Source organism: Paracoccus sp. MC1854 (assembly GCF_014164635.1).
Classification (GTDB): domain Bacteria; phylum Pseudomonadota; class Alphaproteobacteria; order Rhodobacterales; family Rhodobacteraceae; genus Paracoccus.
The window spans coordinates 55,070-110,354 of record NZ_JACJFU010000007.1; the positions used below are offsets into that span (position 1 = coordinate 55,070).

Annotated in this window: 51 protein-coding genes (2 of these 51 cut by a window edge); 25 read left to right on the forward strand and 26 right to left on the reverse strand. The window is 69.3% G+C overall.

Going from position 1 to position 55,285, the window contains the following annotated elements; genetic code table 11:
* The 3 genes in view from H5395_RS07975 to H5395_RS07985 are tightly spaced (at most 51 nt apart) and all read left to right on the forward strand, a layout consistent with a single transcriptional unit that may run on beyond the window.
* Window positions 1-2,154, forward strand: the 3' portion of a protein-coding gene (locus H5395_RS07975; protein ID WP_182792041.1) for an NADP-dependent malic enzyme. 129 nt of this gene lie to the left of the window's left edge; the window shows 2,154 of its 2,283 coding nt (coding positions 130-2,283); its start codon lies off the left edge, out of view; it ends in the stop codon at window positions 2,152-2,154.
* Entirely contained in the window at window positions 2,151-2,666 is a 516-nt protein-coding gene (locus H5395_RS07980) for a hypothetical protein (protein WP_182792042.1), read from the forward strand. The genes H5395_RS07975 and H5395_RS07980 overlap by 4 nt, the downstream gene beginning before the upstream one ends.
* Window positions 2,667-2,717: 51 nt before the next feature.
* Window positions 2,718-2,945, forward strand: coding sequence for a type II toxin-antitoxin system ParD family antitoxin (locus H5395_RS07985; RefSeq protein WP_182792043.1), 228 nt, complete (start codon window positions 2,718-2,720; stop codon window positions 2,943-2,945).
* Window positions 2,946-3,236: 291 nt separating this feature from the next.
* On the opposite strand, the gene H5395_RS07995 is transcribed toward H5395_RS07985, so the two are convergent.
* Together H5395_RS07995 and H5395_RS08000 are read right to left on the reverse strand one after the other, a co-directional pair.
* A complete protein-coding gene (locus H5395_RS07995; RefSeq protein ID WP_182792045.1) occupies window positions 3,237-4,124 on the reverse strand; it encodes a rhodanese-related sulfurtransferase in 888 nt (295 codons plus the stop codon).
* A gap of 52 nt (window positions 4,125-4,176) precedes the next feature.
* The gene (locus H5395_RS08000) at window positions 4,177-5,763 is read right to left on the reverse strand and encodes a DASS family sodium-coupled anion symporter (RefSeq protein ID WP_182792046.1); all 1,587 of its coding nucleotides are present in this window, start codon (window positions 5,761-5,763) and stop codon (window positions 4,177-4,179) included.
* Between the two features lie 179 nt (window positions 5,764-5,942).
* On the opposite strand from H5395_RS08000, the gene pncA reads away from it, so the two are divergent.
* Complete coding sequence (gene pncA / locus H5395_RS08005; RefSeq protein ID WP_182792047.1) at window positions 5,943-6,536, forward strand: bifunctional nicotinamidase/pyrazinamidase; 594 nt, start codon at window positions 5,943-5,945, stop codon at window positions 6,534-6,536.
* Window positions 6,533-7,840 carry a nicotinate phosphoribosyltransferase gene (pncB, locus tag H5395_RS08010; protein WP_182792048.1) on the forward strand — a complete coding sequence of 436 codons (1,308 nt, stop codon included), beginning with the start codon at window positions 6,533-6,535 and terminating at the stop codon, window positions 7,838-7,840. Before pncA ends, pncB begins: the two co-directional genes overlap by 4 nt.
* Window positions 7,841-8,019: 179 nt before the next feature.
* On the opposite strand, the gene H5395_RS08015 is transcribed toward pncB, so the two are convergent.
* The 3 genes from H5395_RS08015 to H5395_RS08025 are packed head-to-tail and all read right to left on the reverse strand — an operon-like array spanning window position 8,020 to window position 10,403.
* The gene (locus H5395_RS08015; RefSeq protein WP_182792049.1) at window positions 8,020-8,406 is read right to left on the reverse strand and encodes a type II toxin-antitoxin system VapC family toxin; all 387 of its coding nucleotides are present in this window, start codon (window positions 8,404-8,406) and stop codon (window positions 8,020-8,022) included.
* Window positions 8,403-8,687: a type II toxin-antitoxin system Phd/YefM family antitoxin gene (locus tag H5395_RS08020; protein ID WP_182792050.1), complete on the reverse strand. Its 285-nt coding sequence runs from the start codon at window positions 8,685-8,687 to the stop codon at window positions 8,403-8,405. The genes H5395_RS08015 and H5395_RS08020 overlap by 4 nt, the downstream gene beginning before the upstream one ends.
* Before the next feature lie 51 nt (window positions 8,688-8,738).
* Entirely contained in the window at window positions 8,739-10,403 is a 1,665-nt protein-coding gene (locus H5395_RS08025; RefSeq protein ID WP_182792051.1) for an NAD+ synthase, read from the reverse strand.
* A gap of 157 nt (window positions 10,404-10,560) precedes the next feature.
* Between H5395_RS08025 and H5395_RS08030 the strand changes: the two genes are divergently transcribed.
* From H5395_RS08030 to H5395_RS19445, 5 genes are all read left to right on the forward strand, one after another.
* Window positions 10,561-12,108, forward strand: a complete 1,548-nt coding sequence (locus H5395_RS08030) for an MORN repeat-containing protein (protein WP_182792052.1) — start codon at window positions 10,561-10,563, stop codon at window positions 12,106-12,108.
* A gap of 102 nt (window positions 12,109-12,210) precedes the next feature.
* Window positions 12,211-12,900 (forward strand): hypothetical protein, encoded by a 690-nt coding sequence (locus H5395_RS18840; protein ID WP_182792053.1) that lies wholly within the window; start codon window positions 12,211-12,213, stop codon window positions 12,898-12,900.
* A 196-nt stretch (window positions 12,901-13,096) separates the two neighbouring features.
* Window positions 13,097-13,669: a ubiquinol-cytochrome c reductase iron-sulfur subunit gene (gene petA / locus H5395_RS18845; protein WP_182792054.1), complete on the forward strand. Its 573-nt coding sequence runs from the start codon at window positions 13,097-13,099 to the stop codon at window positions 13,667-13,669.
* Window positions 13,670-13,680: 11 nt separating this feature from the next.
* Window positions 13,681-15,006, forward strand: a complete 1,326-nt coding sequence (locus H5395_RS08045) for a cytochrome b N-terminal domain-containing protein (protein ID WP_182792055.1) — start codon at window positions 13,681-13,683, stop codon at window positions 15,004-15,006.
* A 981-nt stretch (window positions 15,007-15,987) separates the two neighbouring features.
* On the forward strand, window positions 15,988-16,770 hold the full coding sequence (locus H5395_RS19445; protein ID WP_370576416.1) for a cytochrome c1: 783 nt from the start codon (window positions 15,988-15,990) through the stop codon (window positions 16,768-16,770).
* A gap of 619 nt (window positions 16,771-17,389) precedes the next feature.
* Here H5395_RS19445 and cysW read toward each other — a convergent pair.
* Genes cysW through H5395_RS08070 form a run of 4 tightly spaced genes read right to left on the reverse strand, consistent with a single transcriptional unit; the run spans window position 17,390 to window position 21,077 of the window.
* Window positions 17,390-18,172, reverse strand: a complete 783-nt coding sequence (gene cysW / locus H5395_RS08055; RefSeq protein WP_182792056.1) for a sulfate ABC transporter permease subunit CysW — start codon at window positions 18,170-18,172, stop codon at window positions 17,390-17,392.
* Window positions 18,169-19,020, reverse strand: coding sequence for a sulfate ABC transporter permease subunit CysT (cysT, locus tag H5395_RS08060; protein ID WP_182792057.1), 852 nt, complete (start codon window positions 19,018-19,020; stop codon window positions 18,169-18,171). The genes cysW and cysT overlap by 4 nt, the downstream gene beginning before the upstream one ends.
* Window positions 19,017-20,015, reverse strand: coding sequence for a sulfate ABC transporter substrate-binding protein (locus tag H5395_RS08065; RefSeq protein ID WP_182792058.1), 999 nt, complete (start codon window positions 20,013-20,015; stop codon window positions 19,017-19,019). Before H5395_RS08065 ends, cysT begins: the two co-directional genes overlap by 4 nt.
* Before the next feature lie 12 nt (window positions 20,016-20,027).
* On the reverse strand, window positions 20,028-21,077 hold the full coding sequence (locus tag H5395_RS08070) for a sulfate/molybdate ABC transporter ATP-binding protein (protein WP_182792059.1): 1,050 nt from the start codon (window positions 21,075-21,077) through the stop codon (window positions 20,028-20,030).
* Between the two features lie 454 nt (window positions 21,078-21,531).
* Between H5395_RS08070 and H5395_RS08075 the strand changes: the two genes are divergently transcribed.
* The 3 genes from H5395_RS08075 to uvrC all read left to right on the forward strand — a co-directional run bounded on the left by H5395_RS08075 (window position 21,532) and on the right by uvrC (window position 25,395).
* The gene (locus H5395_RS08075; protein WP_182792060.1) at window positions 21,532-22,338 is read left to right on the forward strand and encodes a S49 family peptidase; all 807 of its coding nucleotides are present in this window, start codon (window positions 21,532-21,534) and stop codon (window positions 22,336-22,338) included.
* Window positions 22,339-22,443: 105 nt separating this feature from the next.
* Window positions 22,444-23,223, forward strand: a complete 780-nt coding sequence (locus H5395_RS08080) for an SDR family oxidoreductase (protein ID WP_220494907.1) — start codon at window positions 22,444-22,446, stop codon at window positions 23,221-23,223.
* Between the two features lie 300 nt (window positions 23,224-23,523).
* Window positions 23,524-25,395, forward strand: coding sequence for an excinuclease ABC subunit UvrC (gene uvrC, locus H5395_RS08085; protein WP_182792061.1), 1,872 nt, complete (start codon window positions 23,524-23,526; stop codon window positions 25,393-25,395).
* A 6-nt stretch (window positions 25,396-25,401) separates the two neighbouring features.
* Here the strand turns inward: uvrC and H5395_RS08090 are convergent, their stop codons facing one another.
* Both H5395_RS08090 and H5395_RS08095 read right to left on the reverse strand, forming a co-directional pair.
* Window positions 25,402-25,929, reverse strand: a complete 528-nt coding sequence (locus tag H5395_RS08090; protein WP_182792062.1) for an ATP-binding protein — start codon at window positions 25,927-25,929, stop codon at window positions 25,402-25,404.
* The gene (locus tag H5395_RS08095; RefSeq protein ID WP_182792154.1) at window positions 25,926-26,273 is read right to left on the reverse strand and encodes an STAS domain-containing protein; all 348 of its coding nucleotides are present in this window, start codon (window positions 26,271-26,273) and stop codon (window positions 25,926-25,928) included. The genes H5395_RS08090 and H5395_RS08095 overlap by 4 nt, the downstream gene beginning before the upstream one ends.
* An 81-nt stretch (window positions 26,274-26,354) precedes the next feature.
* Here H5395_RS08095 and H5395_RS08100 point away from each other — a divergent pair, with 81 nt between their 5' ends.
* Both H5395_RS08100 and H5395_RS19450 read left to right on the forward strand, forming a co-directional pair.
* Window positions 26,355-27,515, forward strand: a complete 1,161-nt coding sequence (locus tag H5395_RS08100; protein ID WP_182792063.1) for an acetyl-CoA C-acyltransferase — start codon at window positions 26,355-26,357, stop codon at window positions 27,513-27,515.
* Window positions 27,516-27,620: 105 nt separating this feature from the next.
* Window positions 27,621-29,825, forward strand: a complete 2,205-nt coding sequence (locus H5395_RS19450; RefSeq protein ID WP_182792064.1) for a M10 family metallopeptidase C-terminal domain-containing protein — start codon at window positions 27,621-27,623, stop codon at window positions 29,823-29,825.
* 261 nt (window positions 29,826-30,086) lie between these two features.
* Here H5395_RS19450 and H5395_RS08110 read toward each other — a convergent pair whose 3' ends face one another.
* Window positions 30,087-31,565, reverse strand: a complete 1,479-nt coding sequence (locus H5395_RS08110; protein WP_182792065.1) for an NAD-dependent succinate-semialdehyde dehydrogenase — start codon at window positions 31,563-31,565, stop codon at window positions 30,087-30,089.
* A 157-nt stretch (window positions 31,566-31,722) separates the two neighbouring features.
* Here H5395_RS08110 and H5395_RS08115 point away from each other — a divergent pair, with 157 nt between their 5' ends.
* A complete protein-coding gene (locus H5395_RS08115; protein WP_182792066.1) occupies window positions 31,723-32,424 on the forward strand; it encodes an SH3 domain-containing protein in 702 nt (233 codons plus the stop codon).
* Between the two features lie 61 nt (window positions 32,425-32,485).
* Here H5395_RS08115 and H5395_RS08120 read toward each other — a convergent pair whose 3' ends face one another.
* Window positions 32,486-33,457 carry a P1 family peptidase gene (locus tag H5395_RS08120; RefSeq protein ID WP_182792067.1) on the reverse strand — a complete coding sequence of 324 codons (972 nt, stop codon included), beginning with the start codon at window positions 33,455-33,457 and terminating at the stop codon, window positions 32,486-32,488.
* Between the two features lie 169 nt (window positions 33,458-33,626).
* Between H5395_RS08120 and msrA the strand changes: the two genes are divergently transcribed.
* On the forward strand, window positions 33,627-34,295 hold the full coding sequence (gene msrA / locus H5395_RS08125) for a peptide-methionine (S)-S-oxide reductase MsrA (protein WP_220494909.1): 669 nt from the start codon (window positions 33,627-33,629) through the stop codon (window positions 34,293-34,295).
* The gene (locus H5395_RS08130) at window positions 34,295-35,173 is read left to right on the forward strand and encodes a 50S ribosomal protein L11 methyltransferase (RefSeq protein ID WP_182792069.1); all 879 of its coding nucleotides are present in this window, start codon (window positions 34,295-34,297) and stop codon (window positions 35,171-35,173) included. Before msrA ends, H5395_RS08130 begins: the two co-directional genes overlap by 1 nt.
* Before the next feature lie 8 nt (window positions 35,174-35,181).
* Here the strand turns inward: H5395_RS08130 and H5395_RS08135 are convergent, their stop codons facing one another.
* The 3 genes from H5395_RS08135 to ubiA all read right to left on the reverse strand — a co-directional run bounded on the left by H5395_RS08135 (window position 35,182) and on the right by ubiA (window position 38,762).
* Window positions 35,182-35,415, reverse strand: a complete 234-nt coding sequence (locus tag H5395_RS08135; protein WP_182792070.1) for a hypothetical protein — start codon at window positions 35,413-35,415, stop codon at window positions 35,182-35,184.
* Window positions 35,416-35,602: 187 nt separating this feature from the next.
* The gene (locus tag H5395_RS08140) at window positions 35,603-37,747 is read right to left on the reverse strand and encodes an OmpA family protein (protein ID WP_182792071.1); all 2,145 of its coding nucleotides are present in this window, start codon (window positions 37,745-37,747) and stop codon (window positions 35,603-35,605) included.
* A gap of 58 nt (window positions 37,748-37,805) precedes the next feature.
* Window positions 37,806-38,762, reverse strand: a complete 957-nt coding sequence (gene ubiA, locus H5395_RS08145; RefSeq protein WP_182792155.1) for a 4-hydroxybenzoate octaprenyltransferase — start codon at window positions 38,760-38,762, stop codon at window positions 37,806-37,808.
* A gap of 13 nt (window positions 38,763-38,775) precedes the next feature.
* Between ubiA and H5395_RS08150 the strand changes: the two genes are divergently transcribed.
* Both H5395_RS08150 and H5395_RS08155 read left to right on the forward strand, forming a co-directional pair.
* Window positions 38,776-39,495, forward strand: coding sequence for a 16S rRNA (uracil(1498)-N(3))-methyltransferase (locus H5395_RS08150; protein ID WP_182792072.1), 720 nt, complete (start codon window positions 38,776-38,778; stop codon window positions 39,493-39,495).
* 241 nt (window positions 39,496-39,736) lie between these two features.
* On the forward strand, window positions 39,737-39,982 hold the full coding sequence (locus H5395_RS08155; protein WP_370576414.1) for a DUF1127 domain-containing protein: 246 nt from the start codon (window positions 39,737-39,739) through the stop codon (window positions 39,980-39,982).
* An 82-nt stretch (window positions 39,983-40,064) separates the two neighbouring features.
* Here the strand turns inward: H5395_RS08155 and H5395_RS08160 are convergent, their stop codons facing one another.
* Window positions 40,065-41,249 (reverse strand): amino acid aminotransferase, encoded by a 1,185-nt coding sequence (locus H5395_RS08160; protein ID WP_182792073.1) that lies wholly within the window; start codon window positions 41,247-41,249, stop codon window positions 40,065-40,067.
* The gene (gene sseA, locus H5395_RS08165; protein ID WP_182792074.1) at window positions 41,250-42,101 is read right to left on the reverse strand and encodes a 3-mercaptopyruvate sulfurtransferase; all 852 of its coding nucleotides are present in this window, start codon (window positions 42,099-42,101) and stop codon (window positions 41,250-41,252) included.
* 69 nt (window positions 42,102-42,170) lie between these two features.
* On the opposite strand from sseA, the gene H5395_RS08170 reads away from it, so the two are divergent.
* Window positions 42,171-42,614, forward strand: a complete 444-nt coding sequence (locus H5395_RS08170) for a DUF1810 domain-containing protein (protein ID WP_255440567.1) — start codon at window positions 42,171-42,173, stop codon at window positions 42,612-42,614.
* A gap of 96 nt (window positions 42,615-42,710) precedes the next feature.
* Here H5395_RS08170 and smpB read toward each other — a convergent pair whose 3' ends face one another.
* A complete protein-coding gene (gene smpB, locus H5395_RS08175) occupies window positions 42,711-43,184 on the reverse strand; it encodes an SsrA-binding protein SmpB (protein WP_182792075.1) in 474 nt (157 codons plus the stop codon).
* A 106-nt stretch (window positions 43,185-43,290) separates the two neighbouring features.
* On the opposite strand from smpB, the gene H5395_RS08180 reads away from it, so the two are divergent.
* Window positions 43,291-45,039 carry a thiamine pyrophosphate-binding protein gene (locus H5395_RS08180; RefSeq protein WP_182792076.1) on the forward strand — a complete coding sequence of 583 codons (1,749 nt, stop codon included), beginning with the start codon at window positions 43,291-43,293 and terminating at the stop codon, window positions 45,037-45,039.
* Between the two features lie 148 nt (window positions 45,040-45,187).
* The gene (locus H5395_RS08185; protein WP_182792077.1) at window positions 45,188-46,285 is read left to right on the forward strand and encodes a pyridoxal phosphate-dependent aminotransferase; all 1,098 of its coding nucleotides are present in this window, start codon (window positions 45,188-45,190) and stop codon (window positions 46,283-46,285) included.
* A gap of 74 nt (window positions 46,286-46,359) precedes the next feature.
* Here the strand turns inward: H5395_RS08185 and H5395_RS08190 are convergent, their stop codons facing one another.
* Together H5395_RS08190 and dapA are read right to left on the reverse strand one after the other, a co-directional pair.
* Window positions 46,360-46,689, reverse strand: coding sequence for a multidrug efflux SMR transporter (locus H5395_RS08190; RefSeq protein WP_182792078.1), 330 nt, complete (start codon window positions 46,687-46,689; stop codon window positions 46,360-46,362).
* Window positions 46,690-46,699: 10 nt separating this feature from the next.
* Complete coding sequence (dapA, locus tag H5395_RS08195) at window positions 46,700-47,575, reverse strand: 4-hydroxy-tetrahydrodipicolinate synthase (RefSeq protein ID WP_182792079.1); 876 nt, start codon at window positions 47,573-47,575, stop codon at window positions 46,700-46,702.
* A gap of 115 nt (window positions 47,576-47,690) precedes the next feature.
* Here dapA and H5395_RS08200 point away from each other — a divergent pair, with 115 nt between their 5' ends.
* Window positions 47,691-50,057, forward strand: a complete 2,367-nt coding sequence (locus H5395_RS08200) for a lytic transglycosylase domain-containing protein (RefSeq protein WP_220494911.1) — start codon at window positions 47,691-47,693, stop codon at window positions 50,055-50,057.
* Here the strand turns inward: H5395_RS08200 and H5395_RS08205 are convergent.
* The 4 genes from H5395_RS08205 to H5395_RS08220 form a co-directional block, all read right to left on the reverse strand.
* Window positions 50,005-50,982 carry a DMT family transporter gene (locus H5395_RS08205; protein WP_182792080.1) on the reverse strand — a complete coding sequence of 326 codons (978 nt, stop codon included), beginning with the start codon at window positions 50,980-50,982 and terminating at the stop codon, window positions 50,005-50,007. The genes H5395_RS08200 and H5395_RS08205 overlap by 53 nt on opposite strands.
* 125 nt (window positions 50,983-51,107) lie before the next feature.
* Entirely contained in the window at window positions 51,108-51,899 is a 792-nt protein-coding gene (locus tag H5395_RS08210) for an inositol monophosphatase family protein (protein ID WP_182792081.1), read from the reverse strand.
* Window positions 51,900-51,966: 67 nt separating this feature from the next.
* The gene (locus H5395_RS08215) at window positions 51,967-52,428 is read right to left on the reverse strand and encodes a DUF4126 domain-containing protein (protein WP_182792082.1); all 462 of its coding nucleotides are present in this window, start codon (window positions 52,426-52,428) and stop codon (window positions 51,967-51,969) included.
* A 63-nt stretch (window positions 52,429-52,491) separates the two neighbouring features.
* Window positions 52,492-53,388 (reverse strand): LysR family transcriptional regulator, encoded by an 897-nt coding sequence (locus H5395_RS08220; RefSeq protein WP_182792083.1) that lies wholly within the window; start codon window positions 53,386-53,388, stop codon window positions 52,492-52,494.
* A gap of 81 nt (window positions 53,389-53,469) precedes the next feature.
* Here H5395_RS08220 and metF point away from each other — a divergent pair, with 81 nt between their 5' ends.
* Window positions 53,470-54,327 carry a methylenetetrahydrofolate reductase [NAD(P)H] gene (metF, locus tag H5395_RS08225; protein WP_182792084.1) on the forward strand — a complete coding sequence of 286 codons (858 nt, stop codon included), beginning with the start codon at window positions 53,470-53,472 and terminating at the stop codon, window positions 54,325-54,327.
* Window positions 54,328-54,491: 164 nt separating this feature from the next.
* Here metF and H5395_RS08230 read toward each other — a convergent pair whose 3' ends face one another.
* Window positions 54,492-55,285: the 3' portion of a type III PLP-dependent enzyme gene (locus H5395_RS08230; RefSeq protein ID WP_182792085.1), read on the reverse strand. The gene runs 364 nt beyond the window's last position; only the last 794 of its 1,158 coding nucleotides appear in the window; its start codon lies off the right edge, out of view; it ends in the stop codon at window positions 54,492-54,494.

Consider the following 55,285-nt stretch of genomic DNA (forward strand, 5'->3'; position numbering starts at 1 on the left):
AGCCTCGCCTATTCCCCCGGCGTGGCCGTCCCGGTCGAGGCGATCGCGGCGCATCCCGAGACCGCCTATGACTACACCACCAAGGGCAACCTCGTGGCGGTGATCTCGAACGGCACCGCGATCCTTGGGCTGGGGAACCTGGGCGCGCTGGCCTCGAAGCCGGTGATGGAAGGCAAGGCGGTGCTGTTCAAGCGCTTCGCCGACGTGAACGCCATCGACATCGAGCTGGACACCGAGGACCCCGAGGAGATCATCCGCGCGGTCAGCCTGATGGGACCGTCCTTCGGCGGCATCAACCTGGAGGACATCAAGGCCCCCGAATGCTTCATCATCGAAAGCCGCCTGAAGGAGATGATGGACATCCCCGTCTTCCACGACGACCAGCACGGGACGGCGGTGATCTGCGCGGCAGGGCTGCTGAACGCGCTGGAACTGTCGGGCAAGCGCATCGAGGACGTGAAGATCGTGCTGAACGGCGCGGGCGCGGCGGGGATCGCCTGCCTCGAACTGCTGAAAGCCATGGGGGCGCGGCACGAGAACTGCATCATGGCGGACACCAAGGGCGTGATCTACCAAGGCCGCACCGAGGGGATGAACCAGTGGAAATCGGCCCATGCCGTCGCCACCGAGGCGCGGACGCTGGCGGATGCCATGGTCGGCTGCGATGTGTTCCTGGGCGTCTCGGCCAAAGGAGCGGTGACGCAGGAGATGGTCCGGTCCATGGCACCGAACCCGGTCATCTTCGCCATGGCCAACCCCGACCCCGAGATCACGCCCGAGGAAGCCCATGCCGTCCGCCCCGACGCCATCGTGGCCACGGGGCGCTCGGATTACCCGAACCAGGTCAACAACGTCCTTGGTTTCCCCTACCTGTTCCGCGGCGCGCTCGACATCCACGCCCGCGCCATCAACGACGAGATGAAGATCGCCTGCGCCCGCGCGCTGGCGGAACTCGCCCGGCGCGAGGTGCCCGACGAGGTGGCGGTGGCCTACGGCCGCAAGCTCAGCTTCGGGCGCGACTACATCATCCCGACCCCCTTCGATCCCCGGCTGATCCACGTGGTCCCGCCCGCGGTGGCGAAAGCGGGGATGGACACCGGCGCCGCCCGCCGCCCGATCATCGACATGGAGGGCTACGTCCAGACCCTGCGCCAGCGGATGGACCCCACCGCCGCGATCCTGCAGGGCATCCATGCCCGCGCCCGCCACGCGCAGGCGCGAATGATCTTCGCGGAAGGCGACGACCCGCGCGTGCTGCGCGCGGCGGTGGCATGGCAGCGCGGCGGCCTGGGCCGGGCGCTGGTGGTGGGACGAGAGGCCGACGTGGCCGAGAAGCTCGCCGCCGAGGGCATGGCCGACGCCGTGCGCGAGCTTGAGGTTGTCAGCGCCCTCACTTCGCCGCACCTGAATACCTATCACGAGGCGCTCTACAAGCGCCTGCAGCGGCAGGGCGTGGACCGCGACGACGCGCTGAAGCTCGCCCGGCGTGACCGCCATGTCTTCGCCGCGCTGATGCTGGCGCATGGACATGGCGACGCGCTGGTGACGGGGGCCACGCGCAAGGCCTCGCACGTCCTGTCGCAGGTGGGGCAGGTCTTCGACGTGCGGCCGCAGGACGGGGCGGTGGGCATCACCGCCGTGCTGCACAAGGGCCGGATCATCCTGATGGGCGACACGCTGGTCCATGAGTGGCCCGAGGCCGAGGATCTGGCCCTGATCGCCACCCGCGGCGCCCATGTCGCCCGCGTCCTGGGGCTGGAGCCGCGCGTGGCCTTCCTGTCATTCTCCACCTTCGGCCATCCGGTCAGCGAACGCGCGACCAAGATGGCCGAGGCGCCGAAGGTACTGGACCGCCAGGGCGCCGATTTCGAATACGAGGGCGAGATGACCGCCGATGTCGCCCTGAACCCCGAAGCGGCGGCCCGCTATCCCTTCAGCCGTCTGACCGGCCCTGCGAACGTGCTGGTGGTCCCGGCGCGGCATTCGGCCTCGATCAGCATCAAGCTGCTGCAGGAAATGGCCGGGGCCACGGTGATCGGGCCGATCCTGACCGGCGTGCCGAAGCCGATCCAGATCTGCGGCAGCGGCTCGACCGTGAACGACATCCTTAACATGGCCGCGATGGCCGCGGGCCGGCTGGGGCAGGTCGCATGAGCTGGACCGCGCTGCTGGCGCAGGCGCGCACCGGCGCGCGCCTGCGCCATTCGCCGCATCATGGCGAGGTCCACTGGCGGGCCGTGGCGGCGACCGGGCTGGAACTTGCCCGCCGCGACCTTCGCGCCGATCCGGCGATCTGCATGGCCTTTGCGGTGCTGCACGACTGCCGCCGGGTGTCGGAACACCGCGACCCCCGTCATGGCCCCGCCGCGGCCGGGGTGGCGCAGTCCAGCGAGACCTTGCTGGCGCTGCTCGGTTCCGACCGCGCCGCGCTGGTGGCCGAGGCCTGCTTTCACCACGAGGGCGGCAAACCCCGCCGCGACCAGCCGCTGATCGGAGCCTGCTTCGACGCCGACCGCTTCACTTTGGGGCGCGTCGGCATTGAGCCGGAGCCTCGGTATTTCTCAGTGATCCACCACGATCCGGCCTTCGCCGAGATGGTGCGCTTCGCCGAGGATGCCACCGACGACCCGCCGGGATGGGAGGAACTGTTCGCGCGGTTGGGCTGAGACGCCAATCATGGCAATCTTTGCCAAACGAAGGAACGCACCTCGGCCACGATGAACGTCTCGCTGCCCGATCAGATGAAGGACTGGGTCGAGCAACAGTCCGACGCCGGGCGCTGCGCCAACAGCAGCGACTATATCCGCGGCCTGATCCGCCGCGACCAGAGCAAGGCCGGGAAGATCGCCCGGATGCAGGCGCCGGTGGATGAGGGGCTTGCAAGCGGCGTGAGCCCGCGCAGCCTTGAAGCGCGCCGCCTCGCCGGACTTTCCGGCCGCGCATGAGGTTGCATCTCACGCGGGCGGCGGAGGGCGATCTGATCAGGATTTTTTCTCGACGGGATCGACCGCCACGGCCCGACGCAGGCCGGAGGCCTGCCAGCGGCGCCTGCATCACAGCCTTGCCCTGCTGGCCGACCAGCCCGGCATGGGGGCGCTTGCGCCCCGGGTTCCGTCAGCCGATCCGAAGCCTGCCGGTCGGCAGCCACCTTACGCTTTACCCACGGCTTGACGGTGAGGTGCGGGTCGTCCGCATCCGCCACCATCCTGAGGACTGGTTTCCCCGCTGACGGACGTTCAGCCCGCGAACAACTCGCCCCGCGCGACCTGCCGCTGGCGCTCGCGGAACCTTTCGCGGTCGGCCTCGGAATACTCGTCCGCGCAGAGGTGGCAGCGCACCCCTTCCTCGTATTCGGGCCGCGCGGCGTCCTCGGGCGCCAGCGGACGGCGGCAGGCGTGGCACAGCACATGCCCGCCGGGTTCCAGCCCGTGGGTCAGGCTCACGCGCCCGTCGAAGACGAAGCAGGCTCCGTTCCAGAGGCTTTCGCCCTCGGGCACGTCTTCCAGATACTTCAGGATGCCGCCCTGCAGGTGGACGACCTCGGACACGCCCTGCGACACGAGGAAGCTGGTCGATTTCTCGCAGCGGATGCCGCCGGTGCAGAACATCGCCACGCGCTTTCCGGCGAAACGCCTGGCGTTCTCGGCCCACCATCCGGGGAACTCGCGGAAGCTGCGGGTGCCGGGGTCCACTGCGCCACGGAAGCTGCCGATGGCGACCTCGTAATCGTTGCGGGTGTCGATCACGACCGTATCGGGGTCCGAGATGACCGCGTTCCAGTCCGAGGCCCCGACATGGCGGCCCGCACGGGCGGTCGGATCGACCTGCGGCTGGCCCATGGTCACGATCTCGGGCTTCACCCGGACCTTCATGCGGCCGAAGGGCAGTGCCCCGGCCGCGCTTTCCTTCCACGCCATCGCCTCGAAGCCCGGCCATGCGCGGACATGGGCCAGCACGGCGTCGATGCCCGGACGCGGCCCGGCGATGGTGCCGTTGATCCCCTCGCGCGCCAGTATCAGCGTGCCGCGCAGGCCCCGCGCCTGACACAGCGCCATCAGGCCCTCGCGCCGGGCCGAAGGATCGGGAAGCGGGGCAAAGTGATAAAGGGCGGCCACAACGAACATGGGCGCGGCCTAGACCGGCCGCGCCCATGAAGGCAAGCTCATGCGACGGGGATCAGAACTCGATCCCCAGCGCGATGGGGCCGAGGATATAGGCCGCCAGCGTGATCAGCACGACGCTGACCGCGTTCATCAGCGCCCCGCCCCGGACCATCTGCGCCATCGTGACGCGGCCGGTGGCGAAGACGATGGCGTTGGGCGGCGTGCCCACCGGCAGCATGAAGGCCAGGCTCAGCGCCAGCGTCGCCGGGACCAGCAGCAGGAAGGGGTCCACCCCGATGCCCGGCGCCACCACGCCCAGGATCGGCACGATGGTCGCCGCCATGGCGGTGTTCGAGGCGATCTCGGACACCATCACCACGATCGCCGCCAGCGCGACCACCAGCCAGACCGTGGGCAGGCTGCCGAGGCCCGACACCCGTTCCCCGAACCAGGCGTCCAGCCCGGTCGCGGACACCGCCGCGGCAAGGCTCAGGCCGCCGCCGAACAGCAGCAGGACGCCCCAGGGCAGCCCTTCCTCGGCGTCCTTCCATTCCAGCAGCATCTGGGTCCGGCCGCGGCCGGGCAGGATGAACAGCAGGATGCCGGCCGCGATAGCGGTCGCGGTGTCGTCGAAGCCCCCCAGCCAGGGCGCAACGGCCGCGATGGAGGGGATCGAGGCCAGGATGCTCGGCACGATCCAGAAGAAGGCGGCGCCCAGGAAGACCAGCAGCACCATCCGCTCGCCCTGGCTCAGCGGGCCGAGTTCGCGGATCTGTTCCTCGATCAGCCCGCGCCCGCCGGGGATCTCGGGCAGGTCGAAGCGGTACATCACCCGCGTCATCAGGAACCAGCCGATGAAGACGAAGACAAAGGCCAGCGGCACCCCGATCATCATCCAGTTGACGAAGCCGATGGGGCGGCCCAGCGTCTCGGCGGCATAGCCCGCGACGATGGCGTTGGGCGGGCTGCCGATCAGCGTGCCGATGCCGCCGATGGAGGCCGACCAAGCCACCGCCAGCACGATGCAGACGCCGAAATTGGCGATGTCGCGGTCCTTGACCGCATCGCTGATCGTCGCCCCATCGGCCAGCGCCTGGGCATCGGCCCGCCGCCCGCTGCGCTCGATCACCAAGGCCAGCACCGAGGTCGCGATGGGCAGCATCATCAGCGCAGTCGCGGTGTTGGACACCCACATCGACAGGAAGGCGGTGGCGAGCATCATCCCCAGCACCATCCGGCGCGGATGCAGCCCGACCCGCTTCAGCGTCATCAGGGCGATGCGCAGATGCAGGTTCCATTTCTCCATCGCGATGGCCAGCAGGAAGCCGCCGAGGAACAGGAAGATGGTGGAACTGGCATAAGGCGAGGTCGCCTGGCCCACGGTGCGGTCCGTCAGGGCGGGTACCAGCACGATGGGCAGCAGCGAGGTGATCGACAGCGGCAACGCCTCGGTCATCCACCATGTCGCCATCAGCGCCATGATCGCGGCGACGGCGCGGCCATCGGGCGTCAGGTCCTCCTGCGAGCCGAGCAGCGCATAGACCGCAAGCGCCACGATCACCCCCAGCGCCCGCAGGGACCACATCACCCCGGCGGATCGTCCCGAGGGCGCGTCCTCCTCAAGATCCCGCGCGGTTTCCATCCGGCTATGGTCGGTCATGCAACTCCTCCATCGGTTCAGACGATTCGCGGTGCGGTAAGTAGATTTGCAGCCAGATACCAGCGCGCGGCGGCTATGCGGCTGGCGCAATGCTGATCGTTCCGGACTGCCGGATGGCACTTCACGTTGACGCAACCCGGAACGCTTCCTAAGGTTCGCCGTCCTCTTCGGGAAATCACATGCGCGCCCTGATCGTGGTTGATCTTCAAGTCGATTTCTGCCCCGGAGGCGCCCTTGCCGTGGCCGGCGGGGACGAGATCGTGGCCCCTGTCAACGCGCTGATGCAAGGCTTAGACGCCGTCATCCTGACGCAGGACTGGCACCCCGGGAATCATTCCAGCTTCGCCGCCAACCATCCGGGCGCGCAAGCCTTTTCCACCCTGCGGATGCCTTACGGCGACCAGGTGCTGTGGCCGCGCCACTGCGTCATCGGCTCGGACGGCGTGGCGTTCCATCCCGGTCTGGACAGCGCCCGCGCCGATCTGGTGATCCGCAAGGGCTTCCGCCCCGGCATCGACAGCTATTCCGCCTTCTTCGAGAACGACCGGACCACACCCACGGGTCTGGCGGGCTACCTGCGCGAGCGGGGCCTGACGGACCTGCATTTCGCGGGCCTCGCCCATGATTTCTGCGTGGCCTGGTCGGCCATCGACGCGGCGAAGCTGGGCTTCCGGTCCTTCGTGATCGAGGAGGCCACCCGCGCCATCGACCTCGACGGCTCGCTCGACGCGGCGCGCGCGGCCATGCAGGCGGCAGGAGTCACGGTCTCATGATGATCCCCACCATTGACATCGCCACTCGTGTCTACAACCACAAGTGGAAGATCGACCCGATCGTCCGGTCCCTGATCGACACCGACTTCTACAAGCTGCTGATGTGCCAGTCGGTCTTCCGCTACCGGCCGGACGTGTCCGTGACCTTCCGGCTGATCAACCGGTCAAAGGACATCCGCCTCGCTGAACTGATCGACGAGGGCGAGTTGCGCGAGCAGCTTGACCATGTGCGCGGCGTCTCGCTGACGCGGGGGGAATCGACCTGGCTGCGGGGCAACACCTTCTACGGCAAGCGCCAGATGTTCCGTCCCGACTTCATGGAGTTCCTCGAAAACCTGCGCCTGCCCGCCTATCACCTTGAAAAGCGAGACGGCCAGTATGAACTGACCTTCGAGGGCCGCTGGCCCGAGGTGATGCTGTGGGAAATCCCGGCGCTCGCCATCATCATGGAACTGCGGTCCCGCGCGGTGCTGAAGGACATGGGCCGGTTCGAGCTGCAGGTGCTTTACGCCCGCGCCATGACCCGGATCTGGGAAAAGATCGAGGCGCTGCGGGCGCTCGGCCCCGATCTTCGGATCGCCGATTTCGGGACGCGGCGGCGGCATTCCTTCCTGTGGCAGGACTGGTGCGTGCAGGCGATGATCGAGGGCCTGGGCGAGCGTTTCACCGGCACCTCGAACTGCCTGATCGCCCAGCGCCGCGACATCGAGGCGATCGGCACCAATGCCCATGAACTGCCGATGGTCTATGCCGCCCTGGCCGAGACGGACGAGGAACTGCGGCAGGCCCCCTACCGCGTGCTGGCCGACTGGCACGAGGAACATGACGGCAACCTGCGCGTCATCCTGCCCGACACCTACGGCACGCCGGGGTTCCTCGACAGCGCGCCCGACTGGCTGGCGGGCTGGACCGGCATCCGCATCGATTCGGGCGACCCGGTGGCGGTGACGGAATATGCGATCCGATGGTGGAAATCGCGGGGCGAGGACCCGGCGCAGAAGCTGGTGATCTTCTCGGACGGGCTGGACGTAGAGGAGATCGCGGCGCTGTTCCACCGCTTCAACGGGCGCGTGAAGGTCAGCTTCGGCTGGGGGACGTTGCTGACCAACGACTTCCGCGGGCTGGTGCCGGGCGACGGGCTCGCGCCCTTCAGCCTCGTCTGCAAGGCGGCGGCCGCGAACGGGCGGCCCACGGTCAAGCTGTCGGACAACCCCGAAAAGGCGACCGGGCCTGCGGACCTGATCCGCCACTACCGGCAGGTGTTCGGTGCGACCGAGGGGCAGCGGTTCGATCTGGTGGTGTGAGGGGTCGGCGGGACGGTGCGTGCAGAACAACTCCGCGACGCCTGTGCGGCTGAACGGTGCGTGCAAAGCACGCACCCTACGCTTCTGCGGATTTCGCGCCGGTGGATTTTATCATTTCCAAAGAATCATGGACATGGACGTAGGGTGCGTGGTCGCCACGCACCTTCCTCGTCACCCGGTCACACCATCCGCACCGGCCCGCCATATTCCGCCACGCGCCGGTCGGCGGTCAGAAGCTGCATCCCCTCGGTCATCGCCTGCGCGACCAGCATCCGGTCGAAGGGATCGCCATGCACCGGCGGCAGGGTGGGGATGGCAAGGCAATGCCGCCCCTCGACCGGCAGTTCAAGGTAGCCGTTGGCCAGAAGGCCGGGACGGAAGGACGCCGGATCAACGGTGAAATCCGGGCGGCCCTGGGCGAACTTGATCGCGATCTCCCACAGGCTCGCGGTGCTGAAATGCAGCCGGTTCTCGGGATCGCTCATCAGCGTCACCGCCGCCGGAGGCAGCTTCTGGACGGCGACGGCCCCCCAGATCAGCAGATGCGTGTCGATCAGCAGGTTCACGCCCTGGGCTTCCGCTGGTCGGGCGGGACGTAAAGCCCGCTGCCGTCATACTTGCCCTCGAACATCGCCTGGATTTCTTCGGCCATCATGTCGTCGAAGTCGTCCGGCACCTCGAACTGGCCCTGCATGAAGCCCAGGCGCCGCGGTGCCGGCTGTTCCACAAGCGTCACCTTGACCACCGGCTTGCCGGCGCGGGCGATGATGAAGGGCTCGCCCTTTTCCACGCCTTCGACAAGACGCGAAAGATGGGTCTTGGCCTCGTGCATGTTCACGGTCTTCATGGCGGCATCCCTTGGTGGACTAACTCAATCTAGTCCACCAAGGCCTTCCGTTCAATCAACTGCCGGATCGCGCCACCTGTTGACCAGCGGATAGCGCCGGTCGAGCCAGAAGGACCGGGGCGAGACGCGGGGACCGGGGGCGGCCTGATACCGCTTCCACTCGCTGGTATAAAGCAGCCGCTCGACCTGCCGCACCGTCTGGGGGTCATGGCCCGCAGCCACCAGGTCGGCGATCGACTCGTCGCGCTCGACCATCCCGGTGAGGATCGCGTCCAGCACCTCATAGGGCGGCAGGCTGTCCTGGTCGGTCTGGTCCGGGCGCAGTTCGGCCGAGGGCTGCTTGTCGATGATGACCGGCGGGATCACCTCGCCCGCGGGCGCCTGCATCCAGCCGCGGTGGTTCTCGTTCCGCCAGCGGCAAGTCTGGAACACCCGCGTCTTGTAAAGATCCTTCAGCGGATTGTAGCCGCCCGCCATGTCGCCGTAGATCGTGGCATAGCCCACGCCGACCTCGGACTTGTTGCCGGTGGTCAGCAGCATCTCGCCGAACTTGTTGGACACCGCCATCAGCAGCACGCCCCGCAGGCGGGACTGGATGTTCTCCTCGGTCAGGTCGGGCGCGGTGCCCGCCATCACCCCCGACAGCGCCTGCGTCACCGCATCAACCGGCCCGGTGATCGGAATCGTGTCCATGCGGATGCCCAGCCGCCGCGCCAGTTCCTCGGCGTCGTCGAGCGACCCCTGCGAGGAATATTCGGACGGCAGCCGCACTCCGCGCACGTTCTCCGGTCCCAGAGCGTCGGCGGCAATGGCCGCGACCAGCGCCGAATCGATGCCGCCCGACAGGCCCAGCAGCACCTTGCGGAAGCCCGACTTGCGAACGTAATCCCCAAGCCCGAGGCAGATCGCCCGGTAATCCTGTTCCCATTCATCGGGCTGCGGGACCATCTCGCCGCGCTCGGCCCGCCAGCCCTCCGGCGTGCGGGTGAAGTCGACATGGGCCACCGCCTCCTCGAAGGGCGCAAGCTGCACCACCTTGTGCCCGCCGGGGTTCAGCACGAAGCTTGCCCCGTCATAGACCTGATCGTCCTGCCCGCCGACCATGTTCAGGTAGACCAGCGGCAGCCCCGTCTCGACCACGCGGGCGACCATGTGGCCCATCCGCAGGTCCAGCTTGTTCCGGTGATAAGGGCTGCCGTTCGGCACCACGAGGATCTCGGCCCCCGTCTCGGCCAGCGTCTCGGACACGCCCGGCCACCAGGCATCCTCGCAGATGGGGCTGCCGATGCGGACGCCATCGACGGCATAGGGGCCACTGATCGGGCCGGGGTCGAACAGCCGGTATTCGTCGAACAGTTCCTTGTGCGGCAGTTCGTGCTTCAGCACCCGCGCCGTGATCCGCCCGCCCTGCAGCACGACCCATGCGTTGTGCAGCTTGCCCTCGACCCGCCAGGGAACGCCGATGCCAAGCGCGGGGCCGTCGGCGCAGTCTGCGGCCAGCCGCTCCACCACACGCTGGCAGTCGTCCAGGAAGGCGGGCTTCAGCACCAGGTCCTGCGTCTGGTAGCCGGTCAGGAACATCTCGGGCAGCGCGACCATCTGCGCCCCCGCGGCCTTGGCCTGATCCCATGCGGCGCGAGCTTGGGCGGCATTGCCCTCAAGGTCGCCCACCGTGGCGTTCAGTTGCGCGATGGTCAGGCGGAAGCGGTCGGTCATCGCGGTTCTCCGGTCATGTCACGCTGGACGATAGGGCGGCGCCGGGGGAAGGTGAAGATGCCCGCGCGCCCTCTCTCTTTGCGCGGCGCTGCGCGCTGCGCTACAGGTGCGGCCAAACGGCGGGCGGCAGACCCGCGACCATGAAAGGCTTGAGCCGATGAAACCCGCAGTCCTTGCCGCGGCGCTGGCCGGTCTGGCGATTCCCCTTTTCGCCCCGGCGGTCCACGCGCAGGCCGAGGCCGTCGTCACCAAGCAGTATGACGACGGCGGCGTCTACGAAGGCACCTTCCGCAACGGCCGCCAGCACGGGCGCGGCACCTATACGCTGCCCTCGGGCTACAGCTACGAGGGCGACTGGGTGGACGGCGAGGTCAGGGGGCAGGGCCGCGCCACCTATCCCGACGGATCGGTCTACGAAGGCCAGTTCGAGAACGGCAAGCCCCATGGCAAGGGCCGGATCACCTATGCCGACGGCGGCACCTATGAGGGCGACTGGGCCGAGGGCGAGATCACCGGGCAGGGCCGCGCCACCTATGCCAATGGCTCGACCTACGAGGGCGGCTTCGACAAGGCCCTGCACCACGGCAAGGGCCTGCTGACCCAGCCGGGCGGCTACCGCTATGCCGGCGACTGGGTGCGGGGCGCGCGCGAAGGGCAGGGCCGGATCACCTATCCCGACGGGTCAGTCTACGAAGGCGGGATGCTGGCCGGGATGCGCGCGGGCCAGGGCAAGCTGACCATGCCGGACGGGCTGGTCTACGAGGGCGGCTGGGCCGGGGGGCAGATGTCGGGGCAGGGGCGGCTGGTGCAGCCCTCGGGCGACATCTACGAAGGCACCATGGTCGCGAACCGGCGCGAGGGCCACGGCCGCGCAACTTACGTCAACGGCGATGTCTACGAGGGCGGCTTCCGCGCCGACAAGCGCCACGGGCAGGGCGTCTTCACCGGCACCGACGGCTATCTTTACGACGGCGGCTGGGTCGATGGCCGGATGCAGGGCGAGGGCCGCATCCAGTATCCCGACGGCTCGGTCTACGAAGGCATGCTCAAGGCCGACCAGCCGGACGGCAAGGGGAAGATCACCTATCCCGACGGCGCCACCTATGAGGGCGACTGGGTCGCGGGCGTGATCGAGGGGCAGGGGAAGGCCACCTATGCCAACGGCCTCAGCTACGAGGGCGGCTTCAGGGATGCCAGGAACGACGGGCTGGGCACCATGTCCCACCCCGACGGCTATGTCTACACCGGGGCCTGGAAGGACGGCCAGCGCCATGGCGAAGGCGCGGCCACCTATCCAGACGGCACCACCTATCGCGGCGGCTTCGCGGACGGGCTACGCGAGGGCGAGGGGGTGCTGATGACCCCCGACGGCTTCCGCTACGAGGGCGGCTGGAAGGCCGGAGAGATCGACGGCGAGGGCGTCGCGACCTACGCCAACGGCGATGTCTACGAGGGCAGCTTCGTCGCCGGCAAGCGGCAGGGCATGGGCGTGATGCGCTATGCCAGCGGCCGCGTGACGGAAGGGCAGTGGCACGACGACCGGCTGGAATCCGAAGCGGACGCCGGTGCGGCCCCCGCCGAGCCCTCCGTCACCCCGCCCGACGAGCCGGCGGGCGCGGCCCCGCCGTCCCCGGCCGCAGCAGGGACCGAACCCGGTTCCGCAGCCCCGGACAGCCCCGCGGTCCCCCCTTCCGATACGGAATGAACCCGCGGCCCCGGCGCGCTGCCCTGCGGGGCGGGTGAACGGCGCTGGCATTTCCCGGCAGTCCTCTGCTACACCTCCGCAATTCTGCAGCCGGAGATCGCCATGCCCCGCTGGACCCTGTCGCAGCGCCTGATCGCCTTTGTCACCATCCCCGCCGCCTTGCTTCTGCTCGTCTTCGGGTGGTTCCGGGCCGATGAGCCGGCGCAGTTCTTCAAGGAAGGCGGGGCGGTCGAGACGGTCTCGGTCCTGCTTCTGGCGCAGGGGGTCCTTTGCTGGTTCGCCGTCCATGGCCGCGCGGGCTGGCGCGACTGGCAGATCCCGGCGATCCTCGTGCTTTTCGCGATGCGCGAGATGGACTTCGACAAGCGATTCACCGAGTCCGGGGTTTTGAAGCTGCGGACCTATACCGGCGACGCGCCGCTGATGCTCAAGCTGACGGGCGCGGCGGCCATCCTGTTCTCGCTCTGGGTCATCTGGCGCATCCTTGCCCGCAACGGGCCGGGCTGGTGGCGCGGGTTGCGCGCGGGAAGATTCCCGGCCGTCGCGACCCTGCTGGCCATGGTCATGGTGGTCTTCGCCAAGGGCCTCGACGGGCTGGGCCGCAAGCTTCTTGACGTGGGAATCGTCATCTCGGACGGCCTCGACGGCCATGCCGGCCGGATCGAGGAGGTGCTGGAGCTTGCCGCCTGGTGGCTGCTGGCGCTCGCCATCGCCCGCTTGCCCGCCGCGCGGGCGCAGGAACCGCGGCCCAAGGACGGCGAAGACCCCGCCCGGCTGCCGCGCCGCGCCTGAGCCGCGGCCCTGTCCCCGTCGTTCCCGCGTCACAAATCCCACACCTGCGGCCAAATGCATCAGGGCAAGCGCCGCTGCCCGCTGGACGGGCGCAACCGGTGCCGCTAGAACCGCCCGTGCGAGGGCTGTCCACGGACGGCCCGACCCGTCATATCGGCCCGGCCTCCGCAGGTCGGCCCCGAACTGGAGATTGACCGTGTCCCACGCTGAAGACCACGCAGGAGACCACGGCGCCACCCGGAGGGACTTCCTCTATTACGCGACAGCCGGTGCCGGCGCGGTCGCGGCCGGGGCAGCGGCCTGGACCCTCATCAACCAGATGAACCCCTCGGCCGACGTGCAGGCCCTGTCCTCGATCCAGGTCGACATCGGCGAGGTCGCCGAGGGCACGCAACTGACCGTGAAATGGCTGGGCAAGCCGGTCTTCATCCGCCACCGCACCGCCGAGGAAATCGAGCGCGCCCGCGCCGACGACGGCGCCACGCTGATCGACCCGACCTCGCAGAACGCCAACAACCCCGACGCCAGCGCCGCCGACGAGAACCGCACGCTGGACGAGGAAGGCCGCTGGCTGGTCCAGATCGGCGTCTGCACGCACCTGGGCTGCGTGCCGATCGGCGACGGGGCGGGCGACTACCAGGGCTGGTTCTGCCCCTGCCACGGGTCGCACTATGACGCCTCGGGCCGCATCCGCCGCGGTCCGGCGCCGACCAACATGGCCATTCCCGTTGCGTCCTTCCTGGACGACACCACCATCAAGCTGGGCTGAGGAGAGCGACGATGTCCGCCGGTATTCCGACCGATGACTACGAACCCAAGACCTCGGCCGAGCGCTGGATCGACCGGCGCCTGCCGATCGTCCGCCTGATCGTCGATTTCGTCACCCTTCCCACGCCCAAGAACCTCAACTGGATGTGGATCTGGGGGATCGTGCTGACCTTCTGCCTTGTGCTGCAGATCGTCACCGGCATCGTTCTGGCGATGCACTACACCCCGCATGTCGACATGGCCTTCGCCAGCATCGAGCATATCATGCGCGACGTGAACGGCGGCCACTTCCTGCGCTACCTGCACGCGAACGGCGCCTCGCTGTTCTTCCTCGCGGTCTATCTGCACATCTTCCGCAACTTCTACTACGGCAGCTACAAGCCGCCGCGCGAGATCACCTACATCATCGGGATGCTGATCTTCCTGGCGATGATGGCGACCGCGTTCATGGGCTATGTGCTGCCCTGGGGGCAGATGTCGTTCTGGGGCGCGACCGTGATCACCGGCCTGTTCGGGGCGATTCCCGGCATCGGCCCGACGATCCAGACCTGGTTGCTGGGCGGGCCTGCGGTGGACAACGCCACGCTGAACCGCTTCTTCTCGCTGCACTACCTGCTGCCCTTCGTGATCGCGGCGCTGGTGATCGTCCACTTCTGGGCCTTCCACACCACCGGCAACAACAACCCGACAGGGGTCGAGGTGCGCCGCACCTCGCGCGAGGAAGCCGACCGCGACACCCTGCCGTTCTGGCCCTATTTCGTCATCAAGGACCTGCTGGCGATGGCCTTCATCCTGGTGATCTTCTTCGCCATCGTCGGTTTCATGCCGAACTACCTGGGCCACCCGGACAACTACATCGAGGCGAACCCGCTGGTCACGCCCGCGCATATCGTGCCGGAATGGTATTTCCTGCCTTTCTACGCGATCCTGCGCGCCTTCACCGCTGACGTCTGGGTGGTGATGGCGGTCAACTGGATCAGCTTCGGGATCATCGACGCCAAGTTCTTCGGCGTGCTGGCGATGTTCGGCGCGATCATCGTGATGGCGCTGGCGCCCTGGCTGGATACCAGCCGGGTCCGCTCGGGCCGCTACCGGCCGCAGTTCAAGTGGTGGTTCTGGCTGCTGGCCGTTGACTTCGTCGTCCTGACCTGGGCCGGGGCGATGCCGGCGGAAGGCATCTATCCCTATATCGCGCTGGCGGGTTCGGCCTACTGGTTCGGCTATTTCCTGGTGATCCTGCCGCTTCTGGGCGTGATCGAACGGCCGGCCCCGATCCCGAACTCCATCGAAGAAGACTGGAACGCTCATTCCGAGCGTCTGACCACCCCCGCCGAGTAAGGAGAGACGCGAATGTCCCTGAGAAACGTCACGCTCACGGCGGTCGCGGCTCTGTCCTTCGGGATGGCGGCGAATGCCCAGACGACCATCACGGTGCCGTTGAACGAACCCGGCACCACCGCGCCGGCCCCGACGGGGCCGGGCACCACCGTCACCCGCCAGGGGGACGGCACCAGCACGGTCGAATCGACCGGCACCGTGCCGCGCCCCGAAGGCGTCGCCCCGCAGAACCCGCCGATCGGCTTCACCGGCGCGACCCCGGACCTGCCCAGCACCTCGGCGCCGATGGACACCACCGGCACCGGCCCGGTGCAGCAGCGCACCGGCCAGCCCCGCGCCGGCAGCACCGGCCAGATCGGCCAGGGCGAGATGACCGGCGAGACGGCCGACACCACCGGGGTGACCCCCGGCCCGGTGACCCCCGACGACGGCGAGGCCCAGGACGGCACCGCCACGCCGGCCAGCCCCGACGCGGAAGCCGCGACGGATGACCGCGCGACGCCCGACCAGCCCGCCCCGGCGGCTGACATCCCCGAGCCGACCGGCGCCGAGCCCGAGGTGGTCGAGGACCGGGGGACCGAGGTGATCACCCCGACGCCCACGGCCGAACCGGGCGAACCCCCGGCCGCGCCCAGCTTCGGCCTGCCTGATGCTGCGACCGAGGCGCAGGTGACCGCCCCCGTTCCCGCCGCCGAAGGCGCGGCCCAGGCGGATGCGCCGGATACCGACGTGCCGCCCTCGCCCGCCGAGGATGTCGCGCCTGCCGACGTGCCCACGGCCGAGCCTGCGGATGCCGGGGCCGATGCGGCCGCCGTCGAGGCGCCTGCCGAGGAAGCGCCTGCCGAAGCCGACGCCGAGCTTGCCCCGGCGGACGAGGCGCCCGCCGCCATCCAGAACCCCGACGAGGTCCAGACCGAGGGCGGCGGTGCCGACGCCGCCGCGGCGACCGAGCCTGCGGGCGAGGGAGCCCCCGAAGGCGAGGTGCCGCCGGATCACGACGTGGCCGCGGACGGGGGCGATTCCCACGCCTTCCACCAGGAGATCCGCGACGCCGCCTTCAGCTTCGAGGGTCCCTTCGGCAAGTACGACCAGATGCAGCTTCAGCGCGGCCTTCAGGTCTATACCGAGGTCTGCGCGGGCTGCCACGGCCTGCAGTATGTCCCGCTTCGCACCCTGTCGGATTCCAACGGACCGGGCCTGCCGGACAACCAGGTCCGCGCCTATGCGGGGGAAATGTTCGTCGTTGATGCCGAAACCGGCGAAGAGCGCCCGCGCATCCCGACCGACAACTTCCCGACCGTCGTGGGCGAGGGGATGGGTCCCGACCTGTCGCTGATGGCCAAGGCGCGGGCGGGCTTCCACGGGCCCTACGGCACCGGCCTCAGCCAGCTTGTCAACGGCATGGGCGGGCCGGAATACATCTACTCGGTTTTGACCGGCTACACCGGCGAGGAGATGGAGCAGGCCGGCACCTTCCTTTACGGCAACAAGGCCTTTGCCGGCGGCTGGATCTCGATGGCGCCGCCGCTGTCGGACGATGCCGTGACCTTCGAGGACGGCGCTCCGACCGACCTTGACAGCATCGCCAAGGACCTCGCGGCTTTCCTGATGTGGACCGCCGAGCCGAAGATGATGGAGCGCAAGCAGGCGGGCCTTGTCTCGGTGCTGTTCCTGGTCGTGCTGACGGTGCTGCTGTTCCTGACCAACAAGCGCCTGTGGTGGCCGGTCAAGCACCGCGAGGACGTCCCGGGCGACGGTCGCTGACGCCCTCTCGCAGACCACCGGAACGCGCCCCTTTCGGGGCGCGTTCTGCTTTGCTGCGAAGGGCCGGCTGGGATCGCAATCGCGCGCCATGCGCAGCATGGTTCCGGCGGACCTAAGGGGGCTGCACCGATGCTCAGATATGGCAATTCCCGCGCCGCCTGCAGCATGGTTCCATGCAAGCGCCGCCCGGCCTCTCACCGCTATGCCGGAGAGAGATCGAAAGACTGACGGGCGACAGCCCGCGCCTGGAACCGACGCGCCTCGACCGCGTGGCATCCGCCATCCCGGCGGCGCAGATCCGCCTTGCAAGCGGTGATGCCGTCGCACGCTTGCTCAAGCGCCGGACCTGCAGGCAGCAAGCGTTGCAGGAGCTATGCTGTCCCCTTCCGAACGCTCCCCTGCGGAATGAAACGCCGGGCGCCATCCCTCGCGCCCGGCTCCCCGGCCTCGAATTCCTGAGGTGACGAAGACCAGGGCCACAGGACCCGCGCGCCCGCGAGGAACTGCCTTCCCCGCAGATCCCGTTTTTTCTTCATCGCAAAAATATCCCGGGATCGTCGTATCCGACGAGGGGCTGGCCCCCGCTCCGGCGCGTCACGCCAGCACGGTGGTCAAGGCTTCAGCGCTGCCGCTCGAGGATCGTTTTCGCGACCAGCACCACCAGCGCGATCAGCGTCAGAACCGTCGCGGCGGCAAAGGCGCCGACGATGTTGAGGTCGTTGAACAACAGTTCCACCTGCAGCGGCAGGGTGTTGGTCTTGCCCCGGATGCTGCCCGAGACGACGGACACGCCGCCGAACTCGCCCACCGCCCGCGCCGTGGCCAGCACCGCGCCGTAAAGCAGCGCCCAGCGGATGTTGGGCAGGGTGACGCGGCGGAAGATCTGCCAGCCGCCCGCACCCAGCGTCACCGCCGCCTGCTCCTGATCCGACCCTTGGGCCTGCATCAGCGGCAGCACCTCGCGCACGACGAAGGGGGTGGTCACGAACATCGTCACCATGACGATGCCCGGCAGGGCGAACAGCACGGTGATGTCGTTCTGCGCCAGCCAGCCGCCCAGATACCCCTGCCGGCCGTAAAGCAGCAGGTAGCAGATCCCCGCGATGATGGGCGAGATCGAGAAGGGCAGCTCGATCATGGTGGTCAGCAGCCCGCGCCCTGGAAAGCTGAACTTGGACAGAAGCCACGAGGCCCCGATCCCGAAGGCCACCGTCACCGGCACCACGATCACCGCGACCAGCGTCGTCAGCCAGATCGCGTGCAGCGTGCCGGGGTCGAGGATGTTGGCGACGTAAGCCCCCCAACCCGCCGACAGCGCCTGCACGAAGATATAGACCAGCGGCACGACCACCATGATGGCCGTCAGGACGAAAGCCGCGCCGATCAGCAGCACCCGCGTCATGCCGTGACCGCCCCGTAGCGGGCCGCGCGCAACTGGATCAGGTTCGAGACGAACAGCAGCGCCAGCGCCAGCAGCATCAGCACCAGCGCGATGGCCGCGGCGCCCTCGTAGTCGTATTCCTCGATGCGGATATAGGCCAGCAGCGAGGCGACCTCGGTGCGGAAGGGCAGGTTCCCGGCGATGAAGACGACCGCCCCGAACTCGCCCAGCGAGCGCGCGAAAGAGGTCGTGACGCCCCCCAGCCAGGCCGGCATGATCGCGGGGAAGATCACCCGCCGGAAGGTGGTGAAGCCGCGCGAGCCAAGGCTCGCCGCCGCGTCCTCCAGCGCCGGGTCAAGCTCCTCCAGCACCGGCTGGACGGCGCGGACCACGAAGGGGATCGAGGTGAAGGTCATCGCCAGCACGATGCCCCCCAGCGTATAGACCACCTGCAGCCCCAGAGGTTCCAGCAGCGCCCCGAACCAGCCGTTGGCGGAATACAGCGCCGTCAGCGACAGCCCCGCCACGGCGGTCGGCAGGGCGAAGGGAATGTCCATCAGCGCATCCAGCAGCCTGCGCCCCGGAAAGCGGTAGCGGACCAGCACCCAGGCCATCAGCAGGCCGTAGACGGCGTTGATGACCGTGGCCAGCGCCGCCGCAAGGATGGTGATCCGCAGCGAGGCCAGCGTCCTCGGCGCGGTGATGATGTCCCACAGCCGCGCCCCCCCGATCCCCGCCCCGGTCAGGACCAGGGCGATGATCGGAATCAGCACGATGATCGACAGGTACAGGACCGTCGTGCCAAGCGTCAGGCGAAAGCCGGGAAGGACGGCCCGCGCCCTGACTGCAGGGGCGTGGGTCAGGCTCATTGATTGACGAAGACCTGATCGAGGATGCCGCCCGAGGCGAAGTGCTCGGATTCGACCTTGTCCCAGCCGCCGAAGACCTCATCGACGTTCAGCAGCTCGACCGGCGGGAACTGGTCGGCGAACTCGGCGGTGACCTCCTCGTTGGCGGTGCGGTTGCCGCCCTCGGCCACCACGCGCTGCGCCTCGGGGGAATAAAGCCAGGTCAGGTATTCGGTCGCAAGCTCGGTGGTGCCGTTCTTTTCGGCGTTCTCCTCGACCACGGCCACGGGGAAGGCCGCGAACAGGCTGACCGGCGGCGTGATCGACACCAGCCCGCGGTCGGCATATTGGGCGGCGATCTGGCGTGTCTCGGCCTCGAAGGTCACCAGCACGTCGGCGATGCCCCGTTCCACGAAGGTCTGGGTCGCGGCCCGCCCCCCGGTGTCGAAGACCGGCACGTTGCCCATGATCCTGCGGACGAAATCCTGCGCCGCCGCCTGGTCGCCGTTGTTCTCGCGCAGACCGAAGGCATAGGCGGCCAGATAGGTGTAGCGCCCGTTGCCCGAGGTCTTCGGGTTCGGGAAGACCACCTGCACGTCCTCGCGCGCAAGATCCGACCAGTTCTGGATGTTCTTGGGGTTGCCTTCGCGCACAAGGAAGGCGGGGGCTGAATACCAGGGCGAGGCGCCGTTGGGGAAAGCCTCGCGCCAGTTCTCGGCCACCATGCCGCCCTTGGCCAGCATGTTCACGTCGGTTTCCTGGTTGAAGGTCACCACATCCGCCGGCAGCCCTTCCAAGATCGAGCGGGCCTGCCGCGAGGACCCCGCGTGCGACTGCTCGATGGTCACGTCGCGGCCGGTCTGTGCCTTCCAGTGTTCGGCAAAGACGGGGTTCAGGGCCTCGAACAATTCGCGGCTGATGTCGTAGCTGACGTTCAGCAGCCGGTCCTGTGCGAAGGCGGGCGAAGCCGCCAGCACCAGCGCGGCCACTGCCGCCTTGATTGCACCAAGTTTCATCGGAAAACCCTTTCAGGCGGTTTCAGCGGGAAAGACGGATGCGTGTTCCGGGCGCAGATGCACCCGCACGCCGGGGGCGATCTGGGCGGCGCGGGGGCTGCGCCGGCGCAGGTCGGCGGGGATCTTGGTCCCCGCGGCATCCGCCAGCACCAGCCGCAGATGCGCCCCGGTGTTGGTGACAGAAGCGATGGTCCAGGGACCGTCAGGGTCGGGAATCGGCGTCAGGTCCTCGGGGCGCATGAACAGCCGCGCCGGGCCGTCGGGCAGGGCGGAGGGCAGGTGGTCGGTCTCGATCCCCTCGGCCGCCACCCGGCCACCCCGGACGGCGACGGGCAGCTCGATCGTCGCGCCCATGAAATTTGCGACAAAGGGCGATGCCGGCGCGTCATGGATCGCCGCCGCGTCGCCTGACTGCACGATCCGGCCCCCGTCCAGCACCACCACCCGGTCGGCAAGCTCGAAGGCTTCCTCCTGGTCGTGGGTGACGAAGATCGTGGTCGTGCCCGTCGCGTCATGGACACTGCGGAGCCATTGGCGCAGGTCGCGCCGGACCGCCGCATCCAGCGCCCCGAAGGGTTCGTCCAGCAGCAGCACCGTGGGTTCGATGGCAAGCGCCCGCCCCAAGGCGACCCGCTGCCGCTGGCCGCCCGAAAGCTGCGCCGGATGCCGGTCGCCCAGCGCCTCGATCTGCAGGAAGCCCAGCAGCTCATCGACGCGGCGCGAGATCTCCGCGCGCGAGGGTCGCTCGCCCCTCGGGCGCACGGTCAGGCCGAAGGCGATATTGTCGCGCACCGTCATGTGCGGGAACAGCGCGTAGTTCTGGAAGACAAAGCCGATGCGGCGGTCCTGCGGGTCAAGCTTCAGCCAGTCCGCCCCGTCCACCGCCAGCCGCCCCGCATCGGGCCACTCAAGCCCGGCGATGATCTTCAGCAGCGTCGTCTTGCCGGACCCCGAAGGCCCCAACAGCGCCACCAGCTCGCCATCCGCGACGGTCAGGTCGATGCCTCGAAGCACCTCGGTCCTGCCGAAGCTTTTCGTCATCTGCGCGATCTCGATGGTCATGGGCGGCCTTTCCCTTGCATCGGGGCATCTAACCCCCGCAGCCCGGTGCAACAAGGGATTGCCGGGACAGGGGAAATCGCCGGATCAGACCGTTTTCCGCAGGCCGGGGCGGCATCTGCGGCAAGCGGGCCGCCATTCCGCGCAACGGCAGAAGATATCCTTGCAAAAGCCGCAGTGAGGGAAGTCTTTCCTTTTCTTGGCTGCTTCGATGCAGATTGCATGGCAAAACGTCCGCTTCGCCCGGTGCCGATCACATCAAAGCAAGGCCGGACCGCCAGTCTTCGCGACCGCCGCAACCTGCGCTGCAAAGGGCAGTCAAGGGGGCAGACGTCCGCTTTCAGGGATAACCGACCCGGTCCCTTGCCTCTGCATCGCCTGTGCATCATCCGTGCATCGGTTGTGCATCCACTGTGCGGCGCTTGTGGGGCCTTCCCGCAGAGCTTATCTCGCCCTCATGCGTATCCCCTTTTTGTCGCCCCGGCGGCCGACCGTTTCCGTCATCCGCCTGCAGGGCGCCATCGGCATCGCCGCGCGGGGCAGCGGGGCGGGGCTGTCGGACGCGGGCCTCGCGCCGATGCTGGCCCGCGCCTTCACCCGCGGCAAGCCGGTGGCGGTCGCCATTGCGCTGAACTCGCCCGGAGGCTCGCCCGTCCAGTCCTCGCTGATCGCGGCCCGCATCCGGCGGCTGGCGGACCGCCACCACATTCCGGTCCATGTCTTTGTCGAGGATGTCGCGGCCTCGGGCGGCTACTGGCTTGCCACCGCCGCCGACACGATCTGGGCGGACGAGTCCTCGGTGCTGGGGTCCATCGGTGTGATCTCGGCAAGCTTCGGTTTTTCTGAGCTTATTTCCCGCGCGGGGATCGAGCGCCGCGTCCATACCGCCGGCAGCGCCAAGTCCTGGCTCGACCCCTTCCGCCCGGAAAAGCCCGAGGATGTGGCCCGCCTGCACCGCCTGCTGGAACCCATCCACGAGGCATTCAAGGCGCAGGTGCAGGCCCGGCGCGGCGACAGGCTGGACCCCGCACGCGACTATTTCACCGGCGATGTCTGGGTCGGCCGCGAGGCCGTGTCCCTCGGCCTTGCCGACGGCATCGGCCATCTGGAACCCGTGATGCGCGAGTTTTTCGGCGACAAGGTGCGGTTCCAGGGCTATAGCCAGCGGGTGCCGTTCCTGCGGCGCTTCGGCATCTCGGCGGGCGATTTCATCGACGCGGCGGCCGAACGCGCCGCCTTCGTGCGGCTGACGCCGGGGGACTGAGAATGCTGAAGGTGGTGATCCTGTTCCTGCTGATCATGGTGGCGATGGCGCTGGCCTTCGGCCCCGGCTTCCGCCGCCTGATCGCCCGCCTTCTGGGCCTGCCCCTTGGCCGCTGAGGGCGTGGCGCTGGTCACCGGCGCCGCAAAGCGGCTGGGCCGCGCCATGGCCCTGGCGCTGGCGGAACGCGGCCAGGACGTCGCCATCCACTACAACGGCTCGGCCGAAGAGGCCGAGGCCACCGCCGCCGAGACCCGCGCCTTCGGCGTCCGCGCGCAGGCCTTCCACGCCGATCTGCTGGACGAGGATGCCACGCAGAGCCTTGTCCCTGCGGTGACGCAGGCGATGGGACCGCTCACGGTGCTGGTCAACAACGCCTCGGTCTTCGAATATGACACGCTGGCGACCGCGACCCGCGAAAGCTGGGACCGTCATATCGGCTCGAACCTGCGGGCGCCCTTCGTGCTGACCCAGGCCTTCGCCGCGCAACTGCCGCCCGCGCCGGAACAAGAGGGCGAGCCGGTCGCGCATGGGTTGATCGTCAATATGATCGATCAGCGGGTGCTGAAGCCGACGCCGGCCTTCATGACCTATTCGCTGGCCAAGGCGGGGCTGTGGGCGCTGACCCGCACCTCGGCGCAGGCGCTGGCGCCGCATGTTCGCGTCAATGCCATCGGCCCCGGCCCCACCATGCAGGGGGCGCGGCAAAGCGAGGACCACTTTGCCCGCCAGCGTGCCGGCACCATCCTGCAGCGGGGCGCGGATGCCGGGGATATCGTGCGGGCGCTTCTGTATCTGCTCGACGCTAGGGCGGTGACGGGGCAGTTGATCTGCGTGGATGGCGGGCAGCATCTGGGCTGGCGGACCCCCGACATCATCGGCGGCTGATTCCCGCGCGACGTTGACGCCGCGGCAGTTTGTCCACGCCGGCGCGGGCCGTCATGCAAGGTTCATGATTCTTCATAGGAAAACATCGACTTGCAGCGTGGATCAAAAATTCCAAGCAAAAACAATAGACTGATTATGTGCCTGTTTTTTGGGCAAAGCAAGGAAAGCCCAGTGAATCCTGATCGGGGCGATGTTGCTCCGCAGGCGTTCCACAAACTTATCCACAAAATCGGTGGACTCAAATCCGGTTGCATCCACCCCGCACTTGCGGGCTGAGAGCGGAATCACTTTCTAGGCCACATGGACGACTCTGCCCCCACCCCTGACGCGCTGACCGGCCACCGGCTGATCGCCGATTACTGCCGCAGGCTGGACTCCAGCCCCGGCGTCTACCGCATGCTCGATGCCCAAGGCGCAGTGCTTTACGTCGGCAAGGCGCGCAACCTGAAGGCGCGGGTGTCAAACTATGCCCGTCCCTCGGGCCATTCGGGGCGCATCGCGCGGATGATCCGCGAGACGGCCTCCATGATGTTCCTGACCACGCGCACGGAAACCGAAGCGCTGCTGCTGGAACAGAACCTCATCAAGCAGCTGAAGCCGCGCTACAACGTGCTTTTGCGGGACGACAAGTCCTTCCCGAATATCCTCGTGGCAAAAGCGCATCCCTTCCCGCAGATCAAGAAGCACCGGGGCGCGAAGTCGGAAAAGGGCGACTATTACGGACCCTTCGCTAGCGCGGGGGCGGTGAACCGGACGCTGAACCAATTGCAGCGGGTGTTCCTGCTGCGCTCCTGCACGGACGCGACCTTTTCCGCGCGCACGCGGCCCTGCCTGCTGCACCAGATCAAGCGCTGCAGCGCCCCCTGCGTCGGCCGCATCGACGAAGGGGCCTATGCCGAGCTGGTCGCGGATGCGGAACGCTTCCTGCAGGGGCGCTCCACCTCGGTGCAGGCGCGGCTGGCCGAGGACATGGCCGAGGCGGCGGAAGCGATGGAATATGAACGCGCCGCCGCCCTGCGGGACCGGATCAAGGCGCTGACCGCCGTGCAGTCGGTGCAGGCGATCAACCCCAAGGGCGTGGCCGAGGCCGATGTCGTGGCGCTGCACATGGAGGCGGGGCAGGCCTGCGTGCAGGTCTTCTTCATCCGCGGCAACCAGAGCTGGGGGAACCGCGACTTCTATCCCCGCACCGGCGGGTCGGAGTCGGCCGAGGAGATCATGCAGGCCTTCCTCGCCCAGTTCTACGACGACAAGGTGCCGCCGCGGCTGATCCTGCTGAGCCATGGGACCGAGGACCAGGATCTGGTGGCGCGGCTGCTGTCGGACCGCGCGGGCCGCCGCGTGGCGGTGGGCGTGCCGCAGCGGGGCGAAAAGGCGGCGCTGGTCGCGAACGCTCTGCGGAACGCGCGGGAAAGCCTTGCGCGCCGCCTGGCCGAAAGCGCCACGCAACGGCGGCTGCTGGAGGGGCTGGCCGAGGCCTTCGACCTGCCCGTGGTCCCGCGCCGGATCGAGGTTTACGACAACAGCCACATCCAGGGCGCGGCCCCGGTCGGCGGTATGATCGTCGCGGGTCCCGAGGGCTGGATGAAAAGCCAGTACCGCAAGTTCAACATCAAGGGCACCGAGATCACGCCGGGCGACGACTTCGGCATGATGCGCGAGGTGCTGACGCGCCGCTTTTCCCGGTTGTTGAAGGAAGACCCCGACCGCCAGAGCGAAGCCTGGCCCGACCTGCTGCTGATCGACGGCGGCGCGGGGCAGGTCTCTGCCGTCGCCGGGATCATGGCCGAGATGGGGGTCGAGGATATCCCCATGATCGGCGTGGCAAAGGGCGAGGACCGCGACCACGGCAAGGAGGAGTTCCACCGTCCCGGCCATCGGCCAAAGGCGCTGCCGATGAACGATCCGGTGCTGTATTTCACCCAGCGCCTGCGCGACGAGGCGCATCGCTGGGCCATCGGCACCCACCGGGCGCGGCGGACGAAGCAGGTGATGGCGAACCCCCTGGACGAGATCGCAGGCGTGGGCGCGTCCCGCAAGCGCGCGCTGCTGGCGCATTTCGGCAGCGCCAAGGCGGTGGCGCGGGCGGGGCTTGACGACCTGCAGGCCGCGCCGGGCATCTCGGCGGCGATGGCAAAGGCCATCCACGACCATTTCCACTCCGGGGACTGAGCCGCGTCAGGCCGCGCCGGCCGCCCGCACGACCGGTGGATCGCCGCCCTGCAGGGGGATGTCATCCTCGCGCCGGGGGATGTTGAAGCACAGCACGTTGCGGCTGCGTTCGCGGAAGTAGAACAGCGAGCGGGTGAGGTCGCGGATGATGACCCAACCGAACCCGCCCGAACGCAGCGCCGCAAGCTGGGGCGAGGGCGGCTGTTCCGGCCCCGCCAAGCAGCTTGATGGCAGCGGCGGGCCGTTGTCGCTGATCGCGCAGGCCAGCCCGCCCGCGTGGCCGGTGACGGTGACATGGATCGTGACCGGCGGGTGGCGCGGCCTGTCCGCCGCCGGCTCTTTCCCCGTCCCGGTCCCGTGCTGGGCGATGTTGTTGAGGATCTCGGCCATCACCAGTTCCATCCGCGCCAGCGCGTCGTCCGGGACCGCGCCCGCGAACCTGTCGCGCGCATCGATCAGCGCCCGCTGCACCGCCGCGGGGTTTGCGTCGAGGATGCGGTGGAACATCGGCGCGGCGGCTTCGACCCGGCTCATGACGGGGTTCCTTCCGCCTGCGCCACGGCATCGGTCGCGCTGCCGTGGATGGTGAAGACCAGGTCCATCCGCGTCAGCCGGAACACCCGGTCCACGTTGGGGGTCAGGCCGGCAAGCTCGATCCGGTGGCCCGGCGGCAGCGCCCGCCGGATCGCGAGGATCGCCCCAAGGCCGGAACTGTCCATGAATGTCACCATCGACAGGTCCAGCAGCAGGCATGGCCCGTGGCGCGACATGATTTCCCGCAGACGGTCCTTGAAGCGGATCGAAATGGCCGCGTCCAGCCGCGTTTCCCCGACGCGGGCGCGCACGCCGCCCTCGATCTCCTCGATCGTGATGTTCATCCCGGCCCCTTGCAGCGAATCCTTCGTTGCGACCATGGTTAGCGCGGATTCCTTACCAACCCGTAAGCACGCGAGAACCAGATGACCGAGGTTTATGTCCATGCCGCCGTCCGCACCCCCATGGGGGGGATGCAGGGCGTCCTGTCGCCCCTGACCGCCCCCGAACTGGGCGCCGCCGCCATCGCCGGGGCGCTGTCGCGCGCGGGCGTGGAGGGCGCGCAGGTGGACGAGGTGCTGATGGGTTGCGTCCTGCCCGCGGGGCAGGGGCAGGCCCCGGCCCGGCAGGCGGCTCTGGGGGCGGGGCTGCCGCAGTCGGTGCCTGCGGTCACGCTGAACAAGATGTGCGGATCGGGGATGCAAGCGGTGATGCAGGCCACGGATTCCATCCGCGCGGGTTCGGCGCGGACCATCGTCGCGGGGGGCATGGAGAGCATGACCAACGCGCCCTACCTGCTGCCCAAGATGCGCGGCGGCGCGCGGCTGGGGCATGGGCAGGTGATGGATTCCATGTTCCTCGACGGGCTGGAGGACGCCTATGACAAGGGCCGCCTGATGGGCACCTTTGCCGAGGATTGCGCCGAGGAATTCCAGTTCACCCGGCAGGCGCAGGACGACTACGCGCTGCGTTCCCTGACCCGCGCCCAGTCGGCGATCATGGAGGGCCGCTTTGCCGACGAAGTGGTGGCGGTGACACTCGCGACCCGCGGCGGAGAGACCGTGGTGGACACCGACGAGCAGCCCGGCAACGCGCGGCCCGACAAGATCCCGACGCTGAAGCCCGCCTTCCGCAAGGACGGGACGGTGACGGCGGCGAATTCGTCCTCGATCTCGGACGGGGCGGCGGCGCTGGTGCTGTCGGACGATCCCAAGGGCGCCATCGCCCGGATCGTGGGCCATGCCGGCCACGCGCAGGCCCCGGCCGAGTTCCCGACCGCGCCCGTGCCGGCTGCGGAAAAGCTGCTGGCGAAGCTCGGCTGGTCCAAGGACGACGTCGATCTGTGGGAGGTGAACGAGGCCTTCGCCGTGGTTCCCATGGCCTTCATGCAGAAGATGGGCCTGTCGCCCGACCGCGTGAACGTCAACGGCGGCGCCTGCGCGCTGGGCCATCCCATCGGCGCCTCGGGCGCGCGGATCGTCGTCACGCTGATCAACGCCCTGCGTCAGCAGGGCAAGATGCGCGGCATCGCCGCCATCTGCATCGGCGGCGGCGAAGGCACGGCGCTGGCGGTCGAGATGCTGTGACGCACCCGCGGGGGTTGCGACCTGCTTGCCGGGCTTGCCCATCAGGATATGATGGACCAAGGTGCCGCCCCTGCGGCATCGCCTTGTCCAGCCGGAGATCATGCCGTGGCCGCAGCGTCGTTCCGGGGGAATTTGCCGCCGCCCGCCCTTGATCATGCGCCCTCTCACGCCACGATCCGCGAGGATGGGGACGCGCGGTCGGACAGTGGCACCCGCTATTTCCTGCCCGAGGGCGATGTCTTCCAGGGCAGCATCGGGACGGCCGGCGACACCGACTGGATCGCCGTCACCCTGACGGCGGGACAGAGCCGGACGTTCCGCATGGACGGTATCTCGCTGGCCGACACCGTGCTTGAGCTGGTCGATGCAGAGGGCGCGAGCCTTGCCTACAGCGACGACGCGGGCGCGCTGGAACGTTCCGAGTTCACCTATACCGCGACCTCCAGCGGCATCCATTACCTCGTGGCCAGCGGGTTTTCCGCCCATGCCGGCAGCTACCGGATCAGCCATGGGCCCGCCCGGCCGGGACCCGGCCCCGGATCGGACGTGCTGACGATGACCGAGATTGCACGCTACCTGACCGACGGCTTCTGGGCGGATCACGGCTATTTCCGCCATGCCCATGACGCGCGGCAGGGCTCGGTCCTGAGCTGCGACATCTCGGACCTGGGCGCGGCCGAGCAGCGGATGGCGCGGATGGCGCTGAACGCCTGGTCCGAGGTGACGGGACTGCGCTTCGACACCGCCTCGCGCGCGGGCGAAGCGGCCAGCATCCGCTTTGTCAACGACGACCCCGGCGGGGCCTATTCCATGCCGACGGCGGGCGATGCGGTTGTCGTCTCGGCGCTGATCAACATCCCGGCGGACTGGGCCGAGGGGCCAGAGGCCGGCTTCGACAGCTATTTCTACCAGACCTGCCTGCACGAGATCGGCCATGCGTTGGGCCTGGGCCATGCCGGCCCTTATAACGGCAGCGCCAGTTTCGGCACCGACAACGCTTATGCCAACGACAGTTGGCAGGCCTCGCTCATGTCCTATTTCAGTCAGGCCGACAACACGGTGATCGACGCCAGCTACGCCTATGCCGTGACCCCGATGAGGGCCGACATCATCGCGGTGCATGACCTGTATGGCACGCCGCGCGGCCTCAACGACGGCAACTCTGTCTGGGGCGAGGGCGGCACGGTCGCGGGCGCCCTCGGGGTGGCGAACGGGCTGATGGTGGCGGGCGCGGCCGTGACCATGACGATCTTCGACCAGGGCGGCACCGACTGGCTGCGGCTCGGGTCCGACCGGACGGCGCAGAGCATCGACCTGCGGGGCGGGGCGGTTTCCAGCGTCTACGGGCTGACCGGCAACCTCTCGATCGCCCAAGGCACGGTGATCGAGAACCTGGTCGCGGGCAGCGGCAACGACCTGATCCGGGGCAACGCGGCGGCGAACTGGTTGATCGGCGGGGCCGGCATGGACACGATCCACGGCCATCAGGGCAACGACACGCTGGAAGGCGGCGCAGGCGCCGACCTGCTGGCGGGCGGGACCGGCGACGACCTTTACATCGCCGATGCGCTGGACCGGCTGGTCGAGGCGGCGGATGGCGGCATCGACCGCGTGCGCGCCACCGTCAACTTCACGCTGGCCGAGCATCTCGAGGCGCTGCTGCTGATCCAGTCCTTCGCGAAATACGGGACCGGCAATGCCGGGGCGAACACGGTGGCGGGCAACAGCCAGGCGAACTACCTGTCGGGGGCCGCGGGCAACGACACCCTGTTCGGGATGGCGGGCGACGACACGCTGGACGGGAACGCGGGCGCGGACCGGCTGGTCGGGGGCGACGGCGACGACCTGTATCTGCGCGACCGCTTCGACACCATTGTCGAGGCGGCGGGCGGCGGCTTCGACACCGTCATCACCCGCCACGACATCGTTCTGGGCGCCCATGTCGAGAAGGTGGTGGTCGAGGGCGATCTTGCGGTGCAGGTGACCGGCAATGCCGCGGACAATGTCCTGATCGGCAACGGCGCCCGCAACCTGCTGATCGGCGGCGGCGGCAGGGACGAGATGTCCGGCGGCGGCGGCGCCGATGTCTTTGTCTTCACCGCCGGGCAGACCGGGCGGGTTCTGGACTTTCAGGACGATCTGGACGCGATCCGCATCGACGGCGCGCGGACGGCCGGACTTTCCGCAGGGGACCTGGACGCGCGGACAAGCGAAAGCGGCGGCGGGGTGAGCCTGGACATCTTAGGCGGGGTGCTGCGGATCGACGGGATGACGCTGGACGCGCTGCGGGACGATCTGCTGATCGCCTGACGCGCCGCCGCCCTGCCCTGCTGCAGCAGGGGGGCTGTCTGCCCCCCATCGCCTTGCGGCGATTCCCCCCGAGGATATCTGGAACCGTCCGAAGCCTTCTTCGGGCGGTTCCTGACTATGTCGGTGGCGGCCGGACAGGAGGCGGATCGGACAGCGGCCGTCATGGCTGTCCTTGCGCCGGGCGGGTCCGGTGAAGCCTTTCAGCGAGGAAGGCCCCGGCGGTAGCCCGCAGGGGCGGGTCATTGCCGGGACTTGCCTCTGTCAGACCGACAGGCAGACGTATTTCATCTCAAGGTAGTCCTCGATCCCGTGGCGCGAGCCCTCGCGGCCCAGACCCGACTGCTTGACCCCGCCGAAGGGGGCGACCTCGGTCGAGATGATGCCGGTGTTCACGCCGACGATGCCGTATTCCAGCGATTCCTGCACGCGGGTGATCCGGCCCACGTCGCGGGCGTAGAAATAGGCGGCAAGGCCGAAGATCGTGTCGTTGGCCTTTTCCACCACCTCGTCCTCGGTCTCGAAGCGGAACAGCGGCGCGAGCGGGCCGAAGGTTTCCTCGGTGGATACCTTGGCGTCGGCGGGCACGTTCGTCACCACGGTCGGCTGGAAGAACGACCCGCCGAGGTCGTGGCGCTTGCCGCCGGTGACGACCTGCGCGCCGCGGTCCAGCGCGTCGGCGATATGCTCCTCGACCTTTTCCACGGCATCGGCGTTGATCAGGGGGCCGGTGGTGGTGCCGTCCTTGAGGCCGTCGCCCACGGTCAGCTTGTCCACGGCCTTTGCCAGACGCTTGGCGAACTCCTCATAGACGCCGGCCTGCACGTAGATGCGGTTGGCACAGACGCAGGTCTGGCCGTTGTTGCGGAACTTGGAGGCCATCGCCCCGTCCACCGCCGCATCGAGGTCGGCGTCGTCGAAGACGATGAAGGGCGCGTTGCCACCAAGCTCCATCGAGCATTTCAGCACCTGGTCCGCCGCCTGCCGCAGCAGGATGCGGCCGACCTCGGTCGAGCCGGTGAAGGTCAGTTTCCGCACCAGCGGGTTCTCGCAGAACTCCTTGCCGATGTCCGAGGACCGCGAGGACGTGACCACCGACAGGATGCCCTTGGGCAGCCCGGCGCGTTCCCCCAGCACCGCCAGCGCCAGCGCCGACAGCGGCGTTTCGGCGGCAGGACGGGCGACGAATCCGCAGCCCACGGCCAGCGCGGGGCCGCATTTCCGGGTGATCATCGCGTTGGGGAAGTTCCAGGGCGTGATCGAGCCCACGACCCCGATCGGCTGACGCAGCACGGTGATGCGCTTGTCGGCCATGTGGCCGGGGATCGTCTCGCCATAGACGCGCTTGGCCTCCTCGCCGAACCACTCGATGAAGCTGGCGCCATAGGCGATCTCGCCCTTGGCCTCGGGCAGGGGCTTGCCCTGTTCCGCGGTCAGGATGGTGCCCAGATCGGTCTGGTTCTCCATCATCAGATCGAACCAGCGGCGCAGGACCTGCGCGCGTTCCTTGGCCGGACGCGCGGCCCAGTCCTTCATGGCCTGATGCGCGGCCTCGATGGCGCGGGCGACTTCGGGGCGCGACAGGTCGGCCACCTGCGCGATCACGTCGCCGCGGGCCGGGTTCTTCACCTCGAAGGTCTTGCCGTCGTCCGCGTCCACCCACTCGCCCGCCACGAAGGCGCGGGTTTCCAGCAGCGAGGGGTCCTTCAGCAGCGTCCGCAGGTCGGTCGAATGGGCGGTCATGGCGGGTCTCCGGGGCAGGGTTCCGTTTCCGCGCCAAGGTGAGCACCCGCGCCGCCATTGTCCAGCGTTCGCCGGAACGTGAACGAACCGTGCCCGCTTGGCCGGCATTGTTACCGCATCCAAGGGGCAAGCGCCCCGACCATGACGGAGATATTTCATGCGGACGTTCTTTGCGACCACGACCATTGCCGCGCTGACCATGGCGGGGGCTGCCTTCGCGCAGACCGCCGAACCTGCCCTGTCTCCCGGCGGCGCGCCCACGACGGCGACGGCCGCGACCGACCTGAACCTGCGGTCTGGCCCGCAATCGACCGCCTCGATCCTCGGCGTCATCGCCAATGGCGACGAGGTGTCTGTCGCGGGCTGCATCGAGACGGCCAACTGGTGCCAGGTCACCTACAACGGGCAAGAGGGCTGGGCCTATGGCGACTACCTGACCGCGCAGGTCGGTGAGCAGCCGCAGCCGCTTTACGAGAACCGCCAGACCGTCGGCGTGACCGTGATCGAGGCGCCCGCCCAGAACCCCGTCGAAGGCCAGAACACCGCCGTCGGCGCGGCGGGTGGTGCTGCCATGGGCGCGGTCGTGGGCGGTCCGGTCGGTGCGCTTGTGGGCGCGGCCCTCGGCGGAACGGCAGGCAACGTGGCGACCCCCGAGCCGCCGCCCGAGGTCCGCACCTACATCACCGCCAACCCGCAGCAGCCGGTGATCCTGGACGGCGAGGTCGTCGTCGGCGCGGGCATCCCGGACGCGGTGACGCTGTATGAAGTTCCCGGCCAGTCGGACTATCGCTATGTGGTCGTCAACGAACTGCCCGTGCTGGTGAACGACGAACGCCGCATCGTCTACGTTTATCGCTGATCGCCGGGGCCTCCCTCTCCCAAGGCGAAACAGGGGCGGGGCCATGTGCCTCGCCCCCTTTTCATCCCCGCCACTCGCGCCAGCAGGGCTGGCGGTCGCCGGGCGCAGGCGTGGCCTCGTAGACGGCCCGCGCCACCGCCCGCGCCAGTGTGCAGGCCGCCGCATGGCCAAGCCGAAAGGGATCGGCGGGGCGGCGGCCAGTCGAGACGGCAAAGACCAGATCCCCGTCAAAGGGGGTGTGCGAGGGCAGGATCGCCCGCGCCAGCCCGTCATGCGCCGCCACCGCCAGCCGCGTCAGCGCCGCCTTGTCCAAGCCCGCATCGGTCGCGACGATGGCAATGGTCGTGGCCTCGCCCTGCCGCTTTTCGGGGCCGGGCTCGTGGCCCGGATCGAACGGCCCGCCAAGGCTAACGCCGCCGAACTCGGCCCCCATCTCCCATGGCCCGGCCCAGAACTGCCCCGAGGGCGCCGTGACGGACCCCAGCGCGTTGACCGCCACCAGCGCCCCTACGGTCGTCCCGTCCTCCAGCACCGCCGAGGCCGACCCGAGGCCCCCTTTCCACCGCGCCGTCATCGCCCCCGTGCCCGCCCCTGCGGTGCCCAAGGTGAACTGCGAAGCGGCCGCCTCGAACGCCCGCCGCCCCAGCGCCGGATAAGGGCTGTCCTCCCACCCCTTGTCGCCGCCGTTCAGCAGGTCGAACAGGATCGCCGCCGGCACGATGGGCACAAGCGCCTCGCCCACTGCGAACCCCCGGCCCGCCGCCCGCAAGCCTGCCATCACGCCCTCCGCGGCCCCCAGCCCGAAGGCCGAGCCGCCCGCCAGCACCAGCGCATCCACCGCCTGCACCATCTTGTCGGGCGCCAGCAGGTCGGTTTCCCGCGTTCCCGGCGCGCCGCCCATCACATGGACCCCGCAGGCGAAAGGCTCGTCGGCGGTCAGCACCGTGACGCCCGACTTCAGCCGCGCATCCTGCGCGTTCCCGACCCGCAGGCTCTCGACATCGGTGATCAGGTTCGACGGTCCCGGCTGCATGCCATTCTCCTTTGTCCACATATTCCGGGATCGTCGTATGCGACGATGGGGCAGCGCCCCGGTCCGGCGACGGCAGCCGGAACCTCGCGCCGAACCACCCGCCCTTGCAAGCCGTTGTGCAACACCATCCCGCACCCTAGATCATGCGCCACAGCGACAGGAGCACGCCATGCCCACCCCCATCCACGCCATCTACAACCGTCCGCTCGATACCCCCACGCCCGCGGGCTTCGAGGAGATCGTCCTCGGCATGGGTTGCTACTGGGGCGTCGAGCGGCTGTTCTGGCAGCAGCCCGGCGTCTTCCTGACCGAGGTGGGCTTTGCCGGCGGCAATGTCGCGGACCCGACCTACAAGCAGGTCTGCGGCGGCCACACCGGGCATGCCGAGGTCGTCCGTATCGTCTATGACCCCAGCCGGATCAGCACGGAACAGATCCTCAAGTTCTTCTGGGAAAACCACGATCCCACGCAGGGGAACCGGCAGGGCAACGACATCGGCGACCAGTATCGCTCGGCCATCTTCACCACCAACGACAGCCAGATGGCCGCGGCCGAGATGACCCGCGTGGACTATGGCAACCGCCTTGCGGTCGAGGGCTACGGCCGCGTCACCACCCAGATCGCGCCGCTGGATCACTTCTGGCGCGCCCCCGAGGACCTGCACCAGCAGTATCTGCACAAGGTGCCGGACGGCTACTGCAACCTGCGCGGCACCGGCGTGCAGGCGTCCCAGGCCAGCGCGCTGCATGAGGCGACCGTAGGCGACGGCGATGGCAACCCGGAACCTTCGCCTTCGTCCAGCGGCGGCAGTTCGGTCGCGGCCGGTGGCGCCGTCTGATGCCCACCTGGACCGCGCTGACCCATCTGCAGGGCCGCGAAGCCGCCGAAGGACTGGCCGAGGCCTGCGAGGACCTGGACCCCGAGCCCGTCGGCACCGGCGTCTTCGAGATCGAGGACGGCTCGGACCGCTGGGAAGTCGGCGTCTATTTCACTGATCCGCCCGACGAGATTGCACTGGCGCTGCTGGCTGCGGCCCATGCGGCGCAGCCTTTCGCCATCTCGGAACTGCCCGAGGTCGACTGGGTCGCCCATGTCCGCCGCGAGCTGACCCCGGTCGAGGCCGGGCGCTTCTTCGTTCATGGCGCCCATGACGCCGACCGCGTGCCCGAAGGGTCCGAGGCACTGCTGATCGAGGCCGCGATGGCCTTCGGCACCGGCCATCACGACACCACGCGCGGCTGCCTGCTGGCCTTGGACCGCATGATCGGGGATGGCGAGACGCCCGAGCGGGTGGCGGACATCGGTTGCGGGACGGCGGTTCTGGCGATGGCGGCGGCCAGGGTGCTGCCCGGGGTGGTGCTGGCCTCGGACATCGACCCGGTGGCGGTCGAGACGGCGCAGGCGAATGTGATCGCCAACGGCCTTGCCGGGCGGGTGGAATGCGTGATGGCCGAAGGCTTCGGCCATCCGCTGCTGCATGACGCGGGCCCTTATGACCTTGTTTTCGCAAACATCCTCAAGCAGCCGCTGATCGAGCTTGCGCCCGACATGGCCCGTCACCTCGCGCCCGGCGGCAAGGCGATCCTGTCGGGTATCCTTGTCGGTCAGGCCGAGGACGTGGCCGCCGCCTATGCCGAGGCAGGGGTGCCGCTGCAGCGCCGCGACGACCTGGGCGAATGGGCCACGCTGGTGGTCGGACGTCCGGCGGAAGGTTGAAGCCCTGCTCAGGGTCCGTGGTTCTGACCCGTTGCGCGCATGGGGCCGGTGTCGGTGCGGGCGCGCGATTCCTCGATTGCGGACCGTGCCGCGCGCAGGTTGTCGCGGGCCGCGGCGAGGTCTTCTCGGGCGGCAGACAGCCGGTCGGGCGTGCGCGGTGGCAGGAGGGCAGGTCGTGCGGGCTCACTGGCCCGCAGGGCAAGCCAGGCTGCCAGCCAGCCCGGCAGGAAGGCTGTGAACAAGGTGCCACCGGCTGCGATCAGCAGTTCCGGCTGGTTCAGAGGGCACGTCTGGCCGCCCGGATGCGACGGATCGAGAGGGAGTCCCGTCGGAAAGGGTGCGATCCTCGGCACTGCCAATCAGGCAGTTTTTTTCGATGCACGAGTGATGCACAGGTGATGCACGGCCGATGCATACGCCTCGGCCGCATCACTCCTGCGGCCGCGCCCTCGGGCGGCGGATGCCGTCGGGCAGGGCGGTCTCGTCCGGCTCGGCGCTTTGGAACAGCGGCGGCGGGACCGGGGTGGTCAGGCGACCGTTCTCGATGGTGACGCGGTCGGGGCGGATCGAGATGCCCTCGGCCTCGGCGATCTCGTCGGGGGTGGGGCTGTCATCCGCCCCTGCCGCCGGGGCAATGTCGCCGGAACTCCCGTCCCCGGCCACGACCGCGCCGGGTGGAGGAGGCTCGGCGGCGGGCGCCGGGCCGCCGGTCACGCCGCGGGTGATGGTGGCAGAGGGCGGGGTGCGGTCCAGCGGCTCGGGCGAGAGCAGGCGGAACTCGATCCGGCGGTTGGCCTCGCGCCCGGCGGGGGTGTCGTTGGGGCCGAGCGGGCGGGTCTCGCCATAGCCCACGGCGACCATCTGCGCGGTGTCGATGCCGCCCCCGGCCATGGCATCCAGCACGGCCTGGGCGCGCTGGGCGGAAAGCTCGCGGTTGAAGCTGTCGGCGCCCTGCGAATCGGTGTGGCCGCCGATCTCGATGCGGAAGCCGGAACAGCGGGCCATGGTCGCGGCCAGTTCCTCGATGACCGGGGCCACGTCGCCCGCGATGACGGCGCGGTTCGGCTCGAAGCCGATGGCGGATTGCTGCACCGTGGCGTTCAGCGCGTCCACGCAGTCGGTCCCCGACGGCAGGTCCACCGCCGGGTCCAGCCGGGGGTCGTAGATCAGCGACAGTTCATAGACCGCCCCCGACCCCAGCCGCGCCGCCAGCAGATCGGCGATCTGCGGCGCGGCGGTGGGGCTGGCGGTGGTGCCGGCAAGCCGGATCAGGTCGGGCGTGACCGTGGCCGTCCCCTGCTCCATCGCGTCCATCGCCTCGAGCGCGGCGAAGACGCGGGCGGTCCAGCCGGGGGGCGCGTCGGGGCGCACCGTCAGGCCGCTGTCCACCGCCCCGAAGCGGGCGCCGGCAAGGCTTGCCAGCGCGTCGCCCGTGCCCTGGTCGGCGATGGTGCCGCGCAGCCGGATGCCCTCGCCATCCGCGACGGCGACAAAACCCGGCGGCGGATTGTCCGCGTCCGGCGGCGGGGCGAGCGTGGCGTCCAGCGTGAAGCCGGGGGGCAGGGCCTCGGCCAGCCGGTCGCGGGCGGCGGCGAAACCCTCGGGCGGCACGTCATGGGGGGCGGCCAGCGTTACCCGCAGGTCGCGGATCGCCAGTCGCCCCTGCGGCAGCGCGTTCAGCGCGGCGATGCCCGCGACCGCGGCATCGGCCCAGTCCGGCGAGGGCGCGCCCAGCCCCAGCGGGCAGGGCGCCGCATCGGCCCCGGCCTGCGCGGCGGCCGACAGGATGCGCCCCAGCGCAGGCTCGGTATCGGCGGCGCAGCGGTCCAGGCGCGTGCCCTCGGGCGTCCTGACCAGTTCCAGCGCAAAGGGCGAGATCAGCGGGCGCGGCGCGGTGATGTCGGTGACAAGGGTGACGCCCTCGGGGACCGCCGCCGCGAGCGATTGTTCCAACCGCGCCTTTTCGCCCTCGCCATCGGTGATGGCGTCGATCCGCACATGGCCGGGCGTGACCGCGATCTTGGCCCGCGGCATCTGCCCGGCGGCCTTGACGGCGAAGGCCACGGCCTCGTCCCAGCCCTCGGGGGCGGGGTGGTCGGCGGTTTCCAGCAGGTCGGTCAGTCCGCCGGTCCCCGCCGCGCGTTCCAGCCGCGCCAGCAGGCCGTCGCGGTCCATGGCCGCGGGGGCAAGGCCGATGACCGAGGTGCCGGCTTCGCCCCGCAGCACCTCGAACCGGAAGGAGGGGCGCGCGGTTTCGGGGGGGCGGGGAACCTGCGTCGCGTCCTCGATCCGGGCGAAGCGCGCGGCCTCGGTTGCCAGCGCCACGGCGCGGATGCGCTGCACCTCGTCGGGGGCGGTGCCGGTCAGGCGCAGGGTCAGGCCGTCGGCCTCGGCCCCGGCCCAGCCGGCCCCGGCCTGATCCAGCGCCGCCTGCACCTGCGCCAGCGTGTGCCGTTCAAAGGCGGGAACGGCCCGGCGGCCGGCCTCGTAGGCCGCGACCGCGCCCGAGGCCAGCAGCACCAGCCCCAGGAACCAGTTCCGCGCGCGGCGGGGTTTGGACGTCCCTTCGCCCATCACCGGGCCTTTCGTTCTTGATCCCGCCCGACATGGGCGCGCGGGGTGGGTTCGGCAATCACGCCAGCCCGGCGAGGAACAGCGCGCCCGCGACGATCAGCCCCGCGTCGCGGTTGGACCGGAACAGCCGCAGCAGCGCCGGGCTGTCGCCGGGGTCGAACCGGCGCAACTGCCACGACAGATGCAGGGCGAAGCCCGCGATCCCGGCGGTGCCGATCACCGCCTGCAGGACCGAGGGCCGGGTCGCCGCCACCGCCGCCGCCAGCAGCACGACCGCGCCCGCGGCGAAGCCCAGAAGCCAGCGCGGACTGTCCTTGCCGAACAGCCGGGCGGTGGACTTGACCCCGATCAGGGCGTCATCCTCGGCGTCCTGGTGGGCGTAGATGGTGTCGTAGAACAGCGTCCAGAGGATGCCCGCCGCATAGGCCAGCACCGGCGCCGGGTGCAGGCTGCCGCCATGCGCGGCAAAGGCCACCAGCACCCCCCAGTTGAAGGCGAGGCCCAGGAAGACCTGCGGCCACCAGGTGAAGCGCTTGGCAAAGGGATAGACCGCGACCAGCGCCAGCGAGGCCACCCCCAGCGCGATGGCCGCCGCGTTCATGGTGAAAAGGATCAGCGCGCCGATGGCGAGTTGCGCCCCCAGCCAGATGAAGGTGCCCCGCAGCGTGACCTGCCCCGAGGGCAGCGGGCGTGAGCGGGTGCGCGCGACCGAGCCGTCGATGTCGCGGTCGGTGATGTCGTTCCAGGTGCAGCCCGCCCCCCGCATCACCACAGATCCGATGGCGCAGGCGATCACGACCCACAGGTCCACCCACAACGGCCGGTCGGCCATCATCGCAAGCCCCGTTCCCCACCAGCAGGGCAGCAGCAGAAGCCACGTCCCGATGGGCCGGTCGGCGCGGCTGAGGCGCAGCCAGGGGCGGGTCGCGGGCGGGGCCAGCCGGTCCACCCAGTTGCCGCGCGGCGCATCCGCAACCGTGGACATGGCCTGTGGCGTTGAGACATCAGACTGCATAGGGTCCGCCGTCATGGGAAAGATCAGGCTTTACATAGATCACCGCTTCGCCCCGGGACAACCCGTGCCGCTGGACACGGACCAGTCACATTATCTTTCAACGGTGATGCGGCTGGGCGCAGGGGCCGAGATCGCGGTCTTCAACGGGCGCGACGGCGAATGGACGGCGCGGCTGGTTTCGGCGGGCAAGCGGGGCGGAGAGGTCGAGCTTGTGGGGCAGGTCGCGCCGCAGCTTGACCCGCCGGACCTGTGGCTGGTCTTCGCGCCGATCAAGAAGGCGCGGACCGATTTCATCGTGGAAAAGGCGGCGGAACTGGGGGCGGCACGCATCCTGCCGGTGCAGACCGACCATACCAATTCGGAACGCATCCGGCAGGACCGGCTGCAGGCTCATGCCGTGGAAGCCGCCGAGCAATGCGGCGGCACCTTTGTCCCGCCGGTCGAGGCGCTGGTGCCGCTGGGGCGGCTGCTGGACGGGTGGGATCAGGGGCGGCGCATCCTCTGGGCGGACGAGGCGCTGGCGGGGCCGGCCGAGACCCTGGCGGGGTTGCCCGGCGGTCCATGGGCGGTGCTGATCGGGCCGGAGGGGGGATGGTCGGAGGCCGAGCGGCAGCGGCTTGCGGGGATGGGTTGCGTCCACCGGGTCAGCCTTGGGCCGCGGGTGCTGCGGGCAGATACGGCGGCGGTGGCGGCGCTGACCCTGTGGCAGGTGGCACTAGGGGACTGGCGCTGAGGCGCAGGACAATGGCTGCGACAAAGCGGCGCTCTTGCGCAAGGAAACTGCGGGAAGTGCTGTGTCTCGGAAGTTTTCTTCGAGAGGAGCGGCTTCTGACGCAAGGGCAAACGCAGCTTTGTACGCTGTGGAGCTATGTTAACGAAACGTAAAAAAGCACTTGCTATGCATTTTCTGCATGGCTGAGCTTCGGGTTCGGACGTGGTCGGAGCGTGGCCCGTGGCCTATATCAGGGGCACTGATGAACAACGCCCGCGATTGGCGCGGGCCGCAAGAAAAATGGGTTCCTGACATGTCGGCCATCGATACCTTCCGCGCCATTCCGGCGGCGCGTCCTGCCGGTATTTTCGATCGCATCTCCACCACCGTCCGCTATTGGGCAGACGTGCGCGAGACGCGCAACCAGTTGAACGCCCTGTCCGACCGCGAACTGGCCGACATCGGCCTGAACCGCGGCGAGATCGAGCGCGTCGCCCGCGGTCTCTGATCCTTTCATTTCAAGAACGACGAAGCCGGGGCCGCCATCAGGCGCGCCCCGGCTTTTTCATGTCCGAAGGGTCTGACCCCGTTCAGACCCCCGCCTCGACGATGGCGCGGGCCAGGATCGGCACGCTGTCGCGGTTCAGACCGGCGATGTTCAGTCGCGAATCGCCCACCATGTAGATGGCATTGTCGTCCTTCATCTTCGCAACCTGCTCGGGCGTGGCGCCCAGGCGCGAGAACATGCCGCGGTGCTGCTCGATGAAGTCGAAGCGGTCGCTGCCGGTGAGGTTCCGCAGTTCCTCGGCAAGCTGTTGGCGCAGGGCGAGCATTCCCAGCCGGACCTCCTCAAGCTCGGCCTTCCAGTCGGCGGACAGGCCCTCGTCGTCGAGGATCACCTGGACGATCCGCGCGCCGTGGTCGGGGGGGAAGCTGTAGTTCTGGCGATTCAGGTAGGCCATCGTCCCCTGCGCCAGATCGCGCGTAGCCGCGTCCCTGACCTGCGCCAGCAGCATCCCCGTCCGTTCGCGGTAGATGCCGAAGTTCTTGGAGCAGGAGGCCGCGACCAGCGCCTCGGGCGTGCGGCTGAGGATCAGGCGGGTGCCGGCCGCGTCCTCCTCAAGCCCGTCGCCGAAGCCCTGGTAGGCGAGGTCCACCAGCGGCACCGCGCCGGTGCGGTCAAGGATGTCCGCGACCTCGGCCCATTGCTCGATGGTCAGGTTGGCGCCGGTCGGGTTGTGGCAGCAGCCGTGCAGCAATACGAGGTCGCCCTTCTGGGCGCGGCCCAGATCGGCCTTCATCCCCTCGAAATCGACGCCGCGGGTGGCGTCGTCGAAATAGCGGTATTCGACGAAAGGCACGCCCATGAATTTCAGGATCGACAGATGGTTGGGCCAGGTCGGGTCCGAGACATGGACGGTCAGGTCCGGGTTGCCGATCCGGGCAAGTTCCAGCGCCTGCCGGATCGCGCCGGTGCCGCCGACGGTCGACAGCGCCGCCGTGCGGCTGTCGTCCAGCCCCTCGCCCAGCACCATCCGCGACAGGGCCTTGAGATAGGCCGGTTCACCCGCCAGCGCGGTATAGGCCTTGGTCATCTCAGCTTCCCAGATGCGGCGCTCGGCGTCCTTGACGGCCCGCATCACCGGGGTCAGCCCCGTCGGGTCCTTGTAGACGCCCACGCCCAGGTCGATCTTGCCCTGCCGGGTGTCGGCCCGGAACTCGCCCATCAGGGCGAGGATCTTGTCGGGGGCTTGGGGCTGCAGGTTGCCGAACATTCAGGCGTCTCCGGTTGCGATCTTGAGGTCGGGGTAGCTGCCCCATTCGGCCCAGGCCCCGTCGTAGAGCGACCAGTCCCGCTTGCCCAGGCGTTCCAGCGCCAGCGCGAGGCTGGCCGCGGTGACGCCAGAGCCGCAGGTGGTGATCGCAGGGCGCGCAAGATCCACGCCTGCCGATTCGAAGACGGCGCGCAACTCGTCCACCGGCTTCATGGTGCCGTCGGGGGTGTAAAGCTGGCCCACGGGGACGTTCTTCGCGCCGGGGATGTGGCCCGCGCGCAGGCCGGGGCGGGGCTCGGGCTCGTCGCCGCGGAATCGGGCCGCGCCGCGGGCGTCGATGATCTGGTGGTCGCCCAGCTTGGCCGCTGCCGCCACCTGCGTCACGTCGCGGACCAGTCCCGCCTGCCGCTGCACGGTCATGTGGCGGTCGCGGGTGATCGGGGGCATGTCCTCGACCGGCCGACCCTCGGCCTGCCACTTGCCGAAGCCGCCGTCCAGCATCGCCACGTCGGTCTTGCCCATCAGCCGGAAGGTCCACCAGACGCGGGCCGCCGAATGGACGTCCGAGTTGTCATAGACCACGACCTGATGGCCGTCGCCGATGCCCATCGCCCGCAGGCGGCTGACGAACATCTCGGGCTGGGGGGCCATGTGGGGCAGGGGGCTGCGGGTGTCCGCGATGGCGTCGATGTCGAAGAAGCGCGCGCCGGGGATATGGGCTGCATGGTATTCCGCCTGCGCGTCGCGCCCCGTGGCCGGCATGTGCCAGCTTGCGTCGATGATCCGCAGGTCGGGATCGTTCAGATGCGCCGCCAGCCAGTCGGTCGACACCAGCGTCTTCGGATCGTCCATCCCTTGTCTCCTCGGTCCCCAGCCACCGCGGGCTTTCTTAGCCTTGACGCGCGGGCAGGACAACGGCCCTTGACCGCGCGTCCGCATGGGGCGCATCCATGCGGCATGGACCTGCAACGCTTTCACGACGCGCAGGCGCGCGACCAGTCCCGCGCGGTGGCGGAACTGCGGGCAGGGCGGAAGGTCAGCCACTGGATGTGGTATGTCTTTCCGCAGCTTGCCGCGCTGGGGCGATCGGGGACGGCGAAGCACTATGGCATCCGCGATCTGGCCGAAGCGCGGGCCTACCTGGCCGATCCGGTGCTGGCGGCAAACCTGCGCGAGGCCGCCGAGGCGATGCTGGAAAACGCGGGCCGCCCGCCCGAGGCGGTGCTGGGCCCGGTGGATGCGAAGAAGCTGCGGTCCTGCGCCACGCTGTTCCGCGCGGCGGGTGGAGGCGAGGTCTTCGACCGGCTGCTGGCGCAGTTTTACGAGGGCGAGGCTGACCCGGCGACGCTGGCAGCCCTGCAGTAGCGCGGCAGTTGGCGGGGTGGAACTCCGCCTTGCGGAGGCCGGCCGGATGCTGATGCGCGGGGGTGATCGGTGGGGTTCCCCCCACCGCTCCCAAGGTCAGCCCTGCTTCAGCAGGCGCTGCTTTTCGCGGCCCCAGTCGCGCTTGGCCTCGGTCGCGCGCTTGTCGTGGTTCTTCTTGCCCTTGGCGACGCCCAGCTTCAGCTTCACGATGCCGCGATGGTTGAAATACATCACCAGCGGCACCAGCGTCATCCCCTCGCGTCCCGTGGCCTGCCACAGCCGCGACAGTTCCTTGCGGCTGACCAGCAACTTGCGGTGGCGGCGTTCCTCATGCCCGAAGATGCCCGCCTGCTTGTAGGAGGAGATGTAGCCGTTGATCAGCCACAACTCGCCCTGTTCCACGCTGGCGTAGCTTTCGGCGATGTTGGACTGGCCGGTGCGCAGCGCCTTCACCTCGGAGCCGGTGAGGATGATGCCCACCTCGATGTCGCTCTCGATGAAGTAATCGAAGCGCGCCCGCCGGTTCTCGGCGATCACCTTGTAGTTCGGGTCGGATTTTGCCTGGGCCATGGTCGGCGTGAGATAGGGGCGCGGGCGGCCGCTGTAAAGCTGCGGGCTTGCCCTTGGCGCGTCTTGCCCCCAGTTTGCGCGCGATTTGCGACAAGGGGGCGAGGCGATGCGGCACGGCGGACGGATACTGGCGGATGCGCTGAAGGCGCATGGGGTGGAACGGGTCTTCTCGGTTCCCGGCGAAAGCTTCCTTGCCGCGCTGGACGGGCTTTACGACGCAGGGATTCCGAACACCGTCTGCCGCCAGGAAGGCGGGGCGGCGATGATGGCCGAAGCCTGGGGCAAGATGACCGGGCGGCCGGGCATCTGCTTTGTCACCCGCGGGCCGGGGGCCACCAACGCCAGCGCCGGGGTCCATGTGGCCAGGCAGGATTCGACGCCGATGATCCTCTTCGTGGGCCAGATCGCGCGGGACACCCGCGACCGCGAGGCGTTTCAGGAGGTCGATTATCGGCAGATGTTCGGAAGCCTCGCCAAGTGGGTGGCCGAGATCGACGACACCGACCGCATCCCCGAATATGTCGCCCGTGCCTTCGATCTCGCCCTGTCCGGCCGTCCCGGCCCCGTGGTGCTGGCGCTGCCCGAGGACATGCTGTCAGCCGAATCGGGCGCCCCTGATCTGCTGCCTTCCCCGCGCCCGGTCCCCGGCATTTCCGAGGCGCAGCTTGCCGCGATCACCGGGGCGCTGGCCGGGGCCGAGCGGCCGCTGGTGATTCCCGGCGGCTCGATCTGGACGCAGGAGGACGGCGACCGGCTGGCGCGCTTCGCGGCAGGCTGGGGCCTGCCGGTCGCCGTGCCCTTCCGCCGCCAGTATCTGATCGACAACCGCTTGCCGAACTACGTGGGCGATCTGGGCGTGGGCATGAACCCGAAGCTGGGCGAGGCGCTGAGGGAAGCGGATTGCATCCTGTCGCTCGGCTCGCGGCTGGGGGACACGCTGACCAACGGCTATGACCTGATGAGCCCGAAGGGGCAGAACTGCCGCATCATCCACGTCTACCCGGACCCCGACGAGATCGGCCATCTCTGGCGCGCCGATCCCGGCATCGCCGCCTGTCCCCGCGCCGTGCTGAAGGCGCTGGCCGAGGCGCCGGCGCCGCGCCAGTGGAGCGACTGGACCGCGGGGCTGCGAGCCAACTACGAGGCATGGCGGAAGCCCAAGGAAACCCCCGGTGCGGTGAAGATGGAGCGGGTGATCACCTGGCTGTCCGACAACCTGCCCGAGGATGCCATCATCACCAACGGCGCGGGCAATTTCGCGTCCTTCATTCACCGTTATTTCCAGTTCAAGCGGGGCGAGACGCAGCTTGCGCCGACCTCGGGCTCGATGGGCTACGGGTTGCCCGCGGCTGTGGCGGCCAAAATCCGGCATCCGGGCCGCACGGTCGTCTGCGTGGCGGGCGACGGCGACATCCAGATGACGGTGAACGAGTTGTCCACCGCGGCGCAGGAGGGCGCGGCGGTGATCGTGATCGTGGCGAACAACGGCCGCTACGGCACGATCCGCATGCACCAGGAAAAGACCTATCCCAGTCGCGTCTCGGGGACCGACCTGTTCAACCCCGACTTCGCCGCGCTGGCCCGCGCCTACGGCGGGCATGGCGAGTTGGTGGAACGCGACGAGGACTTCGCCGGGGCCTTCCAGCGGGCGCAGGACGCGGGGACACTTGCCGTGATCGAGTTGCGGCTGGACCCCGAGGCGCTGACGACCGGCGCGACGCTGTCCGAGACCCGCGCGGCAGGCATGGCGGCAACGGCGAAGCCCGCGCCTGAGCCTGCGCCGGCTGTGGCCGACAACACTGCCGAGCCGCCTGCGTCACGAGGGTTGCTTGGCCGCCTTTTCGGCAAGGACTAGGACGTTGCCAGGCGCGCAGCGACGGCTTTCCATGCCAGCGGTGCCCCTTTCAGGGCCTTGATGCACGCGCGCCGCGCGGCAGGAGTGCAGGGCGGCCTTCGCGCAGACGGGGTTGCGAGAACGGCGGATTTGCGCTTCTGATCCGGGCATGAAACCGACCCTCGCGCCCCTTCCCGCCAGCCTGCCCGACGCCGTGCCCTTTGTCGGTCCCGAAACGCTGGAACGCCGGCGCGGCGTGCCCTTCCGCGCCCGGCTGGGGGCGAACGAGAACGGCTTCGGCCCCTCTCCGCTGGCCATCGAGGCGATGCGGAAGGCCGCCGCCGAGGTCTGGAAATACGGCGATCCGACGAACCACGACCTCAAGGCCGCGCTTGCCGCCCATTGCGGCGTCGCCCCCGAGAATATCGTCGTGGGCGAGGGGATCGACGGGCTTCTGGGCCTTGCCGTCCGGCTGATGGTGGCACCGGGGGATCGGGTCGTCACCTCGGCGGGTGGTTATCCGACCTTCGATTTTCACGTCGCCGGCTTCGGCGGCGAACTGGTCCGCGTCCCCTATCGCGCCGATAAGCAGGACCCCGCCGCGCTGGTGGCGCAGGCCGCCGGGACCGGCGCGCGGATGGTGTATCTCTGCAACCCCGACAACCCCATGGGCGGCTGGCATCCGCCCGAGGCGATCGAGGCCGCCATCGCCGCGCTGCCGGAAGGCATCCTGCTGATCCTCGACGAAGCCTATGCCGAGTTCGCCCCCGCCCTGCCGCGCATCGACCCCGCCGACCCGCGGGTGCTGCGGATGCGGACCTTCTCCAAGGCCCACGGAATGGCTGGCGCGCGGATCGGCTATGCCATCGGCGCCCCGGACATGATCCGCGCCTTCGACCGGGTGCGGAATCATTTCGGCGTCAACAGCGTGGCGCAGGCGGGCGCGCTGGCGGCGCTGGGGGATGCCGCGCATCTGGCCGAGACCGTCCGGCAGGTCACGGACGCCCGCGAACGGATCGCCGCCATCGCCCGCGACAACGGCCTCAAGGCGCTGCCCTCGGCCACGAATTTCGTCGCCATCGACTGCGGCCGGGACGGCGACTCCGCCCGCGCGCTGCTGGCGGCGCTGGCCGAACAGGGAATCTTCGCCCGGATGCCCTGGGTCGCGCCGCAGAACCGCTGCATCCGCGTCAGTTGCGGGCCGGAAGCCGAACTCGATGTGTTCGCCCAGGCCCTGCCGCAAGCGCTTGCAATGGCAAGGGGCTGAAGGGGCTTCTTTCTGGCCCAAATACCCATGCGGCCGCGCCATCAGGCGCTTCGCCGGGTGGGACACGCAGCCGCTCAATGCCCGGTCGTCCGCGAAAACCCGTTGATGACCACCACCCCCGCCAGGATCAGCGCCACCCCCACCACGGCGGGCAGGTCGGGGATCTGCCGGAAGACGAAGATGCCGACGCCCAGGGTCAGGATGATTCCCAGCCCGCTCCACAGCGCATAGGCGATGCCGAGGGGCAGGAACTTCAGCGCCTGCGACAGGAAGTAGAAGGACACGAGATAGGCCACGGCCATGCCCACGGTCGGCCAGACCCGGGTGAACTGCTGCGACAGCATCAGCAGCGAGGTGCCGATCACCTCGAAGACGATGGCGACGGTCAGGACGGCGTAGGCCATGCCCCTGCCCTCAGATCAGCCCGGCATGGGCCATGGCGGCGTCGATGCGGGCGCGGGTGGGGGCGGTCAGCGGCGTCAGTGGCAGGCGCACGGTTTCCCCGCACATCCCCAGCCGCGACAGGGCGTATTTGGCGCCGACCAGACCTGGTTCGATGAAGATCGCGATATGCAGCGGCATCAGCAGGTCCTGCAGCCGCAGCGCCTCGGCATAGTCCCCGGCAAGGCAGGCCGCCTGCATCCGGGCGCAAAGCACGGGCGCAACATTGGCCGAGACCGAGATGCAGCCCCGGCCGCCCTGCGCGTTGAAGCCATGCGCCGTCGCGTCCTCGCCCGAGATTTGCAGGAAGTCCGGGCCGCAGGTGATCCGCTGGCAGGACACCCGTTCGAGCCGGCCAGTCGCGTCCTTGACGCCGATGATGCGCGGCAGCTTCGCCAGTTCGCCCATTGTTTCCGGTGTCATGTCCACGACGGAACGGCCAGGAATGTTGTAGATGATGATCGGCCGGTCGGTCGCGTCATGGACGGCGGTGAAATGCGCGATCAGGCCCGCTTGCGTGGGCTTGTTGTAATAGGGCGTCACGATCAGCAGCCCGTCGGCACCGACCTCGCAGGCGTGCTGGGCAAGCTCGATCGCCTCATGGGTGTTGTTCGACCCCGCGCCCGCGATCACCGGCACCCGGCCGGCGGCAAGGCGGACGACGGCCTCCACCACCTCGCGGTGCTCGTCATGGCTCAGCGTCGGGCTTTCGCCCGTGGTGCCGACGGGCACAAGGCCGTGGCTGCCCTGTTCGATCTGCCATTCGACCAGCCGTTCCAGCGCGGGCCAGTCGATCTTGCCTTCGCCGGTCAAGGGGGTGACGAGAGCGGGCAGGGACCCTTGGAACATGACTCGATCCTGACGATTGTTTCGCGCGGGCATACAACCGGGCGCGCGGGTTGCCAAGCGCGCCTGCCGCGGATGTGAGTTGCCCCGGCGCCCCGCTGCCCGCAGATTGGCGGCCATGACAGGGACGACATTCAGACTCGCGGCGCTGGCGCTGGCGGCCGCCCTGGCCCTGCCCGCGCGGGCCGAGGACAGGGGCGCGATGACCCGCGCGCTGGCGGCGGCCGCAGCAAGGGACTGGCCTACTGCTGATGCGGCGGCGCGGCAGTCCGGGCAGATGTCGGTGGACCTTGTCCTGTGGCAACGCCTGCGGGCGGGGCAGGGGACATGGGGCGAATACCGCGACTTCGCCGCCCGCAACCCCGACTGGCCGGGGATGGAACTGCTATTCCGCCGCGGCGAGGCCATGATCCGCCCCGATCTGCCTGCCGCCGAGGTGCTGGGCTGGTTCGGCGAGCGCCTGCCTGAAAGCCTCGGGGGCGCGAGTGCCTGGATTGCCGCCCATCCCGAAGCCAAGCGCGCCGAGGCCGCCGCCCGCTTCTGGATCAGCAGCGCCGCGCTGGATGCCGCCGAGGAAACCGCCTTTCTCGCCGTCCATGGCGCCGCCGTCGCCCCGCATCACGCGGCCCGGCTGAAGGTGCTGCTGGATGCCGGCGAATGGGCGGTGGCCGAGCGGATGCTGCTTTACGTCACCGGACCCAAGGCCGACCTCGCCCGCGCCCGCATCGCCGTGCAGGCGCGGCGGACGGGGGTGGACCCGCTGATTCTCGCATTGCCCGAAGACCTGCGGAATGACGCGGGGCTGGCGCTCGACCGCTTCCGCTGGCGGGTGGCGAGCAAGCAGAGGGAACTGGCGCGGCAGTTGATGCTGGAACGTTCGACCTCGGCCGAGGCGCTGGGCGATCCGGCTGCCTGGGCCAGCCTGCGCCGGGATTATGCCCGCGAGGCGCTGCGCAAGGGCGACTGGGCGCTGGCGGAACGCTTCGCTGCGGGGCATTTCCTGCCCGCAGGCGACAGCGGCGCCGTCGATCTGGACTGGATCGCGGGATATGCGGCCCTGCGCGCGGGCGCGGCCGACCGGGCGGCTGTGCATTTCGCCCGGCTTCCGGCGGCGGATTACAGCGCGATCACCGTGGCGCGCACCCATTACTGGCAGGCCCGCGCCGCCGAGGCTTCAGGCGACCCCGACGCGGCCCGCGCGGCTTACGAGAAGGCCGCCGCGCATCAGACCGCCTATTACGGCCAGTTGGCCGCCGAGAAGATCGGCATGCCGATGCAGCCTGCGCTGGCCGTGACCGGCGTGGCGACCGACACGCTGCCGGACTGGCGGAACTCGGCGCTGATGGGGAACCGGTTGTTCCAGGCAGGGCTGTGGCTGATCGCGGCCGGAGAGCCCGCGCAGGCGCAGCGGTTCTTCCTGCATCTGGCGACCGGCGCCGACCACGAGGACATCGCCCGCATGGGCCGGGTGATGCTGGAACTGCGCCGCCCCTGGGACGCCCTGCGGCTGTCCAAGGCGGCCGCCGCGAAGGGCGGCGTCTATCCGGCGCTGCATTATCCGCTGACGGGGCTGGAAGAGGGCAGCTTCGGCCTGCCGCCCGAGCTGGTCATGGCCATCGCCCGGCAGGAAAGCGAGTTCAACCACACCGTCCAGTCCCATGTCGGCGCCCGGGGGCTGATGCAGGTGATGCCCGACACCGCCCGGCAGATGGCGGGCGTCATCGGAGAACCCTACGATCTGCCCCGGCTGACGCGGGACGCGGGCTACAACGCCCGGCTGGGGGCGGCTTACCTCGACGGGCTGCGGGGCCGCTTCGGCAATTCCATCGCGCTGGTGGCGGCGGGCTACAATGCCGGGCCGGGGCGGTCCGCGCGCTGGCTGCGGGATTTCGGCGACCTGCGGGACGAGGGTGCCGATCCGGTGGACTGGGTCGAGATGATCCCCTTTGACGAGACGCGCAACTACGTCATGCGCGTGGCCGAGGCGCTGCCGATCTACCGCGCCCGCATCGCAGGCCATCCGTTGCCCTTAGTGCCGGGCTGGGACCTGAGCGGTGGGGTGTCCAAGCCCTGGCGGGCCGAGGGGCCGCTGGTGCTTGCGGCATCGGCACGCCCGCCTGCGCCGCCTGCCTGGGTGGGCGAGGCGGCGGGCCATGCGGTGCGGCTGGCGATGGCGGGTGGGCCGGTGGCGCTGCCCGAGACCGCCGTGCCGGGCATCGACGCGGGCGAAGGGCAGGACCCGCCCCTGCCGCAGGCCCAGATCGCGCGCGTGGCCGAAAGCCTCGATCCGCCGAAGATCCCGCCCGCGCCGCAACGGCGGCCCGAGGATTTTTCCGCGCTGCGCGAGGCCGAGGACCTGCCCGCCGAGGCTGCCCCCGCGCCGGAAGCCGTGGCCGAGGAGGCGATCCTGCCTGTCCCCGTGGTCGAGATCATCAGCGAGGCGCAGTCTCTGCCCGCGCCTTCTGCAGCGACCGCCACCAGGTGAACAGCCCCGCGCCGACGATGATCAGCATCCCGAGGATCACGTTCGGCCGGACCTCCTCCCCCAGCAGCAGGACGCCGATCAGGCTGACCCAGACAAGCTGCGTGTAGGAAAAGGGCTGCAGGCTGGAGGCCTCGGCCAGCGAATAGGCGCGGATCAGCAGGTAGTGGCTGGTCATGCCGCAGATGCACAGGCCCGCCATCCAGGGCCAGTCGGCGCGGGCGATGGGCTCGATATACCAGACGCCGACAAGGGTGATGCCGGCGACGCCCGCGATGCCGGTCCAGAAGAAGCTGACCTCGGCGCTGTCCTTCGCCGATACCATCCGCGTCAGAAGGCCATAGACCGCGAACATCAGCGCCGCGACCACGGGCAGGATCGCCCAGGGCGAAAAGACCCTCAGCCCCGGCTGCAGGATGATGAGGATGCCGACGAATCCCGCGCCGACCGCGGCCCAGCGCCGCCAGCCGATGCGTTCCCCCAGCACCGGGCCGGACAGGGCCACGACAAGCAGCGGGTAGGCGGTGAAGACGGCGTGGGTCTCGATCAGGCCCAGCTTGACGAAGGCCGCGACCATGATGACGATCTCGAAGACCAGCAGCAGCCCGCGGGTGATCTGCAGCACGGGGTAATGGCTGCGGGATGCGGCGCGCAGCCCGCCGGGGCCGCGGGCGGCCATCGCCAGCACGAAGACCGCAAAGAACCAGTAGCGCACCATGGTCACGAAGATCGGCGAATAGGTGGCGCTGAGGTGGCGGGCCAGTCCGTCCTGGATCGCGAAGATCAGGCTGGTGACGCAGACCAGCAGGATCGCGAGGCCCTGCCGGTCGTCCGGGCGGACGGGCTGCGGCGGGTTTTCCGGCGCGGCATGAAGGGGGGCAGGGGAAAGCGGCACCGGCGCAGCGACCGGCGAATCAGGGGAAGGCATGAGGGGGCACCGCGACAGGCGAGATACCCCGGCGCTCGCCCTTGGGGCGGCAAGTGTCAAGCCGGGCCATTCTCGGACGACGGGAAAGGCCGCGCGGGGTGCAGGATGGCGACGGTTTTCGCGCCTCAGTCTCGGCTGCGGACGATCCCCGAGAAGGTCTCGAACAGTTGCGGGTTGGCGCAGACGATGGTGCTGGAATCGGCGATGAGGCCGGCGTGATCGCGCAGGGGTTCGACGAAGCCGCCGGCCTCGCGCACCAGCAGGATGCCCGCCGCGATGTCCCAGGGCTGGATGCCGCGTTCCCAGTAGCCGTCATAGCGCCCCGCCGCGACATAGGCGAGATCCAGCGCCGCCGAGCCCCAGCGCCGCACGCCCGCGCAGACCGGCATCAGCCGCGCCAGATCCTTCAGCGTCGCCGGAAGCGTCGTCTTGGCCCCGAAGGGCACGCCGGTCGCAAAGATCGCGCTGTTCATGTCGCGCCGTCCCGACACCCGCAGGCGCTTGTCGTTGACGAAGGCCCCGTCGCCCTTTTCGGCGGTGAACAACTCGTCCTTGGCGGGATCGAAGACGACGGCCGCGACGATCTCGCCCTTGTGTTCCAGCCCGATGCTGACCGCCCAGTGCGGCAATCCGTGCAGGAAGTTGGTGGTGCCGTCCAGCGGATCGACGATCCAGCGGCGGGTGGGATCTTCGCCTGCCTCGGCGCCGGTTTCCTCGCCGACCCAGCCATAGTTCGGGCGGGCGGTGCGCAGGTCCTCCTTGATGATCCGTTCCGCCTCGCGGTCGGCGCGGCTGACGAAGTCGCCGGGGCCTTTCGACGAGACCTGCAGGTTCTCGACCTCGCGGAAGTCCTTGACGAGACTGCGGCCCGCCTTGCGCGCGGCCTTGATCATCAGGTTGAGGTTGGCGCTGGGCATGGGGAAATCCTTCGGGACGGGGCAGGCCCCTTTAGGCCGATCCCCGCCGGAAGTGAAGGCGGGCGGATCAGCGGCGCCTGGGGCGCATCGCGGCGACGATGGCGGCGGCGGCGGTCACGACCAGCGCGTCCTCGACCAGTCCGGTGGGGGTCTGGCCGTGATCTTCCATAGCGGCCATCCGCGCCCGCCAGCCGGGGTAGGAGGCCGCGACCGCCGTGATCCCGCCCAGCGCGGCCCCTTCCAGAAATCGCCCGCGCGGCGCCAGCGCACCGGCGGCAAAGCCCGCCACGATGAAGCGGGCGGCAAGTCCCGGCGGCACGATCCGGTCGGGCGCGCTTTTCATCTTGTCGCCCGCCAGTTCCGCCAGCGCCAGCGCGACGGCGCCCGCCGCGACTGCCGGTTCGCGCAGGAAGTCGGGGGCCGCGCAGTCCCGCGGCAGGTCACCGCGCGCGGCGGCCACGGCCACCGCCGCCAGCGGCGTCATGGATCTCTGGCCCCCGACGAGGCCCATGAGGAACGAGGCGAGCATTGTGTTTCCCCTTGCATGGTCTTTCCGAAGGAACGTCCCGAAGGGCCGCCGGGGTCCCTCGCGTCAGCCGGCGTTTCGCCCTTCGCGCGCCAGGCGGATCATGTCGCCCATGAAGGCCAGGTCGCGGTCGGCTTCGCGCACCGCCGCGTAAAGGCGGCGCACCACCCCGCGGCGGCCCAGCGGCAGCGTCACCAGTTCCGGGTTGCCGGCCTCGCGTTCCAGCACCCAGTCGGGCAGCACCGACACGCCGCGCCCCGAGGCGACCAGCAGCAGGATCACGTCGGTCAGCTCGATTTCCCGCACAGCGCCGGGCTGCACCCCGGCGGGGTCGAGGAAATGCGAGAACACATCCAGCCGGGCGCGGTCCATTGGGTAGGTGATCAGCGTTTCGGTCGAAAGGTCGGCCGGCTCGGCGAAATCGCAGCCGGCCAGCGGATGGTGGGCGGGCACCACCAGCAGGGGGTTGTAGTCGAACAGCGGCTCGAACACGATGCCGGGCAGGTCCTCGGGGTCCGAGGAAATCACCATGTCCGCATCGCCCCGCACCAGGGCGGGCAGGGCGGTGAAGGCCAGCCCCGCGCGCACGTCGATGTCCACCCCCGGCCAGTCGTGGCGGAAGGCGTCCAGCGCCGGCAGCAGCCAGTTGAAGCAGGCGTGGCATTCCATGGCGATGTGCAGCCGTCCCAGCTTGCCCTGCGTCACGCCGCGCATCTCGGATTCTGCCGCCTCGACCAGTGGCAGGACCTGACGCGCCACGGCCAGCAGCCGCAGCCCGGCGGGGGACAGGCGCATGGGCTTGGTCTGGCGCAGGAACAGCGACGTGCCGGCCTGATCCTCCAGCGCGCGGACCTGATGGGACAGCGCCGATTGGGTGATGTTCAGCACCTCGGCCGCACGGGCAAGGCCGCCTTGGTCGTGGATGGCGCGGATCGTCCGCAGATGGCGCAGTTCAAGATGCATGGAATTCATGTCGAAGTTGTGGAAGATGAATTTGTCTCACGGAAGGCGCCGTGGCACAAGAAGGGTGAAAGGATACCCGCGATGACCACCCCCTCTGTCAGCTTCGAGTTCTTCCCGCCCCGCAACCTCGACCAGTCCTTCAAGCTGTGGGAAACGGCGAATGCGCTGGCGCCGCTGGGACCGGAGTTCGTGTCCGTGACCTATGGCGCGGGCGGCACGACCCGGCAGTTGACGCATGAGGCGGTGACGGCGCTGGCCTCGAACTACGGGCTGAACGTCGCGGCGCACCTGACCTGCGTGGATGCCTCGCGCGCCGAAACGATGGCGATCGTGGACGACTATGCGGCTGCCGGCGTGCGCGAGATCGTGGCGCTGCGGGGCGACCCGCCGCAGGGGGCAGACCGCTTCGCGCCCCATCCCGAGGGCTTCGCCGATTCAGTGGAACTGATCGAGGCCATCGCGGCGCGGGGCGGCTTCTCCATCCGCTGCGGTGCCTATCCCGAGCCGCACCCGGAAAGCCCCGACACCAGCGCCGACGTGGAGTGGCTGAAACGCAAGGTGGACGCGGGCGCATCCAGCGCGATCACCCAGTTCTTCTTCGACGCGGATGTCTATTTCCGCTTCCGCGACTCTTGCGACGCTGCAGGGATCGCGGCTCCGATCATCCCTGGCATCCTGCCGATCCAGAGCTGGTCGGGTGCGAAGAAATTTGCCGCCCGTTGCGGGGCGAGCGTGCCCACATGGGCCGACGCGGCCTTTGACAAGGCGGGTCCGGAAGGCGAGCGGCGGCTAGCCGTGGACATGGCGGTGAATCTCTGCCGCCGGCTGATCGAGGGCGGCGTGGTCCGGCTGCATTTCTACACGGTCAACCGGCCGCAGATGACGCTGGCCGTCTGCGAGGGGCTGGGGATCGCGGCCCCGCAGGCCAAGGTGGCCTGAGGACGTGGCCGGCTGGTGGTGGGATGGAACCCCACCCTGCCGGGACATGGCGCAGGGTGAGGTTCATCCCCCCGTCATCCCGCACGAACGCCTCCCCGATTGCCCCGTAGGGCGGGGTTCCACCCCACCGAAAGCACCACCCTTGCCGGATGGCGCCCGAAGGCTCAGTCGAAGCCCATCACCGTCAGTTGCCGCATCTCGCCGAAGCCGTTGAAGCGGGTGTTGGTCACGACCGAATAGGCGCCCGCGCCGTGGAAGACGACGTAGTCGCCCTCATGGATATTGTCGGGCAGCGAGATCTCGCCCGGCAGGCGGTCCACCGAATCGCAGGTCGGACCGAAGACCACGCGGCCGTGGCTGTTTTCCCCGCGCAAGCGGCCCTCGGGCGTCAGCACCTCCAGCCGGTCGAGGTTGCCGATCACCGGCAGCTCGTTCATGCCGCCATAGACGCCGTCGTTCAGGAACACGTTCGTCCCGTCGCGGACCGCCTTGACGCGGGTAATGATGGCGAAGGCGTCGGCGCAGATGCCGCGTCCCGGCTCGCACACCAGTTCGGGGGCGTCCGCGCCGAAGGCTTCCGCCGTGGTGCGGCCGATCAGGTCGAAGATCGCGGACAGGTCGGGTTCCACCCCGTGGACGCGCCAGGACGGGAAGCCGCCGCCGACGTTCAGGCGCCTGGGCTGCACGCCCGCCATGTCGGCGATCTCGGCCGCGGTGCGGATATACTGCTCCCATGCGTGCGGGTCGGTGCATTGCGTGCCCGGGTGGAAGGTCAGCGAGGCGACAAAGCCCCGGTCGTCGACCGCCTGCAGCAGTTCTGCCGCAAGCTCGGGCGTGGCGCCGAACTTGGAGCCGAAGTCATAGGCCGCGCCCAGCACCGGCAGCTTGAAGCGGGGCGAAATTTCGCAGTTTTCCGGCGGCACCTGCTCGAACAGCTTGTCCAGTTCGGTCCGGCTGT

Bases quoted from the DNA above. Each gene is read 5' to 3' on its own strand.
- H5395_RS07980 (WP_182792042.1), top strand. From the start codon at position 2,151: ATGAGCTGGACCGCGCTGCTGGCGCAGGCGCGCACCGGCGCGCGCCTG.
- H5395_RS07985 (WP_182792043.1), top strand. From the start codon at position 2,718: ATGAACGTCTCGCTGCCCGATCAGATGAAGGACTGGGTCGAGCAACAG.
- H5395_RS07995 (WP_182792045.1), bottom strand. From the start codon at position 4,124: ATGTTCGTTGTGGCCGCCCTTTATCACTTTGCCCCGCTTCCCGATCCT.
- H5395_RS08000 (WP_182792046.1), bottom strand. From the start codon at position 5,763: ATGACCGACCATAGCCGGATGGAAACCGCGCGGGATCTTGAGGAGGAC.
- pncA (WP_182792047.1), top strand. From the start codon at position 5,943: ATGCGCGCCCTGATCGTGGTTGATCTTCAAGTCGATTTCTGCCCCGGA.
- pncB (WP_182792048.1), top strand. From the start codon at position 6,533: ATGATGATCCCCACCATTGACATCGCCACTCGTGTCTACAACCACAAG.
- H5395_RS08020 (WP_182792050.1), bottom strand. From the start codon at position 8,687: ATGAAGACCGTGAACATGCACGAGGCCAAGACCCATCTTTCGCGTCTT.
- H5395_RS08025 (WP_182792051.1), bottom strand. From the start codon at position 10,403: ATGACCGACCGCTTCCGCCTGACCATCGCGCAACTGAACGCCACGGTG.
- H5395_RS08030 (WP_182792052.1), top strand. From the start codon at position 10,561: ATGAAACCCGCAGTCCTTGCCGCGGCGCTGGCCGGTCTGGCGATTCCC.
- H5395_RS18840 (WP_182792053.1), top strand. From the start codon at position 12,211: ATGCCCCGCTGGACCCTGTCGCAGCGCCTGATCGCCTTTGTCACCATC.
- H5395_RS08045 (WP_182792055.1), top strand. From the start codon at position 13,681: ATGTCCGCCGGTATTCCGACCGATGACTACGAACCCAAGACCTCGGCC.
- cysW (WP_182792056.1), bottom strand. From the start codon at position 18,172: ATGACGCGGGTGCTGCTGATCGGCGCGGCTTTCGTCCTGACGGCCATC.
- cysT (WP_182792057.1), bottom strand. From the start codon at position 19,020: ATGAGCCTGACCCACGCCCCTGCAGTCAGGGCGCGGGCCGTCCTTCCC.
- H5395_RS08065 (WP_182792058.1), bottom strand. From the start codon at position 20,015: ATGAAACTTGGTGCAATCAAGGCGGCAGTGGCCGCGCTGGTGCTGGCG.
- H5395_RS08070 (WP_182792059.1), bottom strand. From the start codon at position 21,077: ATGACCATCGAGATCGCGCAGATGACGAAAAGCTTCGGCAGGACCGAG.
- H5395_RS08075 (WP_182792060.1), top strand. From the start codon at position 21,532: ATGCGTATCCCCTTTTTGTCGCCCCGGCGGCCGACCGTTTCCGTCATC.
- uvrC (WP_182792061.1), top strand. From the start codon at position 23,524: ATGGACGACTCTGCCCCCACCCCTGACGCGCTGACCGGCCACCGGCTG.
- H5395_RS08090 (WP_182792062.1), bottom strand. From the start codon at position 25,929: ATGAGCCGGGTCGAAGCCGCCGCGCCGATGTTCCACCGCATCCTCGAC.
- H5395_RS08095 (WP_182792154.1), bottom strand. From the start codon at position 26,273: ATGAACATCACGATCGAGGAGATCGAGGGCGGCGTGCGCGCCCGCGTC.
- H5395_RS08100 (WP_182792063.1), top strand. From the start codon at position 26,355: ATGACCGAGGTTTATGTCCATGCCGCCGTCCGCACCCCCATGGGGGGG.
- H5395_RS08110 (WP_182792065.1), bottom strand. From the start codon at position 31,565: ATGACCGCCCATTCGACCGACCTGCGGACGCTGCTGAAGGACCCCTCG.
- H5395_RS08115 (WP_182792066.1), top strand. From the start codon at position 31,723: ATGCGGACGTTCTTTGCGACCACGACCATTGCCGCGCTGACCATGGCG.
- H5395_RS08120 (WP_182792067.1), bottom strand. From the start codon at position 33,457: ATGCAGCCGGGACCGTCGAACCTGATCACCGATGTCGAGAGCCTGCGG.
- msrA (WP_220494909.1), top strand. From the start codon at position 33,627: ATGCCCACCCCCATCCACGCCATCTACAACCGTCCGCTCGATACCCCC.
- H5395_RS08130 (WP_182792069.1), top strand. From the start codon at position 34,295: ATGCCCACCTGGACCGCGCTGACCCATCTGCAGGGCCGCGAAGCCGCC.
- H5395_RS08140 (WP_182792071.1), bottom strand. From the start codon at position 37,747: ATGGGCGAAGGGACGTCCAAACCCCGCCGCGCGCGGAACTGGTTCCTG.
- ubiA (WP_182792155.1), bottom strand. From the start codon at position 38,762: ATGCAGTCTGATGTCTCAACGCCACAGGCCATGTCCACGGTTGCGGAT.
- H5395_RS08150 (WP_182792072.1), top strand. From the start codon at position 38,776: ATGGGAAAGATCAGGCTTTACATAGATCACCGCTTCGCCCCGGGACAA.
- H5395_RS08155 (WP_370576414.1), top strand. From the start codon at position 39,737: ATGAACAACGCCCGCGATTGGCGCGGGCCGCAAGAAAAATGGGTTCCT.
- H5395_RS08160 (WP_182792073.1), bottom strand. From the start codon at position 41,249: ATGTTCGGCAACCTGCAGCCCCAAGCCCCCGACAAGATCCTCGCCCTG.
- sseA (WP_182792074.1), bottom strand. From the start codon at position 42,101: ATGGACGATCCGAAGACGCTGGTGTCGACCGACTGGCTGGCGGCGCAT.
- smpB (WP_182792075.1), bottom strand. From the start codon at position 43,184: ATGGCCCAGGCAAAATCCGACCCGAACTACAAGGTGATCGCCGAGAAC.
- H5395_RS08180 (WP_182792076.1), top strand. From the start codon at position 43,291: ATGCGGCACGGCGGACGGATACTGGCGGATGCGCTGAAGGCGCATGGG.
- H5395_RS08185 (WP_182792077.1), top strand. From the start codon at position 45,188: ATGAAACCGACCCTCGCGCCCCTTCCCGCCAGCCTGCCCGACGCCGTG.
- H5395_RS08190 (WP_182792078.1), bottom strand. From the start codon at position 46,689: ATGGCCTACGCCGTCCTGACCGTCGCCATCGTCTTCGAGGTGATCGGC.
- dapA (WP_182792079.1), bottom strand. From the start codon at position 47,575: ATGTTCCAAGGGTCCCTGCCCGCTCTCGTCACCCCCTTGACCGGCGAA.
- H5395_RS08200 (WP_220494911.1), top strand. From the start codon at position 47,691: ATGACAGGGACGACATTCAGACTCGCGGCGCTGGCGCTGGCGGCCGCC.
- H5395_RS08205 (WP_182792080.1), bottom strand. From the start codon at position 50,982: ATGCCTTCCCCTGATTCGCCGGTCGCTGCGCCGGTGCCGCTTTCCCCT.
- H5395_RS08210 (WP_182792081.1), bottom strand. From the start codon at position 51,899: ATGCCCAGCGCCAACCTCAACCTGATGATCAAGGCCGCGCGCAAGGCG.
- H5395_RS08215 (WP_182792082.1), bottom strand. From the start codon at position 52,428: ATGCTCGCCTCGTTCCTCATGGGCCTCGTCGGGGGCCAGAGATCCATG.
- H5395_RS08220 (WP_182792083.1), bottom strand. From the start codon at position 53,388: ATGCATCTTGAACTGCGCCATCTGCGGACGATCCGCGCCATCCACGAC.
- metF (WP_182792084.1), top strand. From the start codon at position 53,470: ATGACCACCCCCTCTGTCAGCTTCGAGTTCTTCCCGCCCCGCAACCTC.